The sequence below is a fragment of the Janthinobacterium sp. TPC_1 genome (assembly GCF_056037845.1).
Window position 1 is genome coordinate 2,113,075 of sequence record NZ_CP195157.1, and the last position, 55,837, is coordinate 2,168,911.

Sequence of the window (55,837 nt, forward strand, 5' to 3'; positions counted from 1 at the left end):
TGCACAACCAGTCGCGCGTGCTCGACGTGGCCTTCGACGACGGCAGCACATTTGCGCTGCCGTTCGAATACCTGCGCGTGTATTCGCCGTCGGCCGAAGTGCAAGGCCATGGCAAGGGCCAGGAAACTTTGCAATTAGGCAAACGCCTGGTCGGCATCACGGGTCTGGAGCCGGTCGGCAACTACGCCGTGCAGCCGACCTTCAGCGATGGCCACAATTCCGGCCTGTACACCTGGGCCTATTTGTACAAGCTGGGCGCCGAGCAAGCGACCCTGTGGCAAGCCTATCTGGACCAGCTGGCGGCGGCCGGCTACCCGGGCGACAGCGGCCGCGATGCCAAGGCCGACATGACGGTCAAGCAATCTTCTGGTCACGTCCATGGACCCAGCTGCGGGCATAAACACTAAACTGAAAAAATAATGCGGTAACCTGTCGGAAAACCGCCGCCCCATTCGTCGTATGAATGCCCGCGCTTGCGGGCATTTTTCTTTTGGAGAAGAGACTATGGAATACATGATCCTGATCTACGCCGATGAATCCCGTTACGAAACCATGCCGGAAGGGCAGATGGCCAGCCTGATGGCCGACTTTGCCAGCTATACGCAGGACCTGGAGGCGGCCGGCGTGCTGCGCGGCGGCGCCGAGTTGGCGCCCGTGCGCAGCGCCACCTGCGTGCGTGTGCAAAACGGCAAGCCCGTCATCACGGATGGGCCGTTCGCGGAAACCAAGGAGCAGCTGGGTGGCTACTATCTGCTCGATTGCGCCAACTTGGACGAGGCGCTGGCCTGGGCCGGGCGTTGTCCGGCAGCTTCCCTGGGCACCATCGAAGTGCGGCCCGTGACGGCTTGAACATGGCCGGCGACGCCATTGCGGCCGTCGAGTACGTCTTTCGCCAGGAAAAGGGCAGGGTGCTGGCCGGCCTGATGCGGCGTTTCGGCGACCTGGGCCTGGCGGAAGACGTGCTGCAGGAAGCGTGCCGCAAGGCGCTGGAACTGTGGCCGCGCACGGGCATCCCCGACAATCCCGCCGCCTGGCTCAGTGCCGTGGCGCGCAATGCGGGCCTCGACCATGTGCGCCGGGCGGGCAAGAGCGTCAGCGAAGCCGAGGCCGTGCTGTCCTGCCTGCCGGCGACCATGCTTGATGAAACGCAAGCCATCGAGGACGACCGTTTGCGCCTGCTGTTCATCTGCTGCCATCCCGCGCTGGCGCCCGAGGCGCAGGTGGCGCTGGCCCTGCGCACCCTGTGTGGGCTGTCCACGGGCGAGATCGCGCGCGCTTTCGGCGTGGCGGAAGCGGCCCTGTCGCAGCGCCTGTTGCGCGCCAGGCGCAAGATTGCCGAAGCGCGCATCCCTTTCGAGTTGCCGCCGGCCCAGGATTGGCCGCAACGGCTGGCGCAAGTGCAGCATGTCATCTATCTGGTGTTCAGCGAAGGCTATTGCGCCAGCGGCGGCGATAGCCTGCTGCGCGCGGACCTGTGCGCGGAAGCGCTGCGCCTGGGGCGGCTGCTCGACAGCCTGCAGCCGGGCCAGCCGGAAGTGCAGGGGCTATTGGCCCTGATGCTGCTGCAGGCGTCGCGCGGCCCGGCCCGCCTGTCGCCCGAGGGTTTTCTGCTGACCCTGGAAGAGCAGGACCGGCACCTGTGGCGGCGTGACTGGATTGCCGAGGGGCTGGCCGTGCTGGAACTGGCCTTGCGGGCGCGCTCGCCGGGGCCATATCAGTTGCAGGCGGCGATAGCCGCCTTGCACGCCCAAGCGCCCACGGCCAGCCAGACGGACTGGCGCCAGATCAGCGCCCTGTACGGCGCCTTGCTGCGGCACAAGCCGGAACCCTTGATTTTGCTCAATGCCGTGATCGCTTGCGCCATGGCGCACGGCGCCGAACACGGGCTGGCGTGGCTGGAACGGCTGGAAGCCGTGCCCAGCCTTGCCAACTCGCATTATCTGCACGCGGCCCGGGCCGACTTGCTGCGCCGCCAAGGCGACCGGCCTGGCGCGCTGGCCGCGTATGCGCGGGCGGCAATGCTGGCTGAGAATGCAGTGGAAAGGCAATACCTTCTCCGGCGTCACGGGGAAATGCGTCTGCCGCTTGTATAATGCTCCCAAGTTCAAACAGACTGCCTACCATGACCAATACGACCCATTTCGGATACAAAACAGTTGCAGAAGACGACAAAGTGCGCGAAGTCGCCAAGGTGTTCCATTCCGTCGCTGCCAAATACGACGTGATGAACGACTTGATGTCGGGCGGGCTGCACCGTCTGTGGAAGACGTTCACCATCGCCAACGCGGGCGTGCGCCCCGGTTTCAAGGTGCTCGACATCGCCGGCGGCACGGGCGACCTGTCGAAGGCGTTTGCCAAGCAGGCCGGTCCTACGGGCGAAGTCTGGTTGACCGATATCAATGAATCGATGTTGCGCGTGGGCCGCGACCGGCTCTTGAATCGCGGCTTGCTCACCCCCACCTTGTTGTGTGACGCGGAAAAACTGCCATTCCCCGATAACTATTTCGACCGTGTCAGCGTGGCCTTTGGCCTGCGCAACATGACGCACAAGGATGTGGCGCTGGCGGAAATGCGCCGCGTGCTGAAACCGGGCGGCAAGCTGCTGGTGCTGGAGTTTTCCAAAGTGGCGGCACCGCTGCAAAAGCCGTACGACCTGTATTCGTTCTCGGTCTTGCCGTGGTTCGGACAGAAAATCGCCGGCGACGCGGAAAGCTATCGCTACCTGGCCGAATCGATCCGCATGCATCCGGACCAGGAAACCCTCAAAACCATGATGGAAACGGCGGGCCTGGAGCGCGTGCAGTACTACAATTTGACGGCAGGCATTGCCGCTTTGCACACCGGTATCAAGATGTAATGCATCAACGTTGGTGATTTTAGGAGATGGAATGAAATTGAAGAAATTTATGGTCGGCATGATGCTGGCCGCGACCACGGTATCCATGCTGGGCGAGGCGCTGGCCCGTCCCATGGGCGGTGGCCGTTCGTTTGGCCGCCAGTCGCAAAACGTGGGCCGTCAGGCGCCCGCACCTGCGCCGGCCCCGGCACCGGCCGCCGCGCCACGCCAGGCGCAACCTGCGCCGGCCCCCGCACCGGCACCTGCCGCCAAGGCACCGAGCCGCTGGAAGGGGTTATTGGGCGGCGCACTGCTGGGCCTGGGCCTGGGCGCCTTGCTGTCGCACTTTGGCCTGGGCGGCGCCCTGGCCAGCATGATCAGCACCCTGCTGATGGTGGCCTTGCTGGCCGGCGTGGCCTTCTTCATCTACCGCATGGTGCGCGGCAAGCGCGACAACAATACCAGCGGCAATGCGCCGTTCGCCGGTTTTGGCGGCAACCAGCCGGCACCGGCCGGTAACGTGCCCGACATCGGTTCGCGCATTCCGCCGCTGCAGCCCGTGTCGTCCGGCGTAGGCCTGGACAAGCCGGTACCGGCTGCCGCGCCATGGGGCGTGCCTGCCGACTTCGACAAGGAAGCCTTCCTGCGCCACGCGAAAAGCAATTTCATTCGCCTGCAAGCGGCCTGGGACAAGGCCGACGTCAACGATATCCGCGAATTCACGTCGCCGGAAGTGTATGCGGAACTGCGCATGCAAATCCAGGAACGGGGCGCGCAGCCGGACTTTACGGACGTCGTCACCATCGATGCCGAATTGCTCGGTATTGAGACGAGCGTCAACGATTACCTGGCCAGCGTCAAGTTTACGGGCCTGATCCGTTCGGCGCCGGGCGCCGCGGCCGAACCGTTCGCGGAAGTGTGGAATATGTCGAAACCCGTCAGCGGCAACAGCGGCTGGGTCCTGGCAGGCATCCAGCAATTGAATTAATTGTCAAAACTTGCTGAATAATGGCTTAAGTTCATGCGCAATGCATGATGCTTGACAGATATTTCCTGCTGAACTGGTAAGATCGAAACCGCCCGCGTTGTCCTACGGGCGGTTTTTCATTTTTAGGGGCGCGTTTGGCGCGCAGGCATATGATGGCACCACTTTCCGATCTCTCCTGATGACGCCCGTCATCGCGACTATCAACCACTTGCTGGCGCAGGAGCCGTGGGCGCGCCAGCAGCTGGCCGTGCACGCCGGCAAGCTGGCCTGCATCGACACGGGCGCCGTGGCCCTGCGCCTGCGCGTCGACAGCGCCGGCATGCTTGAAACGGCGCCGGCCGACATGCCGGCCAGCGTCACCATCCGCGTCAAATTGTCCGATGTGCCGCTGATCCTGCAAAACCGCGAACGGGCGTTTTCCTACGTCAAGATCGAAGGCGATGCCGAGTTTGCCAATGCGATTTCGCAATTGAGCAAGGGCTTGCGCTGGGAAGCCGAGCATGACCTGGAGAAAGTCGTCGGCCCCATGCTGGCCACACGCCTGGTTTCCGGTGCGAAAGATGCCGCCGCCTTTGTGCGCACGGGCCAGCAAAAGCTGGCGGAAAACGTGGCCGAATATTTTCTCGACGAACAGCCCATGCTGATCCGTCCTTCTACCCTGCAAGAGTATTCCGCTGGCGTGACGCGCGTGCGCGATGACGTCGAACGCCTGGCCAAGCGCCTTGCCCGGCTGGAAAAGGCGGCCGCCGCCGCCCAGCCGCAGTCCTCCTTACCGGATTCGTCTACATGATATTGAAATTCCTGCGCCTGTTTAAAATCATCCGTGTTTCCATCAAGTACGGTCTGGATGAGATAGCGATTTCTGGTCTGCAAGTTCCCCGCACCGCCAAATTGATCGACACCCTGATTTTCTGGCGCGACCTGTCGTCGCCGCGTGGCTTGCGCCTGCGCCTGGCGCTGGAAGAGCTGGGGCCGATTTTCGTCAAATTCGGCCAGGTGCTGTCGACCCGGCGCGATTTGATGCCGCCCGATATCGCCGAAGAACTGGCGCGCCTGCAAGACCGGGTGCCGCCGTTCGATTCCGACCTGGCCATCGCACAGATCACCAAGTCGCTCGGCGCGCACCCGGACCAGCTGTTTGCCCGCTTCGAGCGCGAGCCGGTGGCGTCCGCCTCCATTGCCCAGGTGCATTTCGCCACCCTGAAAGACGGCCGCGAAGTGGCCGTGAAGGTCTTGCGTCCAGGCATGAAAAAGCTGATCGACGAAGACGTGGCGCTGATGCACATCGCGGCCGGCTGGATCAGCCGCCTGTGGGCCGACAGCAAACGCCTGAAACCGAAGGAAGTCGTGGGCGAATTCGACAAATACCTGCACGACGAGCTGGACCTGATGCGCGAGGCGGCCAACGCCAGCCAGCTGCGCCGCAATTTCGCCAACTCGGACTTGCTGCTGGTGCCGGAAATGCACTGGGATTACTGTTCCAGCAGCGTCATCGTGATGGAACGCATGGTTGGCATCCCCGTGTCGCAGATCGATCGCCTGGTGGAGGCCGGCGTGGACTTGCGCAAGCTGTCCAGCGATGGCGTCGAAATTTTCTTCACGCAAGTGTTTCGCGACGGCTTTTTCCATGCAGACATGCACCCGGGAAATATTCTCGTGTCGATCGCGCCCGATCGTTCGGCCGCTACATCGCGCTCGACTTCGGCATCGTCGGCACCCTGAACGACTACGACAAGGATTATCTGTCACAAAACTTCCTCGCCTTCTTCCGCCGCGACTACAAGCGCGTGGCCGAGGCGCACATCGAATCGGGCTGGGCGCCGAAAGACACGCGCGTCGACGAGCTGGAGGCGGCCGTGCGCGCCTGCTGTGAGCCGATCTTCGACCGCCCGCTGAAGGATATTTCTTTCGGGCAAGTATTGCTGCGGCTGTTCCAGACTTCGCGCCGCTTCAATGTGGAAGTGCAGCCGCAACTGGTGCTGCTGCAAAAGACCCTGCTCAATATCGAAGGCCTGGGCCGCCAGCTGGACCCGGAACTGGATTTGTGGCAAACGGCCAAGCCTTACCTGGAAAAGTGGATGAGCAACCAGGTGGGCCCGCAAGGCTTCATGGAACGCCTGCGCGCCGAGGCGCCCCGTTATGCGCACATCTTCCCGCAGCTGCCGCGCTTGCTGCACCAGGCCTTGACCGTGCATGGCGAACCGCGCGAAAACGACGTGGAACTGATGAAAACCTTGCTCGCAGAGCAACGCCAGACGAACCGCTTGCTGAGCTTTATCGTGTACTTCGTGGGCGCCTTCGCGCTCGGTGCGCTGGGCTTGCAAGTGTTCATGCGCTGGCATCAACTGCCGTTTTAACTCGCTGAGGACGTAAGTGATGGCTGACTTCCATACCCGCGATCCGCTTTCGCCCGCCTTCTGGGACGAGCGTTTCGAGAAGCAATTCACGCCCTGGGACCACGGCGGCGTGCCTGCAAGGCTGCGCAGCTTCGTGGCCGGCAGCCCGGCGCCGCTGCGCTGCCTGATTCCCGGCTGCGGCTCCGCGTATGAACTGGTCTTCATGCTCGATTGCGGCTGGGATGCCACGGCCATCGACTTTGCGCCAGGCGCCGTGGCCGCCGCGCGTGCCCAGTTGGGCGAGCGGGCAGGGCGGGTGGTGGAGGCGGATTTCTTTGCCTGGCAGCCCGAGGCACCGCTGGACCTGATCTATGAGCGGGCCTTCCTGTGCGCCATGCCGCGCGCCATGTGGCCGCAAGTGGCGGCCCGCTGGGCGCAGTTGCTGGCGCCGGGCGCCATGCTGGCCGGCTACTTTTTCTTTGACGATAATGCCAAGGGGCCGCCATTCGGCATATCGCGTGAGACACTGCAGGAATTGCTGGCGCCGCATTTCGATTGCCTGGCCGATGAGGCAGTCGACGATTCCATCGCCGTCTTCGCCGGCAAGGAGCGCTGGATGAGCTGGCGCCGCCGGGCGGACTGAGGCGGCAACGGTCGCGGCCGGGCATTTTCCGCTGGGAATGGCGGAAAAGCTTTATAATTCAGGGTTTTTGATGATTTTCTCGGAGTAGAGATGCCGATTTACGCTTACCGTTGTGACGAGTGTGGTTTTGCCAAGGATGTCTTGCAAAAGATCTCCGATCCAGTACTGACGGTGTGCCTGTCGTGCGGCAAGCCCAGTTTCAAGAAACAATTGACGGCCGCCGGTTTCCAATTGAAGGGCACCGGCTGGTACGCGACCGATTTCCGCGGCGGCACGGCGCCCACCACGGCCATTCCGACGGGCCCGGCCGACAGCGCCAAACCTGCCCCGGCCGCCGAGAGCGCGCCTGCTGCCGCGCCTGCGCCCGCCCCGGCTGCCGCTGCGCCGAAAGCGGACTGAGAGCGCGCCGCGCCGAGACGATCCCTTACCGAGAAACCGATGCGTAAATACTTTATTACCGGATTACTGATTTTGGTGCCCCTGGCCATTACCGCCTGGGTCCTGAATCTGGTGATCAGCACGATGGACCAGTCGCTGTTGCTGGTGCCCGGCAGTACGAAGCCCAGCGTCTGGTTCGGCCGCCAGGTTCCCGCGCTGAGCACCATTCCCGGCCTGGGCACGGTATTGACGGTACTGATCGTGTTTTTCACGGGCTTGCTGACGAATAACCTGGTCGGCAATTACGTGGTGAAACTGTGGGAAAAGTTGCTGCAACGCATACCCATCGTCAATTCCCTGTATTCGAGCGTCAAGCAAGTATCCGATACCCTGTTTTCCCCGTCGGGCAATGCCTTCCGCAAGGCCGTGCTGGTGCCGTATCCGCACCAGAACTCCTGGACCATCGCTTTCCTGACGGGCGTGCCGGGCGGCGATGCGGCGAACCACCTGGTGGGCGACTTTGTCAGCGTGTACGTGCCGACGACGCCGAACCCGACATCGGGCTTTTTCCTGATGATGAAGCGCAGCGATGTCGTCGAACTCGACATGAGCGTCGATGCGGCGCTCAAATATATCGTCTCGATGGGCGTGGTGGCGCCTGCGGAAGTTGTTGCTGTACCGGCCCCGGCAGCCAAAGAATAAAGGCAGGCGTCCCATGCGGGACGTGGCCGGATTGAACACTCACTAACCTGAACTGAGAATTTTATGTCTATGCGTACTGAATACTGCGGCCTCGTTACCGAAGCCATGCTGGGACAAACCGTCAGCCTGTGCGGCTGGGTACATCGCCGCCGCGACCACGGCAGCCTGATTTTCATCGACTTGCGCGACCGCGAAGGCCTGGTGCAAATCGTTTGCAACCCGGAACAAGCGGAGATGTTCAAGGTCGCCGAAGCCGTGCGCAACGAATTCTGCCTGCGCGTGACGGGCGTCGTGACCAACCGTATCGAAGGCACGATCAACAACAACTTGAAATCGGGCAAGATCGAAGTGGTCTGCTCGGAGCTGGAAGTGCTGAACCCTTCCGTGCCTGTGCCGTTCCAGCTCGATGACGACAACCTGTCGGAAACGACGCGTCTGACGCACCGCGTGCTGGACCTGCGCCGCCCGCAAATGCAGAACAACCTGCGCCTGCGCTACAAGGTGACGATGGAAGTGCGCAAGTACCTCGACGCGCTGGGCTTCATCGACATCGAAACGCCGATGCTGACCAAGTCCACGCCAGAAGGCGCGCGCGACTACCTGGTGCCGTCGCGGTGTGAATGCGGGCAGCTTCTTCGCCTTGCCGCAATCGCCACAGTTGTTCAAGCAACTGTTGATGGTCGCCAACTTCGACCGTTACTACCAGATCACCAAATGCTTCCGCGACGAAGACTTGCGCGCCGACCGCCAGCCTGAATTCACGCAGATCGATTGCGAAACCTCGTTCCTGACGGAACAGGAAATCCGCGACCTGTTCGAAGACATGATCCGCGTCGTCTTCAAGAACACCCTGAACATCGACCTGCCGAACCCGTTCCCCGTGATGGATTTCGCCGAAGCGATGGGTCTGTACGGTTCCGACAAGCCGGACATGCGCGTCAAGCTGGCCTTCACGGACTTGACCGAAGTCATGAAGTCGGTCGAATTCAAGGTCTTCAACGGCGCCGCCAACATGAAAGGCGGCCGCGTGGTCGCCCTGCGCGTACCGCAAGGCGGCAGCATGCCCCGTTCGGAAATCGATGCATACACGCAATTTGTTGCCATCTACGGCGCCAGGGCTTGGCCTACATCAAGGTCAACGAGAAAGCCAAGGGTCCTGAAGGCTTGCAGTCGCCTATCGTCAAGTTCCTGCCTGCCGACGTGCTGGCCACGATCCTCGAGCAGACGGGCGCGCAAGACGGCGACCTGATCTTCTTCGGCGCCGACAAGGCGAAAGTCGTCAACGACGCCATCGGCGCGCTGCGCGTGAAAATCGGTCACAGCGAGTTCGGCAAGAAAGCCGGCCTGTTCGAAGACGTGTGGAAACCATTGTGGGTGGTCGACTTCCCGATGTTCGAGCACGACGAAGAAGCGGACCGCTGGACGGCGACCCACCATCCATTCACGGCGCCGAAAGACGGCCATGAAGACATGCTGGAAAGCGATCCGGGCGCCTGCATCGCCAAGGCCTACGACATGGTCTTGAACGGCTGGGAACTGGGCGGCGGTTCGATCCGTATCCACCGCGAAGAAGTGCAAAGCAAGGTCTTCCGTGCGTTGAAGATCGATGCGGAAGAAGCGCAGCTGAAATTCGGCTTCCTGCTCGACGCCCTGCAATACGGCGCGCCACCGCATGGCGGCCTGGCATTCGGCCTGGACCGTATCGTGACCATGATGACGGGTTCCGAATCGATCCGCGACGTGATCGCTTTCCCGAAAACCCAGCGCGCGCAAGACTTGCTGACCCATGCGCCGTCGGAAGTTGACGAAAAGCAATTGCGTGAACTGCACATCCGTTTGCGCAGCGCCGAGCCAAAAGTAGTGTAATGAAGCATGCGGCTGCCCAGGTGGCCGCTGTTTGATCCACTATGCAAAAAAAGGCGCTGTTGTGGCGCCTTTTTCATTGTTGATATGACTCATAAAATCCCTGTTTCCGTGCTGGTCGTCATTCATACGGCTGACCTTGACGTCTTGTTGATCGAGCGCGCGGGTCAGCCCGGTTTCTGGCAATCCGTGACGGGTTCCGTCGATGCCGTCGACGAACCGCTGCTGCAGACGGCCGCGCGCGAATTGTGCGAGGAAACGGGCATCGTTGTCGATGGGCACGATATCGTGCTGCGCGACTGGAACTTGTCGAATGTGTACGAGATTTATCCGATCTGGCGCCACCGCTATGCGCCGGGCGTGACGCGCAACACGGAACACGTGTTCAGCGTGCAAGTGCCGCGCGACATCGCCATCACCCTGAGCCCGCGCGAGCATTTGCAGTACGCGTGGCTGCCTTACCTGGCGGCGGCCGACCGCTGTTTCTCGTCGTCCAACGCGGAAGCGATTTTGCAATTGCCGGCCATGACGGGCCTGGCGCGCCCCACCTGATTTCCCTAGAAAGCATTCCATGTTGAACTGGTTACATTTGACTGCACAGCAAAAACTGCTGGGCACCCTGGGCATCGTTTTCTGCCTGTGCTTCATTTTTCTGCTGTTTAGCTCCACCGTGCCTGGCCGCACGCCGCCCATCGGCATGCCGCTGATGGCGATCGGCTGGCTGCTGCACCCGGGTGCGTTTGCCAAGGGCAAGCGCACGGTGGCCTGGCGCGGCGCACCGTTGCTGGTCAAGATCGTCTGGGCGGCCGGCATTACCGCGCTGATCGTCAGCGTGACGGCGGGCGTGGGACGCATGCTGGCCTGATTGTGCGCGTTTAGGTGCGCACGCGCACCTACGCCGGCGCCGCGCGGGGGCCGTCTGGGAGTAGAATCAATGCATGAAAATCCGCGTAGCAACTTATAATATCCACAAGGGCGTCTCCTCCGTGCGGGGCTTGCCCCGCGTGCATGCTTTAAAACAGGCGATTGCCTTGTTTCATGCCGATGTTGTCTTCCTGCAAGAGGTGCAAGGCAAGCACGACCGCAATGCGGCCCGCTATGGCGCCGAGAAAAACGGCCACAAGCATTGGCCGGAAGCGTCGCAGCACGAGTTCTTTGCCGGCGCCGAACACCATTCCGCCTATGGCATGAATGCCGTGTACGACCATGGCCACCATGGCAACGCCTTGCTGAGCAAAAATTTCCCATCGCCTCGCAAACCAACCACGACGTGTCCGACCATGCCTACGAGCAACGCGGCATCCTGCATTGCGTGCTCAAGACGCCGCAGGCGGACGTGCACTGCTACGTGGTTCACCTGGGCCTGTTCGAATCGGGACGGGGCCGGCAGACGCAGGCGCTGATTGATGCGGTGATGGAATCGGCGCCGAATGGCGAGCCCGTCATCATCGCCGGCGACTTCAACGACTGGCGCAACACGCTCAGCGACAAGCTGCGCAATGCGCTCGGCGTGGTGGAAGTGTTCGACCAGCGCGCGTCGAACTCGGCCCTGGGCGACCTGGTGCGCACCCTGGCGCGGCGCCAGACGAAAACGCCCGTGCCCGTGCCGGCGCGCACCTTTCCCGCCGCCTTGCCGTGGTTCCGCCTGGACCGTATCTACGTGCGCGGTTTCCACGTGGAAGGCGCGCAAGTGATGCATGGCACCTTGTGGGCAAAATTGTCGGACCACGCGCCGATAGTTGCCGCTTTGAAACTCGCGTAGACTGCCGGCATGCGCACAGTCAATTTCATCGCCCACAACGACATCCAGCTGCTGTATTGCGGCACCGATTACTTTCCCGCGCTGGTCCAGGCCATCGACGGCGCCCGCTCGGAAGTTTATTTCGAAACCTATATCTTTGCCGACGACGCCACGGGCACCCTGGTGCTCGACGCCCTGAAACGGGCGGCCGCGCGCGGCGTGCTGGTGTGCATGATCACGGACTGGTTCGGCACGGGCAACCGCCGCGTCAACGCCATGCATGCCCAGCTGGAAGCGGCCGGCGTGCACCACCGCATCTTCAACCCGTGGTTCCGGCGCGGCATCACGCGCACGCACCGCAAGATTTGCGTCGCCGATGGAGAAATTGCCCTGGTGGGCGGCATCAATATCAACGACGACATGTTTTGCGACTACGACCACAGCATCAGCCTGGAAGCGCCGCGCTGGGACTTCGCCGTGCAGGTGAAGGGCCCGCTGGTCGACGCCATCCACGAGGAAGTGCAGGCGCAGTGGGCGCGTCTGGGCAAGATGAACCTGGTGCGGCGTATCAAGCTGTACCGCAAGATGCGCGTCGTCAGCAAGGAGCTGGCGAAGAACCCCGTGGTGGCCGGCTTTGTCGTGCGCGACAACCTGCGCAACCGCCGCACCATCCAGCGCGCCTACCTGCAGGCGCTGGGCCAGGCGCGCAAAAGCGTGATGCTGGCCAACCCGTATTTTGCGCCCGGGCACAAGCTGCGCCGCGCCCTGGCCCAGGCGGCCCAGCGGGGCGTGGACGTGGTCTTGCTGATCGGGGTGGGCGAGTTCCGCATGCAGGATGCCGTGGCGCACTCGTTTTATCCGAAGCTGCTGGCCGCCGGCGTGAAAATTGTCGAATACCGCAAGACGCAGTTGCACGCCAAGGTGGCCGTCGTCGACGATGACTGGGCGACGGTGGGGTCGAGCAATATTGACGCGCTGAGCCTGTTTTTGAACCAGGAAGCGAACGTGGTCATCAAGGACGTGGCCTTTGCGCAAAGCCTGCGCCAGCACATCGAGCAGGGCGTGGCCGACGGCATCGTGATTCACCAGGATGATTTCAAGCACATCGGCCGTTTTCGGCGCATCGGCTACGAAGCCGCGTTCCTCGCGTACCGGCTGGTGATGCGCATTTTTTCAGTAGGCAAGTACGCATGAGTGATATGACAACGGTCAGGCTGGATAAATGGCTGTGGGCGGCGCGCTTCTTCAAGACGCGCTCGCTGGCCAGCGAGGCCGTCGACACGGGCAAGGTCAAAGTGGGCGGCGAACGCGTGAAACCGGCGCGCAGCGTGCGCGTGGGCGACGAGCTGGCTATCGACAATGGTGCGGAGACGTGGGAGGTGGCCGTGCTGGACCTGTCCGACAAGCGCGGCGCGGCGCCTGTGGCGCGCCTGCTGTATGGCGAAACGCCGGCCAGCATCGCCCGCCGCGAGCAGCTGGCCGAGGAGCGCAAGCTGTTCCGCGAACCGGGCAGCACCATCAAGGGGCGGCCGACCAAGCGCGACCGCCGTCAACTGAGCAAGGCAGGCGGCCTCGACTAAGGCGCGCTTGTTGCTGTAAGGCAAGGGCGCGCGGCGCTTTTGTCCGCCTGAAATCGTTATAAACACGCAGTCGAAAAATGCTGCGCTGCACCAATAGAACGCCGGCTCTAAAGTTCCCGTTTGACTTTTACGTGGTAGTGGATAATAGTACGAGCGTTCGGATTTTTTCGGAGCGTGCTTTTTTTTACCCTCGCTTCAGTCCGCCAAATCGGCAACATCACTTTTAGAACGGACCTCTTGAATACTTCAGTCAAATTCATGCGCAAGGGCGAACTGACCCGTGCAGCCATCCTCGACGTGGCGCTGGACCTGTCCAGCCGCGACGGCCTGGAAGGCCTGACCATTGGGCTGCTTGCGGACAAAATGAACATGAGCAAGTCGGGCGTGTTTGCCCACTTCGGCTCGCGCGAAGACTTGCAGATGGAAGTGCTGAAGCTCTACCACTATCGTTTCGAGCAAGAAGTCTTTTTTCCCAGCATGAAAGAACCACGCGGCATCCAGCGCCTGCAATCGATGTTTGCACGCTGGGTCAAGCGGGTCAGCGTGGAAATCGCTTCCGGCTGCATCTATATCAGCGGCGCCGTCGAGTATGACGACCGGCCCGGTCCCATCCGCGAGGCCCTGGTGGCCATGGTGCGGGCCTGGCAGGGCGCACTGCTGCGCTGTGTCGAGCAATCGATCGCCACAGGCGACCTGAAAGCGGACACGGACGCGCAGCAGCTGGTGTACGAGATGTATGGCCTGATCCTGGCCCTGCATCACGATGCGCGCTTCCTGCGCGTGCCGGGCAGCATCGAACGGGCGCAAGCGGGCTTTATCCGCCTGCTGGCGTCGTACCAGAATTGCGTCACAAGCAAATAAGCCGTCACGCAGTATCCGCAACAAACGCACACGCACTTACAAGTACAACACTTTAGCTAATCGCCTTCAGGAGAAAATTATGGGTCAATACGTCGCGCCAATCCGGGATATGCAATTCGTCCTGCACGAGTTCCTGCAAGTGGAAGAAGAACTGAAGCAAATGCCGTCGTACGCCGACGTCGACGCCGACATCATCAACCAGGTACTGGAAGAGGGCGGCAAATTCACCTCCGAAGTATTGTTCCCGCTGAACCACTCCGGCGACCGCGAAGGCTGCCACCACGACCCCGTCACGAAAAGCGTGACCACGCCTAAAGGCTTTAAAGAAGCGTATAAACAGTACGTCGAAGGCGGCTGGGCGGCATTGGCTTGCGATCCGGAATACGGCGGCCAGGGCTTGCCTGTCGTGCTGAACAATTCGTTCTATGAAATGCTGAATTCGTCGAACCAGGCCTGGTCCATGTACCCCGGCCTGTCGCACGGCGCCTACGAGTGCCTGAAGGAACACGGCACCGACCACCAGAAGGAAGTGTATCTGCCGAAACTGGTGTCGGGCGAATGGACGGGCACCCATGTGCCTGACCGAACCGCACTGCGGCACCGACCTGGGCCTGCTGCGCTCGAAAGCGCTGCCTGAGGCGGACGGTTCCTGGACCATCACCGGCAACAAGATCTTCATCTCCGCCGGCGAGCACGACATGGCGGAAAACATCCTGCACCTGGTGCTGGCCCGCGTGCCGGACGCACCGGAAGGCTCGAAAGGCATTTCGCTGTTCCTGGTGCCGAAATTCCTGCCGAACGCGGATGGCACGGTCGGTGAGCGCAACCCGATCACCTGCGGCGCCATCGAAGAAAAAATGGGCATCCACGGCAACTCGACTTGCCAGATGAATCTGGACGGCGCGAAAGGCTGGATCATCGGCCAGCCGAACAAGGGCCTGAACGCCATGTTCGTCTTCATGAACGCGGCCCGCCTGGGCGTGGGCATGCAGTCGCTGGGCCTGACGGAAATCGCCTACCAGAACGCGCTGATCTACGCCAAGGACCGCACGCAAATGCGTTCGCTGTCCGGCATCAAGAACCCGGAACTGCCGGCCGACCGCATCATCGTGCACCCTGACGTGCGCCGCATGCTGCTGACCGGTAAAGCCTACGCCGAAGGCGCGCGCGCCTTTACCTCGTACGTGGCGCTGCAGATCGACCGCGAACTGCACCACCCGGACGCCGACGTGCGCAAGGAAGCGGCCGATGAAGTGGCGCTGCTGACGCCCGTCATCAAGGCTTTTATTACCGACAACGCCTGGATCGCCACCTCGGACGCGATGCAAGTGTTCGGCGGCCACGGCTACATTTCGGAATGGGGCATGGAGCAGTATGTGCGCGACGCGCGCATCAACATGATCTACGAAGGCACGAACACGATCCAGTCGCTGGATCTGCTGGGCCGCAAGATCCTCGGCGACAACGGCGCCAAGCTGCGCAAGTTCGGCGAAAAGATCAAGGCCTTCGTCGAAGACAATGGCACCGATGAAGCGATGAGCGAATTCGTCACCCCACTGGGCGACCTGGGCGACAAAGTCACCAAGCTGACCATGGAAATCGGCATGAAGGCCTTCCAGAATCCTGACGAAGTGGGCGCGGCCTGCGTGCCTTACCTGCGCGTCGTCGGCCACATGATCTATAGCTACCTGTTCGCGCAGATGGCCAAGATCGCCCTCGAAAAAGAGTCCAGCGGCGACAAGTTTTATACCGCCAAACTGGCTACCGCACGTTTCTACTTCGCCCGCTTGCAGCCTGAAACGGCAACCCTGATCCGTCAGGCGCGTTCCGGTTCGGCCAACCTGATGGCACTCGACGCAGACCTGTTCTAAGACTTGAGGAAAATATGACCAATTTCATCGTTAAAAAAGTAGCCGTCCTCGGCGCCGGCGTGATGGGCGCGCAAATCGCCGCCCATTGCATCAACGCGAAAGTGCCGGTCGTGCTGTTCGACCTGCCGGCAAAGGAAGGCCCGAAGAATGGCATCGTGCTGCGCGCCATCGAGAACCTGAAAAAGCTGTCGCCTGCGCCGCTGGGCAACAAGGATGACGCCGCGCTGATCCAGGTCGCCAACTACGAAGACAACCTGGACCTGCTGGCCGGTTGCGACCTGATCATCGAAGCCATCGCCGAGCGCATGGACTGGAAACACGATCTGTACCAGAAGGTGGCCCCGCACATCGGCCCGAACGCGATCTTCGCCTCGAATACCTCGGGCCTGTCGATCACCAAGCTGGCCGAAGGCTTCGACGCCGACCTGAAATCGCGCTACTGCGGCGTGCACTTCTTCAATCCGCCGCGCTATATGCACCTGGTCGAAATCATCCCGACCGAGTTCACCAAGCCTGAAATCGCCGACCAGCTGGAAGGCTTCCTGACCACCACCCTGGGCAAGGGCGTGGTCCGCGCCAAGGACACGCCGAACTTCATCGCCAACCGCGTGGGCGTGTTCGGCATCCTGGCCATCGTGCACGAAGCCGAGAAATTCGGCCTGTCCGTGGACGTCGTCGATGACCTGACCGGCTCCAAGCTGGGCCGCGCCAAGTCGGGCACCTTCCGCACGGCGGACGTGGTCGGCCTGGATACCATGGGCCATGTGATTAAGACCATGCAGGACTACCTGCCAAACGACCCGTTCGCCGCCGTCTACAAGACGCCGGAAGTGCTGGCCAAGCTGGTGGAAAAAGGCGCGCTGGGCCAGAAGAGCGGCGCAGGCTTCTACAAGAAGGTCGGCAAGGAAATTCAACGCCTCGATTTCGCCACCGGTGAATACGTGGCTGGCGGCGCCAAGGCGGCCGACATCATCGCCCGCATCCTGAAAGAAAAGGATCCGGTCAAGAAGATGAAGGCGCTGCGCGAATCGACCAATCCGCAAGGCCAGTTCCTGTGGGCGATCTTCCGCGACGCTTTCCATTACATCGCCATTCACCTCGACACCGTGGCCGACAATGCGCGCGACATCGACTTCGCCATGCGCTGGGGCTTCGGCTGGAACGTGGGCCCGTTTGAAACGTGGCAGGCATCGAACTGGCTGCAAGTGGCCAACTGGGTCAAGGAAGACATCGACGCCGGCCACGCGCTGTGCAGCGCGCCTTTGCCTGCCTGGGTATTCGAAGGCCCGGTCGCTGAAAAAGGCGGCGTGCATACGCCGGAAGGTTCGTATTCCGCCGTATCGAACAGCTTCGTGCCCCGCTCGAGCCTGGCCGTGTATGACCGCCAGCCATTCCGCGCGCCCGTGCTGGGCAGCGGCGCCATCGACGGCAAGACCGCCGGCACCACCGTCTTTGAAGACGAATCCGTACGCGTCTGGCATACGGGCGACGACGTCCTGATCATCTCGTTCAAGACCAAGATGCACGTGATCGGCGAAGGCGTGATCAACGGCCTGAAACTGGCATTGGCCGAAGCGGAGAAAAACTTCAAGGGCCTGGTGATCTGGCACGCCGACGCGGCCGAAGGCGGCGCCTTCTCGGCCGGCGCCGACCTGCAATCGGCCCTGCCGGCCTTCATGCAAGGCGGCGTGAAAGCCGTCGATCCGATCATCGCCGAACTGCAGAACACCTTCATGTCGCTGAAATACGCGAACGTGCCGGTCATCGCCGCAGTGGCGGGCCTGGCACTGGGCGGCGGTTGCGAACTGGCGCTGCATGCATCGAAGCGCGTGGCCTCGATCGAGTCGTATATCGGCCTGGTGGAAGTGGGCGTAGGCCTGATTCCTGCCGGCGGCGGCTTGAAGGAAGCGGCGCAGCGTGCCTACAAGGAAGCCAAGGGTAACGACATCCTGCAATTCCTGAAAACGGGCTTTACCAACGCAGCCACCGCCAACGTGTCGAAATCGGCGCTGGAAGCGAAAAAAATGGGCTACCTGAAGGAAGACGATGTGATCGTGTTCAATGCCTACGAGCTGCTGCACGTGGCCAAGGTCGAAGCGCGCGCCATGTTCGACGCGGGCTTCCGTCCGCAGCTGCCGTCGCTGATTCAGGTCACGGGCCGCTACGGCTGGGGCACCATCAAGGCGCAGCTGGTCAACATGCGCGACGGCGGCTTCATTTCGGCGCACGATTTCAAGCTGGGCGAGATGATCGCCGAGATCGTATCGGGCGGCGACGTGGACCAGGGCAGTTTCGTCAGCGAACAGTGGCTGCTGGATATGGAACGCAAGGCATTCCTGGAGCTGTTGAACCATCCGAAAACCCAGGAACGGATCATGGGCATGATGCAGACCGGTAAGCCGGTACGCAACTAAGCACAGCGTCGATGACGATCCTGTCCCTTGTATTTAAAGTACTGCTGCGCGTGAGGCCAAGCATGGTGTATGACCGTATCAAACAACAGATGATGGACACCTTGCCCTTCGTGCGGCTGCTGGGGATCAGCATCGACGAGATCGGCGCCGGCACCGCGAAGGTGTCGCTGCCGGACGATCCCAAACTGCATAATCACCTGGGCACGCAGCACGCGGGCGCCTTGTTTACCCTGGCCGAAACGGCGTCCGGCGCGGCCATGGCTGGCGGATTCGCCGAGCTGATACTGGGCTTGCGCCCGGTGGCCAAGGAGTCGCGCATTCAGTACCAGAAGGTGGCCCGGGGCGCGACGCGCGCCGAAGGCCGCGTGCCGGGCGACCTGGCCGCACTGAAGGCGCAGCTGGCGCAGGATGGCAAGGTGGCGTTTCCCGTGACAGTCGATATTTTCGACTGTGAGGGCACGCTGGCGGCACAGGTGACGGTGGACTGGTATCTGTCGCAGAAGCGATAGACCGCCACCCCGGATATTCGACAGAACACGAACCTCGTTCAACATCTTTGAAAGAACAAAATGAGCAAACAACTTCAAGACGCGTACATCGTCTCTGCAACCCGCACCCCGATCGGCAAGGCGCCGCGCGGCATGTTCAAGAACACCCGCCCGGACGACCTGCTGGTGCGCGTGCTGCAATCGGCCCTGGCGCAAGCGCCTGGCCTCGACCCGGCATTGATCACCGACGCCATCATCGGCTGCTCGTTCCCGGAAGCGGAGCAGGGCTTCAATATCGCGCGTAACTCGGTGCTGCTGGCCGGCTTGCCGAAAACCGTCGGCGGCGTCACCGTCAACCGCTACTGCGCCTCGGGCATCACGGCCATCGCCATGGCGGCCGACCGCATCCGCGTGGGTGAAGCCGACGTGATGATCGCCGGCGGCATCGAATCGATGTCGATGGTACCGATGATGGGCCACCACCCATCGATGAACCTGGACATGTTCAGCGACGAAAACATCGGCATGGCCTACGGCATGGGCCTGACGGCCGAGAAAGTGGCGCAGCAATGGAAAGTGTCGCGCGAACAGCAGGACGCGTTCTCCGTCGAATCGCACCGCCGCGCCATCGCCGCGCAGCAAGCCGGTTTCTTCAAGGCGGAAACGACGCCCGTCGAGATCATCACGCGCACGCCGAACCTGGCCACCGGCCAGGTTGATGTGAGCCGCCGCACGGTCGACACCGACGAAGGCGCCCGCGCCGATTCGTCGATGGAGTCGCTGGCAAAACTGAAGCCAGTGTTTGCCGCCAAGGGCACCGTCACGGCCGCCAACAGCTCGCAGATGTCCGACGGCGCCGGTGCGCTGCTGATCGTCAGCGAAAAAATCCTGCGCGAGCACAACCTGACCCCGCTGGCGAAATTCTCCTCGTTCGCCGTGCGCGGCGTGCCGCCGGAAATCATGGGCATCGGTCCGAAATTCGCCATTCCAGCCGCCTGCGCCGCCGCCGGCATCACGCAAGACCAGCTGGACTGGATCGAGCTGAACGAAGCGTTTGCCGCACAAGCATTGGCTGTCATCGGCGATCTGGGCCTGGACCCATCGAAGGTCAACCCGATGGGCGGCGCGATCGCCCTGGGCCACCCTCTGGGCGCCACCGGCGCCATCCGCGCCGCCACCGTGATCCACGCACTGCAGCGCACCAAGCAGAAGTACGGCATGGTCACGATGTGCGTGGGCGCCGGCATGGGCGCGGCCGGAATTTTTGAACGCGTCTAAGTTCGACGGGCTAAAGTAATACAACAGGGCGCTGCGGGATTACCCCGGCGCCCTTTATCTTTTTGGAGACGACATGGATATTTTGTGCAGCAAGAGCGAGGGCATTCTGACCCTGGAATTCAACCGCCTGGAACGCAAGAATGCGATCACGGGCGCCATGTATCAGACCCTGGCCGATGCGTTGGTGGCGGCCGAGACGGACGACGATGTGCGCGCCATCCTGATCTGCGGCAAGCGCGAGATTTTCACGGCTGGCAACGACCTCGATGACTTCATGAAGACGGCGCGCCCGAAGGATGGCTCGCTCGACCATGACCGTCCCGTGTTCCAGTTCATGCGCGCCCTGTACGGCAGCAGCAAGCCCGTGGTGGCTGCCGTCTCCGGCCCCGCTATCGGCATCGGCACCACCTTGCTGATGCACTGCGACCTCGTCTACGCAGCCGACAACGCCAGCTTCTCAATGCCGTTCACGCAGCTGGGCCTGTGCCCAGAATTCGGCTCCAGCCTGCTGCTCACGCAACTGGCTGGCTACCCGCGCGCGGCGGAGAAGCTGATGCTGGGCGAAGCATTCCCCGCCAGCGAAGCGCTGGAAATGGGCCTCGTGTCGAAAGTCGTGCCCCTGTACGACCTGATGACGTTCGCGCAAGGCCAGGCCGCCAAGCTGGTGGCATTGCCAGCCGCCTCGATCCGCGCCACCAAGCGATTGATGAAGCAAAGCCGCATGGAGCCGATGAAGGCCGCTATCGCCGACGAAAACAAGCTGTTCAGCGCCATGCTGGGCGGCGCCGAAGCGAAGGAAGCGTTTACGGCCTTCTTTGAAAAGCGCAAGCCTGATTTCAAGCAGTTCGCATGATTTTGAATTATGTGGATAAAGATCTATTTTTTAGTATTTCATAATTTTTAGATCGCGTATTGATGAAGTGGCATTTCATCAATACGCCATTCTATAAATTTCAATCAAGTGTTGCAAAATTATTATTATATTTGCTTATCTTATTTCGGATAATTTCAATTGGCGGATCTTGTGAGACAAATTTTTCTTTATCAAATGCTTTAACAAAAAATTCTTTTGCTAGCGCTTCAGGTACCAATGCAGTTGAGTGCCATATGTGACGCCATACATTTAACTCGGCAAGTGTTTCTATAACATATACAGGTGCACTCATTGCTTCGCGCAATCCTTTGGCTGTCGAAGTACCATTTAATGGTCTAGGTGCTCTAACTTCTTCACCTTCCTCATCCCAACCGATCCAGTGACTGTAAAATCCAGTGGCTCGATTAGGGAGGGAGTGAAATTCGTAATAAGCGCAGCTTTGTAGAGGCATGCGACTTTGACATATCTTTCGCATTACTCTTAATGAAACCTTGCCGAACTCATCCTTTGGAAGCCCTTTAAGGGTTTCTCTGAAATGATGATAGCTTTGATAGCCAAGTGCAGTCGCACGCACATTTAGCATCTTGCAATGCGACAAGTTGGAGTTGGATTTATCTTCGAGGTATTTAAATGCTTTGAGGACTGATTCGATACTAAACATCACATACTCCTAATAGGGGAGCCGCTGAAATTATTATTTTCAGTAAGCATGCTGCTTGCTATTTTCGGCAATTAAGATTGTATGTGCAATTAGTTTTGCAGGCGATTTTTCCCTTGCAGCAGGGTGGTAATCGTAGACCTACGATGATTCTACAACATATATCCAGAAATGTGTTCTATTTTTATGAGTGTTTTTATCGTGGTGATCGTATGCCTCTGTGTCAGTGAGAGTTGTTTGCGGTGAGGATACTTAGGGAGGTGCGAATTCGTACCAGCCTTGCCACCGCTGTTGCTGAACGTGAGTATGCATTTTGGGCGCATGAATAGGTGCGACGGTGAGGCATATTCATGCCCTGTCAACTTATTATGCGTGTGATAGTTTAGTCAAAGATTTAGAGTGGATACTCGCGCTTGTGTGTGCATACCCGCAAAAATCAGGCCAACCGAGGCATGCCAGGCTGTCTCGCTGGCCGGCCGGCCAGCCAGCGCATAGCCGTGCAGGAAATCGACGATGGCGTCGCGGCCACGCAGCTGGATATTTTGCGGCAGATCAAGGTCCTCCAGGGCCAGCTCGAACAGCGCCGTAAAGCGCTCGGCCACATCGGCTTGCTCCACCAGCCCGCGCGCCATCAGGCGCACGAAATACGGCGTGGCGCTGACCAGTTCCAGGTACAGCGCGCACAGCGCCAGCAGGCGGCGCTGGGGCGTTTGGCGCCGCGTAAATGGCGGCTGGCGCGGATCGAGCGCGGCAAAACGCTGCGCCATCAAGGCCAGCAGCAATTCCTCCTTTCCCGCGTAATAGTGATACACGGCCATGGCATCGACGCCCAGGCTTTGCGCCAGCGCGCGCATGGAAAAGGCCTCGCCTTGCTCTTCCAGCAGGGCCAGTGCCGCCTGCAGGATGACGGCGTTGTCCAGTGCAGGCAGGGCGCGGCGCGGACGGCCAGGGCGGCGTGCCAGATCGGGTACAGCTTGAAGTTTTGGGATTTCATGGGCATAATTCTACACCGTAGAATTAATTGAAGGAACATCCATGCAAAAACCTTTCGTCAGCGTTTTTCTCGGCATCAGCATCGACGGTTGCATCGCGGGAGAAAACGGCGACCTGTCCTGGCTGGCCGAGCTGGCGCCCGATACGCCCGACGCTACCGGCTACACGGCATTGATGGATCAAGTCGATACCCTGCTGATCGGCCGCACCACATATGACGCCGTGCTGGGTTTTGAGCCTTGGCCGTATGCGGGCAAGCGCGTGGTGGTCTTGAGCCACCGCGACTTCGCGCCGCGCCATGGCGAGCAGCGCCGCGAAGGGAGCGTGCGGGAAGTGCTGCGGGAGCTGGCAGAGGAGGGGTGCCGCCACGTGTATCTGGACGGCGGTGCCGTCATCCGTGCCGGCTTGCGCGAAGGCGCCATCGACAGTGTCACCTTGTCCGTGCTGCCCGTGGTGCTGGGACGCGGCGTGCGCCTGTTCGAGAACGGCTCGAGAACGGCTTGCCACGCAGCGACTGGCGCCTGGACGGCACGCGCCAGCTGCCCAGCGGCGTGGTGCAGCTGCGCTATGGAAAACGTTAAGCCGCGCTGGCCAGGTCGACGATGAAGCCTGTGTCAAAACGTTCGTTCTCGGGCGTGCCATCTGGCCGCCTGTAGCCGCAGGGGTTGCACACGACGCGGCACTCCTGGATGCGGTAGTCGAGCGAGGCATGCATGTGGCCATGCACCCACAGGTCGGCTTGCGCCACCAGCGCATCGAGCTGCGAGGCGAAGGCGGGCGAACCCAGGTTCGTCGCATATTGCGCTTCCACCGACAGCATCGATGGCGCCATGTGCGTGATGACGACCGTCTTGCCATCGAACGGTTGCGCCAGCTGCCGTTCCAGCCACGAGCGGTGCTGCGCGTGCAGCTGCGCCGTGTCGCTGGCGCACAGCAGGCGCGGCGCGTCGCCGCCCGTACTGATGCGCTTGTAGTCGGGCATGTAGGCTTGCGCGGCGTTGAGCGCTTCTTCCCGGCGCTCGGCGCCGAACAGCAGAAAATCCGTCCACAGCGTGACGCCGAGGAAGCGCACGCCATCGAGCGTCACGGTGTCGCCGTCGAGCAGGCGGATGTTGGCGCCGTGCGCATTGGCGCTGGCGCAGGCGTCGCGCAAGGCGTCTTGCATCTGTTCGAGCTGGTGGCCATACCCCTCGTGGTTGCCGTGCACGTACAGTACGGGCAGGGCGCCGAAGGTGCGCGCGGCCCAGGCGATGGCGTTGCTGCCCGTGTCGATGTCACCGGCCAGGATCACCACGTCGGGGCGGCTGGCGGCAAGGTCGATGGCGGGCGTATCTTCACCCCACACTTCCAGGTGCAGGTCGGACAGGATCAGCAAACGCATGGCAATAAGGCGACTAGGCGCGCGGCAGTCTATGGGCCTCTATCGTAGCGCAAGTCGCCGCGTCCGTCCGCTTGACCGCGCGGGGGGCGCGACGTTACTCTGTGGCATTGATTCATACCGCCTATTTTCCTGGAGCCGCATGCCGCCTTTCTTCCTTCCCAAGTCCCTGCTCAGCATCGCGCTGGCCGCCATGACGCTGCCGTTGACGGCGCATGCCGCCCCGCCCGCCATCGATCCATTGACGCAGCCGATCGCCTCGCCATATGCGGCGCAGTGGAACCGCCCGCAGCAGCCGGCGCGCATCCACGGCGACACGTATTACGTGGGCGTGGGCGGCTTGAGCGTGGTGCTGATCGACACGCGCGAAGGCTTGATCCTGATCGATGGCGCGCTGCCGCAATCGGTGGCCGCCATCAAGGAACATATCCTCGAGCTGGGCTTTCGCCTGGAAGACATCAAGTTCATCCTGAATACGGAAGCGCATTTCGACCATTCGGGCGGCATCGCCGCGCTGGCGCGCGACAGCGGCGCGCAAGTGGTCGCCAGTCCGCTCGGTGCGCAGGCGCTGCGCGCGGGCTCGGTGCTCGCCATGGATCCGCAGGCGGGCGAAATCGATCCCATGCCGGCCGTGGAAAACGTGCGCGAAGTCGCCGATGGCGAAACCCTGCAACTGGGCGAGGTGACCGTCACGGCGCGCTACACGCCTGGCCATACGCCGGGCAGCACCAGCTGGACCTGGGTGTCGTGCGAGGATGCCGAGCGCCAGGAATGCCTGAACGTGGTGTTCGGCGCCAGCCTCACGCCGGTGGCGGCCGACGATTTTCATTACCTGGGCGATGAGCGCCATGGGGACCTGACGCCGGCCTTCCGCCGCGTCATGCAGGACTTCGCCAGACTGCCGTGCGACATTTTGATCTCGGCGCACCCCGACCATTCGGGCGGCGACCTTAAACTGAAGCAATTGCTCGAAGGCGTCACGCCGAATCCCTTCGTCGATGCGCAGGCGTGCCGCAATTACGCGGCCAAAAATGAAGTCAAGCTCGATGCGCGCATCGCGAAAGAAAAAGCGGCCGAGACAAAATAACAACGTTGTTGCATATACCATGCAAAGCGCTTGACGCACTGCAGCATACGGCGCAGAATCGTCATCCGCAGTGCAGATCAACCATCAAATAGAAAGGAAACCCATGTTCGAGCAGGCTGGCAGCAAGTCGTACGACCACTAGCCCCGCGCATGACGCTCGGGGCCAACGGCAGCATTGCCGATCCCGGGCCGGTGTCCTTCAAACCCCGGTGAGGAAACTCGCCGGGGTTTTTTGTTTTGCACGACCGGGTTGAGAGGAAACAGCATGAAAATCAAAGTAAAAGCCGCGTCCAAGCCGCGCAATCCGCTGGTGGCGGCCGCCAGGCTGCGCGGCGGCGCCGGCGCGCACCAGTCGGAGGCGTCGCCGCGCGCGGCGCGGCGGGCCGGCAAGCACCGCCTGCAGCAATGGCTGGCGGGGCGTCTGAAGCCGGAGGATTAACGCGGGGCCAGCTCGACGATGAAGTTCGGATCAAAAGCGCAATTTTGCGGCGCGCCGCTGCGTGACTTGTAGCCGCAGGGGTTGGCCACGACGCGGCACTGGCCGATGCGGTAGTCGCGCGAGGCGTGGATGTGGCCATGCACCCACAGGTCCGCCTGCGCGGCCAGCTCATCGAGGCGCGAAGCGTAGGCAGGCGAGCAGCCCTCGCTGCCGTAGGCGTCGTCGACCGAGCGCAGCGACGGCGCCATGTGGCTGATGACGACGGTGTGGCCGTCGAACGGCTGCGCCAGTTCGCGTGCCAGCCAGGCTTTTTGCTGCGCGTGGAACATGGCCGTGTCGGCTGCGCGCAGCTTGCGAAAGCCCATGTTGGCCAGGCGGATGCGCTTGTAGTCGTTCATGACGGCTTCCGCGTCGCGCATGGCGGACTGGCGCGTATCGTCGCCCAGCAGGCGGAAATCCGTCCACAGGGTGGCGCCCAGGAAGCGCACCTGCTTGCCTGCCTGGTCGGTGATGAGGTGGGTATCGGCGCGTCGAGAAAATGCACGTTCGGCGTGGCGGCGCAGGCCGCGCGCAACTCCTGGCGCACCTTGTCGAGTGGGGGGGGGGGGGGGGGGGGGGGGGGGGGGGGGGGGGGGGGGGGGGGGGGGGGGGGGGGGGGGGGGGGGGGGGGGGGGGGGGGGGGGGGGGGGGGGGGGGGGGGGGGGGGGGGGGGGGGGGGGGGGGGGGGGGGGGGGGGGGGGGGGGGGGGGGGGGGGGGGGGGGGGGGGGGGGGGGGGGGGGGGGGGGGGGGGGGGGGGGGGGGGGGGGGGGGGGGGGGGGGGGGGGGGGGGGGGGGGGGGGGGGGGGGGGGGGGGGGGGGGGGGGGGGGGGGGGGGGGGGGGGGGGGGGGGGGGGGGGGGGGGGGGGGGGGGGGGGGGGGGGGGGGGGGGGGGGGGGGGGGGGGGGGGGGGGGGGGGGGGGGGGGGGGGGGGGGGGGGGGGGGGGGGGGGGGGGGGGGGGGGGGGGGGGGGGGGGGGGGGGGGGGGGGGGGGGGGGGGGGGGGGGGGGGGGGGGGGGGGGGGGGGGGGGGGGGGGGGGGGGGGGGGGGGGGGGGGGGGGGGGGGGGGGGGGGGGGGGGGGGGGGGGGGGGGGGGGGGGGGGGGGGGGGGGGGGGGGGGGGGGGGGGGGGGGGGGGGGGGGGGGGGGGGGGGGGGGGGGGGGGGGGGGGGGGGGGGGGGGGGGGGGGGGGGGGGGGGGGGGGGGGGGGGGGGGGGGGGGGGGGGGGGGGGGGGGGGGGGGGGGGGGGGGGGGGGGGGGGGGGGGGGGGGGGGGGGGGGGGGGGGGTGGGGGGGGGGGGGGGGGGGGGGGGGGGGGGGGGGGGGGGGGGGGGGGGGGGGGGGGGGGGGGGGGGGGGGGGGGGGGGGGGGGGGGGGGGGGGGGGGGGGGGGGGGGGGGGGGGGGGGGGGGGGGGGGGGGGGGGGGGGGGGGGGGGGGGGGGGGGGGGGGGGGGGGGGGGGGGGGGGGGGGGGGGGGGGGGGGGGGGGGGGGGGGGGGGGGGGGGGGGGGGGGGGGGGGGGGGGGGGGGGGGGGGGGTGGTGGCCATAGCCTTCGTGGTTGCCATGCACGTACAGCACGGGCAGGCCCGCAAACGCGGTGGAGGCCCAGGCGACGGCACGGGCGCCCGTGTCGATGTCGCCGGCCAGGATCACGGCGTCGGGACGGCTGAGCGCGAGGTCGCCCTGCGGCGCTTCCTCGCGCCATAGCTCGTGGTGCAGGTCCGATAAAATCAATAAACGCATGCGGCATCCAGGCGATTCGGGAATACGCCATCGTACCTGAAAACCGTCACTCTTCCTCCAGCGCGGCGAAGCTGTGCGCCAGGTAGTCGATCAGCGCGCGCACGGCGGGCAGCAGGCCGCGCCGCGACGGGAAGACGGCGTGGATGATTTCGCGCTGCGGCCGCCATTGCTCCATCAGCGGCAGCAGGCTGCCGTTGGCCACCTGTTCGGTAATCATCATGGTTGGTTGGCAGCTGCACCACGCCCACGCCAGCCACGGCCGCGTCGCGCAGGGTCAGCATGTCGCCCGTGACGAAGCGCGGTGTGTGGCGCAACTGGGCGCGCGCGCCGTCCGGGCCATATAAATCCCACTGGTAGTGCTGCTGCGGCATGCCCAGGGCCAGGCTGGGCCAGTCGGCCAGGTCGGCTGGCGCCTTCGGCAGCGGCGCGCCGGCGAACAGCAGGGGGCTGCCCACCATGCACTGGCTGCGTTCGGCCAGCACGCGCAGCACCAGGTCGCTGTCGGGCAGCGGCGGCGGGCGCACGCGGATGGCCACGTCGATACCTTCGGCCACCAGGTCGACGCGGCGGTTGCTCGCTTCCAGCAGCAGCGTGACCTGCGGATGCTCGCGCATGAAGCCGGCCAGCATGGGCGCGACCAGGGAATGCAGCAGGGCGATGGGGCAGGACAGGCGCACCGTGCCGCGCGGCGCGGCCCGCGTCAGTTCGATCGCTTCCTGCGCCGCCTCCGCTTCCACGAGCATCGCCTTGCAATGCTCGTAAAACGTCTGGCCCAAGTCGGTGACGGAAAAATGCGCGTCGTCGTGCGCTGCAGCAGGCGCGCGCCCAGGCGCTCTTCCAGCAGCGCGATGCGCCGGCTCAGTCTGGACTTCGGCATGCCCAGCGCGCGCCCGGCCGGGGCGAAGCCGCCATGGTCGACCACTTGCACAAAGTAATACAAATCGTTCAGATCCTGCATGCCGCCTCCTTGATCGTTCTATTTTTGGAACGCTGATGGCAAATTTTGCCGTCTACCGCCTCTATCGTTGCAAGAGTAACCTGTCTCCATCGTAATGCAAACCCCAACAGGAGATCGAGATGAACACAGTCACAGGTATCTACAGCGCACCCCGCCAGCACTGGGTCGGCGACGGTTTCCCCGTGCGCTCGATGTTTTCGTATAACGGCCATGGCAAGCAGATGAGCCCCTTCCTGCTGCTCGACTATGCAGGCCCTGCCGAATTTGCGCCCGGCACGCGTCCGCCCGGCGTCGGCTCGCACCCGCACCGCGGCTTCGAGACGGTGACCATCGTCTACAAGGGCGAAGTGGCGCACCGCGATTCGACGGGCCAGGGCGGCGTGATCGGCCCCGGCGACGTGCAATGGATGACGGCCGGCGCCGGCATCCTGCATGAAGAGTTTCACTCGCCTGCCTTCACGCAGTCGGGCGGCACGCTGGAAATGGTGCAGCTGTGGGTGAACCTGCCGGCGAAAAACAAGATGACGGCGCCCGGCTACCAGGCCATCACCAGCGACACGATTCCCACGGTGGCGCTGCCCGACGATGCCGGCTCGGTGCGCGTGATCGCCGGCGACTTCGCTGGCCAGCATGGCCCGGCCCGCACGTTTTCGCCGATGCGGGTGTGGGATGTGCGCCTGGCCCAGGGCAAGCTGACGGAGCTGCCGGTGCACGCCGGCTGGAGCACGGCGCTGATCGTTTTGCACGGCACGGTGCTGGTGAATGGCGAGAGCGTGGTGCGCGAAGCGCAGATGGCGCTGTTCGGGCGCGATGGCGACAGCATCACCGTCGAGGCGAACAACGACGCCGTGGTGCTGCTGCTGAGCGGCGAGCCGATCGATGAACCCATCGTCGGCCATGGCCCCTTCGTCATGAACAGCGAAGCGGAAATCGCGCAGGCATTCGAGGATTTCAACAGCGGCCGCTTCGCCCGCATTGAGAAGTAATTTGTGCAGTACCCATGCCGCATCCCGCGGCATGGTTTTTCAGGAGACTACCATGAGCACCCCCGCCAACTTCCAAGGTTTGCCACCGATGATCGATCCCGACGATGCCGTCATGCTGCTGATCGACCACCAGAGCGGCTTGTTCCAGCTGGTGCGCGACATCGAGCAGCACGTGCTGCGCGGCCACGTCACGGCGCTGGCCAAGCTGTCGCGCCTGGCGAACATGCCGACGTTTACCACCGCTTCCGTGCCGGACGGCCCGAATGGCCCCCTGATCCCGGAAATCCACCATTTCAACCCGGACGCCGTCTACATTCCGCGCACGGGCCAGATCAACGCCTGGGACAACCCGGCCTGGGTCGAGGCCATCGAAAAGACGGGCCGCAAGACCCTGCTGATCGCCGGCACGCTCACCAGCGTATGCATGGCTTTCCCCACCATCAGTGCGCTGGCGGCCGGCTACAAGGTGTTTGCCATCATCGACGCTTCCGGCAACTGGTCGAAGATGGCCACCGACATCACCATGGCGCGCGTCACGCAGGCCGGCGCCGTGCCGATCGATACGTATGCCGTGCTGGCTGAAGTGATGAGTACCTGGAACCGCGCCGACGCGATGGAGTTCGCCGCCATCATGACCGACCACATCGTGCCGCCGTACCGCGCGCTGATCGAAAGCTACGACAAGGCGCAGGGCGTGCAAAAGAATGGCCGCGAAACCAAGCTGGAAATCCTCGAAGCGGCCAGCAAGGGCTGATCGTCTTACGGCGCGTCGTAGCGGGCGCGTATCGCCGCCAGCGCGCCGCGCTGCTCCAGGCGCGTGATGGCGGCGTTCAGGCGGGCCAGGTCGGCGGGCCAGGTCGGCGGTGCTGGTCGTGCGCGCATTGAGCATCAGGTGCACGGGGGCGCGCAGGGCCAGGAAGGGCAGGGTGCTCAGGGCAACACCCTGCAGGCGCGCTTCGTGGCGCACGGCCAGTACGTCGCCCAGCAGCAGGTCGGCGCGGCCCGCATCGAGCATGCGCACGCCTTGCTGGAAGCTGCCGAAGGCATTCAGGCGGCCCGCCTTGTCCAGTGCGGGCCGGACCGCCGCGTACTGCGCGCCATACCAGCCCACTTTGGGCGCCAGCAAGGTCGACTTGCCGCGTGCGAGCTGCGCGAAGCTGGCGATCTGGCGCTGGCTGCCGGGCGCGCCGGATTTGCTGAAGAGGCCCACGGCTTCGTCGCGGTACGGGATGGAAAAGCGCGCATACGACTGGCGTTCCGGCGTTTCGGATGCGGCCAGCATCAGGTCCAGCCCCCCTTTCTGGAATAGCAGCTGGCGCCGCGCCGTGGGCAGTTCCGGCAATGTCACGAGCGTACACGCGCGCTTCCTTGAATATGGCTTTGAGCAACTCCAGGTCCAGGCCCGTATAGCGGCCCTGGGCATCGCGGTAGACATACGGCGGCCACTGTTCCAGCGCCATCGTCATGCGGCAGGCCACGGCGGGCAGGGCGGATATGCCGAGCACTGCCGCTAACAGGAGATGGCGCATGCGCATACGGGTGTTTCCCTGGAGTTTCAACTTGATATTCAATTTGCCAGAATGGCCACGGAAGTCAAGGGCTGTGGCGGCCGAGGGCCGGCCTGGCCCGCATTTTCTCGTTTTTTACGCGCTTTTTGCACTTTCCCGTCCGTATGCCGCCATTCCTGCACGGCGAACACCGTGCAGTGTAATCGGCTATAGTGGCGCGGTGCCACCACTGCCCCGCAAAGGAAGACCGCTTGACTGCTCCGCTCGAGATCGCCGCCAATGTGCTGATGACTGCCTCCATCATCCTGGCGGGACGCAATAATATTCATTCCTGGTGGATCGGCATGGTCGGCTGCGTGCTGTTTGCCGTGCTGTTTTTCCAGGTCAACCTGTACGCCGACGTGATGCTGCAGCTGTTTTTCATCGTCACCTGCGTCATCGGCTGGCTGCAATGGCGCCGCGGCGCGGGCGGCAAGCCGTTGCCGATCACGCGCACGCGCTGGCGCACCCTGGCCTGGGTGGTGCCGGCCGGCATCGCCTCCGTGGCGATCTACGGCATGCTGCTGCACCGCTTCACGAATGCCTACGCGCCCTTCATCGATTCGGCCGTGTTGGTATTTAGCATCATCGCGCAATTCCTGCTGATGAGCCGGCGCATCGAGACCTGGGCTTTCTGGCTGCTGGTCAACACCGTTGCCGTGCCCCTTTACTACAGCCGCGGCCTGCACCTGACGGCCGTGCTGTATGCGGCCTACTGGGTCAACGCCGTGATTTCCTGGTACTGGTGGAGCGTGCAGGCACGCCGTGCGGCGCAGGCGTCCGCGGCGATTCCCGACGCCTGATATTGCCACATACCAAGTCCTTAGATTCAAATCGTATATACAATCAATTTTTAATTCGTTCACGCCATAAAGACACCGGGATATAGTGGCCTTTCCCCGCTTACCGGTGTCTTTTATGTTGCGCTTTAGCCTTTCTACCTGTTTTTATGCCGCCCGGCACCAGCTGACCATGCAATGCATGGCGCAGTGGATGCCGATGCGTGCCCGTCCACGCATCCCTTAAGTCATTCCCATCCATTTCGTTGTCGTTTGCCCGCTGGCCTACCCGGTCCGCGTGCCCCTGCTCGGCCTTTTTTATCGAAAAAAGGCTGCAATCCCAAGAAGAGGAAACCATGTTCAAACCACTCGCCATCAGTCTTGCCATCGCCGCCGCCTTTCCCTCCGTCGCCACCATCGCCCACGCAGAGGAGGACATGCTGCGGGTCAACGTCACCGGATCGAATATCCGCGTCAGCGAAAAGGAGGGCGCCAGCGCCGTGCAAGTCATCACGGCCAAGGAATTGAAAGCCAGCGGCAAGACCAGCGTGTCGGACGTGCTGCGCGCCATCTCCGCCAACAGCGGCAACAGCTACAACGAACAATATACGGGCAGTTTCTCGGCCGGCACCTCGGGCCTGTCGCTGCGCGGCATCGGCCAGCAAAACACCTTGATCCTCGTCAATGGCCGCCGCGTGGCCAGCTACGCCACGGCGCAGGATTTGCAGCAGACCTTCGTCGACCTGAACAGCCTGCCGATGGCGGCCGTGCAGCGCATCGAAGTGCTCAAGGACGGCGCTTCGTCCGTCTACGGTTCCGACGCCGTGGCCGGCGTGGTCAACATCATCCTGTACAAGGAATTCACGGGCACGGACATCACGGCGCAATGGGGCGGCTCGACGCAAGGCACGGGCCAGCACGAAAAGAGCGCGGCGCTGCAGACGGGCTTCGGCAAGCTGGAGGAAGACGGCTACAGCGTGGTCTTCTCGGTCGATGCGCAGCAGCGCGACAAGCTGCAGCAAAGCGACGTGGCATGGCTGCGCGGCGCCGATTTCCGCCAGCAGCAGCGCGGCGGCCTGGGCTGGAACGTGACGAATTACGCCGGTGCCGATCCCACGCAGACCCTGGGCGGCGTGCGCGGCCCGCTGCAGCTGGTGCCGTACAGCGCCATCAACCCGGACGGCGCGGGGCAGGTGCTGGCCTACAATCCGTCGCCCTACGAAACCCTGATCCCGGGCATCCAGCGCATCCACTCCTCGCTGCGCGGCACCGTGAAACTGAATGCGGACACGGAAGCCTACGTCGACCTGCTGCACAGCTATTCGCGCGCCGACCAGACCTTCAGCGCGCCGTTGACGGTGAGCAGCTCGCTGCGCGCGTGGAACAACGGCACCAAGCGGCTCGACACGATTCCCGTGGTGCTGCCCGTGGGGCATCCGAACAATCCGGGCGCGACGCCCCTGCCGTTCACGGCTACCCTGTTCGACCTGGGGCCGCGCCTGAAGCAGGACAAGGTGACGTTCTACCGCGCGCTGGCGGCGTCAAGGGCACCCTGGCGGGCTGGGACTGGGATGCGGCCGTGGCCCATTCCAGCAGCAAGCTGGAAGAGACGGTGCAGAATTTCGTCAACCGCTACGAATTCGAAAAAGTGCTGGCCGACGGCAGCTACAATTTCTTTGATCCATCGCAAAACAGCGAAGCGGTGCGCAACCGCCTGCGCCTGTCGACCCTGCGCCCGGCCGAATCGACGCTCGACACGCTCGACTTCTCGGCGGCCAAGGATATCTGGAACTTGCCGGCCGGCCCGCTGGGCTTTGCCGCCGGCTTCCAATGGCGCCGCGAAAAGATGGATTCGCAAACCTCGACGGCCGTGCTGTCGGGCACGGAACTGCGTCCGGCGCTCAATATCATCGAGGGTTCGCGCAGCGTGTCGGCGCTGTTTGCCGAATTCAATGTGCCGGTGCTCAAGGACCTGTCCGTCAACGTGGCGGGACGCGCCGACCATTACAGCGATTTCGGCAATGCGTTTTCGCCGAAGGCCAGCGCCCGCTATCAGGCGGCGCCCTGGTTATTGCTGCGCGGCACCGTCTCGCGCGCCTTCCGCGCCCCGTCGCTGCCGGAAATCACCGACAGCACGGCCGTCAGCTATACCGGCGTGATCGATCCGCGCGACCCGTTGACGCCGACGCTGTCGCGCGGCGTGACGGTCATCACCATCGCCAATCCGGCGCTGCGCCCCGAGCGTTCGAAAAACCTGAACCTGGGCGTGGTGATTTCACCCACCAGCAGTTCCAGCATCGGCCTCGATTACTACCGCATCCGGCAGGAAGGCGTAATCGGCACGGAAAGCGCCACCACCACCCTGGACAATGAATTGACGTCGCCGGAAAAGGTCGCGCGCGGCGCCGATGGCCGCATCACGACCCTGTACCGCCAGTTCCGCAACCAGGGCCAGCGCGACGTGTCGGGCATCGATCTCGACCTGCGCCAGCGCTTCGTCGACCAGGACTGGGGCAAGCTGACCCTGGCCGGCCAGCTGAGCCGCGTGCTGCGCTTTGCCGAACCGCTGTCCGACGGCGCGCCGCTGACGAACGGCGCCGGCACCAATTATTTCGGCTCCATCCCGAAATGGCGCGGCGTCACCTCGGCCACGTGGGAGCAGGGCAAGTGGTCGTCCACGCTCACCTGGAACTACGTGGGCAGCTATGCGCAAAACACGCACCTCGACGAGTCCGTGGCCGCCTTCAGCACCTTCGACGTGACCAGCAGCTGGCAAGTCACGCCAGCGGCGAACGTCACCTTCATCGTGCAGAACCTGGCCAACAAGCGCGCGCCGTGGGATTACTCGGCATCGGGCTTCGATTTTACCCAGAGCGACCCGCGCGGCCGCTTCGCGTCGCTCAAGCTGAACTATAAGTTCTAGGCTTGGTGGCCGTTTGACACCTGCCGCTGGCCCGTCTGCTCCTGCAGGCGCTGGCGGTAGGCGCTGGGCGTGACGCCCATGCGTTCGCGGAAGGCGGTGGCGAAGTTGCCCGCGTTGTGGAAGCCGATCAGCAGGGCGATATCCTGCACGTCGATCTCGGTCTGTTGCAGCAACGCCACGCCACGCGCGATGCGCGCTTCGCGGATGAAGGCAAACACCGTCATGCCCGTCTGCTCGCGGAACATCAGGGTCAGCTTTTCGCGGTAAGTGCCCACGCTGCGGGCGATTTCGGACAGGTTGGGCAGGCTGCCCAGGTTGTCGAGGATAAGTTGCTTGACGGCATTGACGAACACCAGGTCGGGATGCTGCAGCTTGTCGCTGATCGGCGTTGCTGCCGGCAAGGTACTGTTGCTTTTACGCATCAAGCCCAGGTGGATATGGATGCGCGCGGCCAGTTCTTCCGGCGTGAACGGCTTCGAAATGTAGTCGACGCCGCCCACCTGCAAGCCCATGATGCGCTCCTTGGCGGCATCGGCGCCGCTGAGAAAAATCACGGGAATGGATTCCGTTTCGGGATTCGCCTTGAGCAGCCGGCACGCCGTGTAGCCATCCATTTCCGGCATGCGCACGTCGAGCAGGATCAGGTCGGGATGCGTGGCCAGCGCCAGCTGGTAGCCCTGGTAGCCATTGAACGCGATGCTGAAACGGTAGGGCTGCTCGCTCAGCAGTTCCATCAGCATGCGCTGCTCGAACGCGGAATCGTCCACGATCAAGATGTTTTTTTTGATGGTTTCGCTGGTCAATGGCATGGCATGGATGACTTAACCAAATAGCAAGTTGTGGCTTATTATGCCTCGCTTTTTCTTTTTTTTCTGCTTTTCTCGTGTTTCAAAAGATGTTTCTCCGCCAGAAGAAGCGCCGATTTCCCAGATCGCCAATAATTCACTCATGCATTGATTTTAAGCAATGTCGCTTGCCAAAAAATCTGTTTTGCCAATGCTGCAAAAAGTGCCGGAGTCCCCGGGTTCCTGACTCTCGGCGCGCGTAGTTTGTCGTCCTGGTTTGCGTGCCCCAGAAAACGCCGGCAATACCGTGACTATCCTCGAGCCCTTCATGCCGATGGGCGCATTAATGATGTTTCGTCATCAGGAGGTATCATGTTGCGAGTTATTTCACCCCGCTTGACCGCTGCCGCCAGTGTCGTCCTTGCCGCTACGGCCCTCCTGCCTGGCTACGCCGATGCCGCCGTGTATCTGAACGGCAGCAACACCACGACCTTTGACGTCACCCTGAAAATCATCGCCAATTGCACCATTGCGGCGGCCAATCTCGACTTTGGCCAAAGTCAGGGCGTACTGGCTACTGCCGTGAACGTCAATACGACCGTGAACGTCACCTGCACCAATACCACGCCGTACAACGTGGGCTTGACGGCGGGCACGGGCACGGGCTCGAGCGGCACCACGCGCTACCTGAGCGGCACCGGCGGCAACCTGGGGACGGTGCAATTTAACCTGTACCAGACGGCCGGCAGCACCTTGTGGGGCGATACGCAGGGCACGAATACCGTCGGCGGCACCGGCAACGGTTCGTCGCAGCCGATCACGGTGTACGGCAACATTCCGCCGCAAGCGACGCCGGCGCCCGATACCTACAAGTCGACCATCACGGCCACCGTTTACTTTTAAGCCAGGCGCTGCGTGAAGGCCGCTTCGAATTCCCTGATGAAAAGCGTGCTGGCGCTGCTGGCCTGCTGCGCTGCGGGCGCGAACGGCGCCAATCTGCAGATTTCGCCGGTGACGCTCACGTTGCGCGCCGTACAGAGTGCGGCCGGCATCAATCTGCAAAACCTCGGGGACCAGCCCATCTACGGGCAGGTGCGGGTGTTCGCCTGGGACCAGCGCGATGGCGAGGAAACGCTGGCGCCGACGCAGGAGCTGGTGGCCAGTCCGCCGATCGTCGAAATCGCCGCCAACAGCCGCCAGACCATCCGCCTCGTGCGTGCCCAGGCTGGCCCTGTCGCGCAGGAAAAGACGTATCGCGTGCTCATCGATGAAGTCAGCCGCGAAGATGATGCGGGCCGCAGCGGCGTCGATATCCGCCTGCGCTATTCGGTGCCCGTGTTCGTGCTGCCGGCCGCTGCGCCGGGCAAGGAAGTGCTCGACTGGCAAGTCTTCCGCGAGCGGGGCGAGTGGATGTTGCGTATCAAGAACAGCGGCAATGTCCATGCGCAGATCGGTGCGATGACGTTCACGAACCAGGCGGGCAAGGAGTTTACCGTCAGCAAGGGGCTGTTTGGTTATGTCCTGGCCGAACGCATGCGCGTATGGCGCCTGCCCGTCGCCAGGGAGGCTGAACTGGATGGGCCGTTGAGTATTGCGGTGAATGTCAATGCGAAGGCGCTCATTGCCAAGAATTCGACACCTTGAACATGGCCGCGATGGCGGGCGCGACCGGCGTGAAGCATGAAACGCGTGCTGGCAGCGTTGCTGTTGCTGGTCATGGCGCCGCTGGCCCGGGCCGATGGCGCGGCGGCCGTGACGGGCGCCGATCCGGGGCCGGCCAGCTTGCCCACCGATCCGGCGGCGCCGAATGAACTGTATCTGGAGGTAATGTGAATGCTGTTTCAACCGGGCTGATCTTGCGTTTTACCCAGGTGGGCAAGACCTTGCGCAGCAGCGTGGCGAACTTGCAGGAGCTGGGGCTGGACCCGGCGCGCCTGGTCGCGTCCGGTCAGACCGAGGTGGCGCTCGATGCGATTCCCGGACTCAGCTATGAATATGATGCGGCGCGCCAGAGCGTGTCGCTGCAGGTGGCGGACGACTTGCGTTCGCCTTACCGCATCAGTGCGCGCCCGGCGGCGCAGACGCCGCCATCGCGCGTCACGCCCGGCGCCGTCCTCAATTACGAAGCTTATACGGAATTGGGGCAGACGCGGCGTGCCGCCCTGTTCAATGATTTGCGCTATTTCAATGACAGCGGTGTTTTCAGCAATACCGGCACGGTGAACCTGGGCGCGGACCAGCGAAAGTACATGCGTTTTGACACCTTCTGGAGCCATGCCGATCCCGAGACCCTGCAAACGTGGCAGGTGGGCGACTTGATTTCCTCCTCGCTCAGCTGGAGCCGCGCCGTGCGCGTGGGCGGCGTGCAGTGGCGCAAGAATTTCCAGCTGCGCCCCGACCTGCTGACCTTTCCCGTCGCCTCCGTCGATGGCACGGCGCTGGTGCCGTCGTCGCTGAGCCTGTATGTGAATGGCGTGCAGCAATATTCGGCCAGCGTGCCCAGCGGTCCATTTGTCCTGAATCAAGTGGCCGGCATCAATGGCGCCGGACAAGCCACCCTCATCACCCGCGATGCGCTGGGGCGCAGCGTGACGACCGTGCTGCCCCTGTATGTCGATACGCGCATGCTGGCCAGCGGCTTGAGCGATTATTCGGTCGAGGCGGGCGCCGTGCGGCGCGACTATGGCCGCCGCCTGTTCGGCTATGAGCGGCAACTGGTCGCCAGCGCTTCTGGCCGCCATGGCGTCAGCGATCACTTCACCATCGAAGGCCATGCGGAACTGGCGGCCGGCCTGTACCAGGCGGGGGCGGGCGCGCTGGTGCGGCGGGGCCAGGCGGGCGTGCTCAACGGTTCGTTGTCGGCCAGTGCCGGGCGCAGCCGCGGTGCGCAGCTGGGCGCCGGCTACCAGTACATGGGGCCGCGCGTCAGCATCGATGTGCAGAGCGTGCGCGCCAGCGCCCGCTTTGGCGACCTGGCCTCGCGCGACGGCAGCCCCGTGGTGCGCGCGGCGGACCGTCTCACCGTCAGCTTGCCCTTGCCGGCAGGAAGCAGCATCAGCAGCAGCTATATCCGCTACCGTACGCCCGGCGCGCCGCCATCGAAGCTGGCCACCATGGGCTATTCGGCCACCCTGTTTCACGGCCTGTTCTTCAACGCCAGCCTGTTCCAGGATTTGCGGCAACGCGAGAAACGGGGCTTTTACTTCGGCCTGAGCATGGCCTTCGACAACAATCTGGCCCTCAGCGTGAACAGCAGCCGGCAAAACGGCGAGAGCGGCCGCAGCGTCAGCGCGCAGCGCGCGGCGGACTTCGGCGGCGGCTTCGGCTGAGCGTGCAGGCTGGCACGGCGGGCGGCAACGCCTACCGGCAGGCGCAGCTGGAATACCTGGGCAATGACGGCCGCGTGAGTGCGCGCACGCAAAGCAGCAGCATGGGCAATGCCTCCTCGCTGGGCGCGGCGGGCGCACTGGTACTGATGGATGGCCACGTCGAGGCGGCGCGCCAGGTGGGCAACGGCTTTGCGCTGGTGTCCACGGGCGGCGTGGCAAATATTCCCGTGTTGCATGAAAACCGCCAGATCGGCGTGACGGACAGCGGCGGTTATCTGCTGGTGCCGAATTTGAATCCCTATGGCAACAACCAGATCAGCATCGCCACGGAGGAACTCGACGTCGACGCGCGCGTACCCGTGACAAATATCAATGTTGTGCCGCAACACCTGGCGGGCGTGCTGGCCGCGTTTCCCATCGAGCGCTACAGCGCGGCCACCGTCATCGTCCAGGATGCGCAGGGCAAGCCGCTGGCCACGGGCTTGCCCGTGCTGCACGTGCAAAGCGGCAAGCAGACGGTGGTGGGATTTGACGGCATCGTTTTCGTCGACGATTTGCGGGAACAGAATCAATTACAGCTGGGCGAGGGCGACAGCGCCTGCACGGTGCGTTTTGCCTATGCGCGTCCGGCGGCGGGCGGCTTGCCCGTGATCGGCCCGCTGCGCTGCGCTGCCAGCGCCGGGGCAGGCCGCTGATGCGCCGCCTGCTGCCATGCCTGATCCTGCTGCTGGGCTGCGCCTGGGGCGGCGCGGCGCGGGCGGCCGATACCTGCACGGTCAGCATGACGAACATCGATTTCGGCACCGTCAGCCCGATTTCCGGCAGCGATTACGTGGCGCAGGCAACGGGCACCTTCAGCTGCCTGTTTTCCTCGCTGAACCTGGGACAGCTGCTCACGCCGAATGCGCAAGTGTGCATCTCGCTGGGGCTGGGCACGAACTCCACCTCGGCCCTGCCGCGCAAGCTGGGCAACGGCAGCAACCGCATGGAGTACAACGTGTACGTGGACAATTCGTATGCGACGGCGAAGATCTGGGGCGGCGCCGGCGTGGCGGGCGCGCCATCGACGTTCGGCATGATCCTGTCGGCCGGCCTGCTGGCCCCGCCCGGCACGTATTCCACCACCTTTACCGTGTACGCGAAGATTCCTGCCGGCAGCGCCCTGGCCGCCGTGCCCACGGTCGCCAACGCCAATACCGTCTATACATCGAGCTTTGCCGGCGTGGGCACGTACACCTACACGACGTATGGCCTGATTAACTTGCAGGGTTGCACGGCCAGCAGCGGCAGCTTCGGTTTTACGGTGAATGCCACCGCCGTCAACGATTGCACCATCACGGCCACGCCGATGGCGTTTGCCAACGCATCCATCCTGACGGGCAACTTGCGCAGCAGCAGCACCTTGTCCGTGCGTTGCGTGAACAACAATGCCTACCAGATTGCCCTGAACGGCGGCAGCGTGGCGGCCGATGTGGCCAACCGGCAAATGAAAAACATCTTAACGACGACGGACAAGGTCAGCTACCTGCTGTCAGCCACGCTCGATGGCCCGCTGTGGGGCGACGGCACAGCCGGCACCAGCATGGTGACGGGTACGGGCACGGGCGCCAGCGTGCCGCTGACGATTTACGGCCGCGTGCCGGCGCAGGTGTCGCCGCGCCCCGGCGACTACAAGGACACGGTGACGGCAACGATTTATTTTTAGAACGTGATGGTAACGAGGCCGCTGTCCGATGGCGTCGCCTGCTGTTGCAGCAGATACGGCGTGTTGTGCTGGCAGCGCACCTGGGCGCTACCGCGCTGCGAGACGACGGTACACGCTTCGTGGACGACGAAGGTGGCCTGGAACGATGCGGAGGAAACGGTGGCGGCGGCGGTGGTCTGGCAGAGGGACAGGGTGAGCAAGATTGGCAGGACGGCAAATTTCAAAGGAGTCATCGTAAGCGTATCAGGTGAAAACGGACGGGAAACAACATTCTCTGACGCCGTTTTGCGCACCGGGTGGGAGAAGCTGGACTGGGCATGATTGTACTGGAGCAAGAAAAGTGTGAGTTTTCGCGTATTTTCAAGCGCTCGCCGGGGCGGGAAACGGCTTGCAAAACAATAGTAACTAAGTTTCCGTGTGGCAACCGTAAGATTTTTTTTAATTGTTGTGTTGGATCAACGTGAGGAGACGGTCATGAAACATACCAACTTTAATAATTTGCCCTGCCCGATTGCCCGCAGCCTGGGCAAGGTGGGCGAATGGTGGAGCATCCTCATCCTGCGCGAAGCGTTTTACGGCAAGACGCGTTTCGACGAATTTGAAAAAAGCCTCAAGATCGCGCCCACCATCCTGACGCGCCGCCTGGCCGACCTGGTGGAAGGGGGCTTGATGACGCGCCGCCTGTATTGCGCCAAGCCGCCCCGCTACGACTATGTGCTGACCAAGCCGGGGCGCGCCTTCAAGCCCGTCTTGCTGGCTTTTATTGCCTGGGGGAATGAAAACTTCGCTCCGGAAGCGCCAGCCTCGTCATTGCCAGCCGCGACACGGGCCTGGCCGCCGACCCGGTGCTGGTCGACGCCACGACGGGCCTGCCCATCAATGACGAGTACTATGCGTTCGCGCCGGGGCCGGCCGCCAGCGACAGCATGCGCAGCATCATCCTCGATGCGGAAAAAAGCAGCGGCATCGCGCCCAAGCCGAAGGCGCCGCCCGCCAACCGGGGCTGGGTGGCGGAAGGCCATCTGGCCTGAGGGTGCGGCAGCGGGCGAGCATCAGGTTTGGCGCACAGCAAAGCGGACACGGCGGTATGGCGTTACCGTCGTATTACGGCAAGATTTTTTTGCGCGCTACGCGGCGCAGGCCCCGCTGTGCGGGGCAGGGCGCCATCCGTGATCCGATGTCCGTTGAAGGAGTACTGCGATGAGCACATTGCAACAACCCGTGCGCCGCGCCGCCATCGTGCTGGCGCTGGCCGTCCTGCTGGGCGCCTGTTCCCATGGTCCGCATCACCCGGGCGGCCATGATGTCACCTTGACGGGCGCGCAGGAAGTGCCGCCCAACACCAGCACGGCCAGCGGCCACAGCGATATTCGCGTCGCCCACGACCGCAGCGTCAGCGGCGGCGTGCGCTACACGGGCATGGTGGCCACTGTCGCGCATATCCATGAAGCGCCAGCGGGCGCCAACGGCCCCGTCATCGTGCCCCTGATGCAGACCAGCGCCGGCATGTTTGCCGTGCCGGCCGGCGCCATGCTTACGCCGTCCCAGTATGCGAGCTACCAGGCCGGCAACCTGTACGTGAACGTGCACAGCGCCGCCTATCCGGCCGGCGAGATCCGCGTCCAGCTCAAGCCATAGCCGGCCGCCGGCGCCAGGGGATGCCGCACGGGGGCGCGCTACAATGGCGCTCCATGCCGGCCATCCTCGCCATCACCTTTCCCTTTCGGCGGCCGTCAGCTGGCTGAGCTGACGTTGGCGGCGATCAGCGCGCCCAGCGCCTGCGCCGCGCCGGCTTGATGGCCCTGCGCCAGGCCCTGCGCCATGCTGGCCTGGTCCTGCAGGCTGCGGTTCTGCCCCAGCTTCCATTTGCCTTCCAGGCGCGTGAGGGGGATTTCGATGCCGACGATGGCTTTCAGCAGTTTGTCGATATAGCCGGCCGGCGCGTCGCTTACCTTCCACGGCGCGGCTTGATTGGCCTCATGGCGCGCCGTCAACCGCTCCACCAATCCCAGCAGCCATGCCGCATCGTCGATGGCGCGCAGGGGGCCGTGCGCGTGCACCACCGCATAGTTGAAGGTGGGGACTTCCTTGCCGCTGCGCTGCTTTTCCGCATACCAGGCGGGCGTGATGTAGGCATGCGGCCCCTGGAAGATCACCATGCAGTCGTCGCCCGCACCGGCGGCGCGCCACGCGGGATTGGCGCGTGCCACGTGGGCGCGCAGGATGCCGAACGGCGCGTCAAGCGTGGGCGCGGCGATCTCGAACGGCAGATGGTCGGCGCACAGGCCATCGGCGCGTGGCGCACCAGCGCGCCCAGCGGATGCGCGTCGATCAGGCCATGCAGCACGTCGAGCCGCTCTTCGCGGAAGGAGGAGGGCGTGTGCATTCAGTGGACTCCTTGCACGACGACGTCGGCCGTCAGCGAATTGGCGATGTAGCAGCGCTCGTGCGCATCGTGGTGCAGGGCGGCCAAGGCCTCGGGCGTGGGCGGCGTTCCCGCGAAGGCGATGCGCGGGCGCAGCACGATGCGCGTCATGGCCAGGCGGCCTTGTGCATTCTTGCCCAGTTCGCCGACGGCATCGTCGCGGTAGTCGTCGATGACGTAGCCGCGCTGCGCAGCCAGCGACAGGAAGAACAGCATGTGGCAACTCGACGTGGCGGCCACCAGCGCCTCTTCCGGGTCGACATTTTCCGCCACCGACATGGGCAGCGGCACGGACAGGGGCGACGACGAGGCGGGCACGCGCAAGCCGCCGTCGAACCGCCATTCATGGCCGCGGCTGTAGCGCTGGCCGGCGAAATCCTGGCCGTCGCGCTGCCAGGCCACGGTGGCGAAAAATTGATGCATGGGTGCTCCGCAAGAGTGAGGGGATGCGCCATCTTAGCGCCAGTCTTGGCTATTTAAAACAGCCAATAAGTGCTATCTTGAAGCTACCAATTTTAGAATGCCTCCATGCCAGCTTCCCATCTGCTCCACATCATCGCCGCCTTGCCGCTGCAGCGCGGCGCGGCCGAGCCGCTGTTCCGCCAGCTGTATGCGGCCATCAAGGCGGCCATCCTCGATGGCAGCATGCATCCCGGCATGCAGTTGCCGCCCACGCGCGAGTTTTGCCGCCTGCTGGCCGTGTCGCGCCAGACGGTGCTCAATGCGTATGCGCTGCTGACGGCCGAAGGCTATCTCGATGGCGCCGTGGGGCGCGGCACTTTTGTCAGCGTCGACGTACCGCTGTCGGCACCTGCTCCGGCAGCGGCGCCCGGCCTGCTGCGGCCCCTGTCGGCGCGCGGGCAGGGCGTGGTGACGGCCATGCGCCAGGTGGCGTTCCACCGGGGCCCGCTGCGCGCCTTCCGCGTCGGCATGCCGCGTATCGACCATTTTCCATTCGACGTGTGGAACCGCCTGGAAGCGCGGCGCTGGCGCCGGCCCGACCACCAGTTCGGCTACAGCGACCCGGCCGGCTACCTGCCGCTGCGCGAACTGCTGTGCGTGTACCTGAAGGCGTCGCGCGGCGTCCAGTGCACGCCGCAGCAGATCGTCATCACGTCCGGTTCGCAGCAGGCGCTGTTCATGCTGTCGACCATCCTGCTGGCGCCGGGCGAGTCTGCCTGGATGGAGTCGCCCGGCTACCGGGGCGCCAGCGGCCCGCTGCGCGCGGCCGGCGCGCGCGTGTTTCCCGTCCCCGTCGATGCGCAGGGGCTGGACGTGGCCTACGGCGTGGCGCACTGCCCGCAGGCGAAGCTGGCCTACGTGACGCCGTCGCACCAGATGCCGCTGGGCGTGAGCATGAGTTTGCCCCGCCGCCTGGCCCTGCTGGCCTGGGCCGCGCAAAACAAAGCCTGGCTGGTGGAAGACGACTACGACAGCGAATACCGCTACACGGGCGCGCCGCTGGCCTCGCTGCAAAGCCTGGACCGGGCCGGCTGCGTGGTCTACGTGGGCACCCTGTCGAAAGTGCTGTTTCCCGGGCTGCGCCTCGGTTACATGGTGGCGCCGCCCGCGCTGGCCGAGGCGCTGGTGCAGGCCAAGGCCGTGATGGACCGCCACACGGCCATCGTGCCGCAGATGGCGCTCGCGGACTTCATCGCCGAGGGCCACTTTGGCCGGCATATCCGCCGCACGCGCGACAGCAATGCGGAGCGGCGCGACCTGCTGGTGCGCGGCCTGGCAAACGAACTGGGCGACCAGATCGCGTGCGGTCCGGCCGACAGCGGGCTGGAACTGTGCGCGTATTTTCGCGGCGATCACGATGAGGAAGCGGTGTCGCGCGCGGGACTGGCGCGGGGCATCGAATTGCGCCCGCTGGGCCACTATGCCGATCCGGCGGCGGGGCCCGAATGCGCCACGCCGCCCGGGCTGCTGCTGGGCTTTGCGGCCATTCCCCCGGCCGAGATGGCGCACGGCTTGCAGGAACTGGGGCGCATCCTGCGCGGCCGATAATCTATACTGGGACTTGCCTGCACATGAAGACGACGACCATGACTATTATCCGCTGCGCCTGGGCCAATCCGGCCAATCCCCGCTACCTTGCGTATCACGACACGGAGTGGGGCGTGCCCTGCCACGACGAGCGCCGGCTGTTCGAGATGCTGAACCTGGAAGGCGCACAGGCTGGCCTGAGCTGGGAAACCATCCTCAACAAGCGCGACACCTACCGCGCCGCCTTCGACGGCTGGGATGCGGAAAAAATCGCCGCGTACGGCCCGGACAAGGTGGCGCAACTGCTGGCGGACCCCGGCATCGTGCGCAACCGCCTGAAGGTGGCGGCGGCCATCACGAATGCCCAAGCCTACCTGCGCCTGCGCGCGCGCCGAGGGCCACACGCTCGACAGCTTCCTGTGGGCGTACGTCGATGGCCAGCCCATCGTCAACAGCTGGCAGCCGGGCGAATTCCCCGCCACGACGGCCTTGTCCGACAAGCTGTCGAAAGACTTGCTCAAGCTGGGCTTCAAGTTCGTCGGTTCGACCATCATCTACGCCTACATGCAGGGCATCGGTATGGTCAACGACCACGCGCCCGCCTGCTTTTGCCGCGCGGGGCATTGATGCGCCGCGCACACGTCCTGCTCGACACGGATTTCGACGGCGCGCGCCTGCGTGCCGCCTGCGCCGCGCATGGCGGCCGCAAGCTGCATTACATCGCGCTGGCGCCGCGTCCCGTCGATGCCAGCCACTTGCCCGAGCCGTGGCGCGCACAGTGGCCGCCCTGCGTGCCGGGCCTGCACCGCATGGTGTCGCGCGACGGTCTCGTCACGCTCGATGTGCTGATCGGCGAGTCCGATGCCTGCCTGGCGCAATTGTCGGCGCGTGTCGATGAAGTACACCTGGCCTGGGTGCCGGCAGCCACGCCGGTGCTGGCGCGCCTGATGGCCGACGGCGCCCGTCTGCAAGCCGTTCACCTGGAGGAAGCGCAGCGCGCGGCCCTGCAAAAGCATGGCTTTGTGTTTGACGAGAGCCAGCTGCGCGCCGTGTTCTATGCGCGGCGCGCAGAGCACGTGGCAGTTGTGGCGCCCGAGCGGCGCGCCATCGTCGTCGGCGCGGGCGTGGCCGGCGCCGCCGCCTGCGAACGGCTGGCCGCGCGCGGCTGGCAGGTGACCCTGATCGAACGCCACGCCCAGCCGGCCAGCGAAGCGTCGGGCAACCTGGCTGGCATCTTCATGCCGCAGTTGTCGAAGGACGACAATATCGCCACGCGCCTGGTGCGCGCCGCCTACCTGTACTCGCTGCGCTACTGGCAAGACCTGGGCGGCATCGGCGTTGCCTTTGACGGCGCGCAATGCGGCGTGCTGCAACTGCGCGCGCGATGGCGCGCATGCGCAGGTGCAGCGGCAAATCGCCGGCAGCGGCCTGTATCCGCCCGGCTTCGCCCGCTGGCTGGAAGCGCCCGAAGCGGCCGCCATGCTGGGCGCGCCGGCGTCCGATGGCGCCTGGTGGTTCGCACAGGGCGGCTGGGCGCGCCCGTCCTCCGTCTGCGCGGCCATGCTGGACGCCTGCGGCGCCTTGCTCACGCGGCGCTTTGCCAGCAGCGCCCTGCGCCTGGAGCGCGGCGACGGCGAATGGCTGGTGCGCGATGCGGACGGTGCCCTGATCGCCGCCGCGCCCACCGTCATCCTGGCGGCGGGCACGGGCGCCGTACACTTTGAACAGGCGGCCGGCCTGCCGCTCGACGCCGTGCGCGGCCAGGTCACGCACCTGGCCGAAGGCAGCTTGCCATCGCTGCCGTTCGTCGTCTGCCGCGAAGCCTACATGACGCCGGCGCACCAGGGCGTCGTCTGCGTGGGCGCCAGCTACGACGCGGACGCGGACGCCACGCTGCGCCCGTCGAGCCAGGAAGAAAATATCGCGAAGATCGCCGGCATCCTGGACGTCGCCCCGTTCGACGCGCCGCTGGCCGGCCGCACGGGCTTTCGCTGCGTGGCGCCGGACCGCTTGCCGCTGGCGGGCGCCTTGCCCGACCCCGGCGCGCCGGGCCGCTGCGAGCGCCTGCGCGACGTACCCCGCTGGCCCGGTCTGCATGGCTTGCTCGGTTACGCTTCGCGCGGCCTGATCTGGGCGCCGCTGGCGGCCGAGCTGCTGGCGTGCCAGCTGGAGGGGGAGCCGCTGCCGCTGGAATCTTCGCTTGCCGCCGCATTGGATCCTGCGCGCTTCCTGTTGCGCGAGCGCCGGCGCGCTGGTTGAGCGTTGGCGCAGAGCAGGCGACGGCTGGGGTCAGACCCTCAACACCGCTGACGCAAAGCCTGGCGCCAACGCACATGAGGGGCTGACCCCCTATGCGGACGCTCCGCGCGTCATCCCTATATCTGTTTTTTTCAGCTTTCCAAACTCTTTTTAATTTGTTTTCCGAACAACATAAGTTCGCTACAGTGGACTCGTGCTGGTTTTTGACGACGGATTAAAGAGGTGGAACCATGGCTGCTGCAGAACTGATTTTCGACCCCCGCGCCGCGCACGGCGAGGCGGCCTTTGACGAAGTGCTCAATCTCGCGCGCGCCCAGGCGCAGGCGCAGGGCTTGCCGTATGCGGGCATCGTCAGCGCGCAGGATGCGTGGCAACTGGTGCAGGCCGGCAAAGCCGTGCTGGTCGACGTGCGCACGAATGAAGAACGCACTTTTGTCGGCTACGTGCCCGCCTCGCTGCACGTGGCGTGGGCCACCGGCACGGCCATGAACCGCAACCCCCGCTTTGTGCGCGAGCTCGAAGCGAAGGCGGGCGGCAAGGAGGCCGTCGTGGTGCTGCTGTGCCGCAGCGGCAAGCGCTCGGCCGCAGCCGCCGAAGCGGCGGCCAAGGCCGGTTTTACGCACGTCTTCAATATCGCACAAGGCTTCGAGGGCGACCTTGACGCACATCAGCAGCGCGGCCACAGCGGCGGCTGGCGCTGGCATGCGCTGCCCTGGCTGCAAGATTAAACCTCTTCCCGGAACCACCATGAACCAGCGAGCCATTCCCCCGGCCTCCCTTGCCGCGCAGCCGCAATGGGAACTGCACCAGATCGTCGATGAATTGCGCGCCGTGCGCGCGCAGTGGCGCGAGGGGCTGGCCAGCAGCCAGGAATGCGGCGCGCGCGAATTTCCGTCGCGCCAGCATCTGCACGACATCATCAAAGCCCTGTGCGCGGCCCTGTTCCCCATGCGTCTGGGCCCCCTCGACCTGCAGCAGGAGAGCGAGGATTTCTTTGTCGGCCACACGCTCGACACGACGTTGACGGGCCTGCACGAACAGGTGCGGCGCGAACTCAGTTACCACGCGCGCCAGCACGGCTTGCAGCAGGCGGTGTCCATCGAACAGCAGGCGCTGGCCATCGTGCAGCGCTTCGCCCGCGCGCTGCCGCGCATCCGCGCCCAGCTCGACACGGACGTGGCGGCCGCCTTCCATGGCGACCCGGCCGCGCACAGCGTCGATGAAGTGCTGCTGTGCTATCCGGGCATCCTGGCCATCATCCACTACCGCCTGGCGCATACCTTGTACGCGTTCGGCGCGCCGCTGGTGGCGCGCATCATCGCCGAAGTGGCCCATTCGCAGACGGGCATCGACATCCACCCGGGCGCCGTCATCGGTTCGAGCTTTTTCATCGACCATGGCACGGGCGTGGTGATCGGCGAGACGGCCATCATCGGCGAACGGGTGCGCATTTATCAAGCCGTCACCCTGGGCGCCAAGCGCTTTCCCGCCGGCGCCGACGGCGTACTGAAAAAGGGGCTGGCGCGCCACCCCATCGTGCAGGACGACGTGGTCATCTATGCGGGCGCGACGATCCTGGGACGGGTGACCATCGGCCAGGGCTCCGTCATCGGCGGCAATGTCTGGCTGACCCGCAGCGTGGCGCCCGGCAGCCACGTCACGCAAGCGCACAACCAGCAGGAAGCACCGGAGCCGCCGGCGCCATCCCACCCCGTCTTTGCCCACCACCCATGAGGACAGCATGTTGATCAAACAGTTTGGACTGGCCGTGCGCCAGTTGCGCGAAGGGCATGGCTGGTCGCAGGAGCGGCTGGCCGAAGCGGCCGACTTGAACCGTTCATTTATCGGCGAAATCGAACGGGGCGCCGCCACGCCGTCGCTGCTGACGGTGGAAAAGCTGGCCATCGCGCTGGGCGTCGGCCTGGCGGGATTGATGGCGCGCTGCGAACCGGAACTGGTGGATTAAAGCGGGTGGATTCAGCGCCACGATGATGGCGATAGCATGTTGAGAAGAATGGGGAGACGCCCGATACTTTATTTGTTTTTCAGATAAGCATATTCACTTTTCTCATCAGGAGTAGTCATGGCAGAAGCAACCGATAGCCAGTTTGCGCTGGGCGATAACGCCGCGCGCCAGCTGGCCAATGCAAGCAAGAGCGTCCCCCAGCTGTCCACGATCACGCCGCGCTGGCTCGTGCACCTGCTGCAATGGCTGCCCGTGGAAGCGGGTATCTACCGCCTCAATCGCGTCAAAAACCCGAAGGACGTGCGCGTGGCCTGCTCGCAGCGCGACGAGTCGGAACTGCCGCAAACCTTCGTCGACTACGACGAGCAGCCGCGCGAATATTTTCTCAATGCCGTCAGCACGGTGCTCGACGTGCACACGCGCGTGTCCGATCTGTACAGCAGCCCGCACGACCAGATCAAGGAGCAGCTGCGCCTGACCATCGAGACGATCAAGGAGCGCCAGGAAAGCGAGTTGATCAACAATCCCGATTACGGCCTGCTGGCCAGCGTGCACGACGACCAGCGCATTTTTACGCTGACGGGCGCGCCCACGCCGGACGACCTTGACGAACTGCTGACGAAAGTGTGGAAAGAACCGGGCTTTTTCCTCGCCCACCGCTGGCGATTGCCGCCTTTGGCCGCGAATGCACGCGCCGCGGCGTGCCGCCACCGACCGTCAGCCTGTTCGGCTCCCAGTTCCTCACCTGGCGCGGCGTGCCGCTGGTGCCGTCCGACAAGCTGCCCATCGAGGACGGCAAGACGAAAATCATTTTGCTGCGCGCGGGCGAGCAGCGGCAAGGCGTGATCGGCCTGTTCCAGCCTGGCCTGGCGGGCGAGCAAAGCCCGGGCTTGTCCGTGCGCTTCATGGGCATCAACCGCCACGCGATTTCGTCCTACCTGATTTCGCTGTATTGCTCGCTGGCCGTGCTGACCGACGATGCGCTGGCCGTACTGGAAGACGTGGAGATCGGTAAATACCATGACTACCCAGACACCTACAAGTGATGGCGCGGCAGGCTTGCCTGCCGTCCCGTTTTTACCCGATGAAGCGACCCTGAACCGCCTGGCGGGCGAGTTTTTCGCGCGCTTGCCTGGTCTCGATAAATCCCCCAGCCTTGGCGGTTCCGGCAGCGTGCTCGATGCGGCGCCCCGCTATGTCAACCGTGCGCCGCCCCAGCCCGGCCCTGCGTTCGCCGCCATCGCTCCCGGCGTGGCGACGGCGCAGGTGCCGCCCGTGACGGCGCCTTTGGAAGCGCCCATCGCGCCGGCACCGGCCTCCGTGCCGACGCCGCGCTTGTCGGCGATCAATGCGCCTGCAGCGCCGTCGCCGTATTATTTTATCGGTGGCGCGCATGGCTATCCCGCGTCGAATGGCAAGCTCGATGGCCTGGCGCAGCAGGGGCTGGGACAAGCGGCCCCCGATGATTTAAGAGGGCTGTTTGCCACGCCGCAGCAGGCACCCGCGCGCCAGCTGCCCGTGACGCCGTCCAACGGCCAGCCCGCGTTCTATTTCCAGACCGGGCTGCCTGCGCGGCAGCAAGGGCATGGGCAAACGCCGGCGCCGTTCGACGTGCACGCCGTGCGGCGCGATTTCCCCGTGCTGGCCGAACGGGTCAACGGCAAGCCGCTGGCCTGGTTCGACAATGCTGCCACCACGCACAAGCCGCAATCGGTGATCGACCGCGTGTCGTATTTCTATGCGCACGAGAATTCGAACATCCACCGCGCCGCGCACGCGTTGGCGGCGCGCGCCAGCGATGCGTATGAAGCGGCACGCGCCAAGGTGGCGAACTTCCTTGGCGCCGCCTCGGCCAATGAAATCATCTTCGTGCGCGGCGCCACGGAAGGCATCAATCTGGTCGCCAACACGTTTGGGCGCAAGTACATCGGCAGCGGCGACGAGATCATCGTCTCGCAGCTCGAACACCATGCCAACATCGTGCCGTGGCAGCAGCTGGCGGCGGAAAAGGGCGCGACCCTGCGCGTGATTCCCGTCGACGACAGCGGGCAGGTACTGCTCGACGAGTTCCGCAAGCTGCTCAACGGACGTACCAAGCTGGTGTCCGTGACGCAGGTGTCGAATGCGCTGGGGACGGTGACGCCCGTGGCGCAGATCATCGCGCTCGCGCATGCGGCCGGCGTGCGCGTGCTGGTCGACGGTGCGCAAGCCGTGTCGCATTTGCGCGTGGACGTGCAGGCGCTCGGTGCGGATTTCTATGTGTTTTCGGGGCATAAAGTGTTCGGGCCGACGGGCATCGGCGCCGTGTATGGCAAGGCGGACTTGCTGGAGCAATTGCCGCCGTGGCAGGGCGGCGGCAACATGATTGCCGACGTCACGTTCGAGCGCACCGTCTACCAGGGCGTGCCGAACCGTTTCGAGGCGGGCACGGGCAATATCGCCGATGCCGTGGGCCTGGGTGCGGCCATCGATTACGTGCAGCGCATCGGCCTGGAAAACATCGCCGCCTACGAGCACGCGCTGCTGGAGTACGCGACGCACCACTTGCAGGCCATTCCCGGCGTGCGCCTGATCGGCACGGCGCTGGACAAGGCCAGCGTGGCCTCGTTCGTGCTGGCCGGCTACGAGCCGGCGGAAGTGGGGCGCGCCCTGAACGACGAGGGCATCGCCGTGCGTTCGGGGCACCATTGCGCCCAGCCGATTTTGCGCCGCTTCGGCGTGGAAGCGACCGTGCGGCCATCGTTCGCCTTCTACAACACGTATGAGGAGATCGACCGCATGATCGCCGTGGTACGCCGCCTGACGGGCGCCCGGCGCTGATATTGTCGCCTTGTCATGCGAATGCCGCCCTTGCGCCAGCGGGGGCGGCATTGTTGCGTCAGATCACGGACTTTGCGCGCGGCTGGCTGGCGCCCGCAGGCTGGCGGTATAATTTATCCTTGGCAATATTCAAGCTGCGGCCCCAAGGAGATATCCAGTGGAAGATCAACACAGCTCGCCCGAGCTATTCCTGTTCCTGGCGTCGACCGTGCACGACATGAAAAACTCGATCAGCGTCGTCAGCGGCACGCTGGAATCCTTGCTGGCGGCCGAGCAGGCGAAAGAAGCCCCCCAGGCCGACCCCGCCTACCTGCAGATGGCGCAGATGCTGTACCAGCCCAAGCGCCTCAACGATAACCTGATCCAGCTGCTGGCCCTGTACAAGGAAGTGGGCAAGCCCGGCTACCCCTTCGACGTGCAGCCGCAACTGGTGAGCCAGGTCATCGACCAGGTGGTGGACCAGGAAAAGATCCTGCTGGCCTCGAAAGGCATCCATCTGGAAACCGCCTGCCCGCCGGAGCTGATCTGGACCCTCGATGAAGACCTCGTCATCGGCGTGCTCGCGCATGCCATCAACAACGCCATCCGCTACACGAAGGACACGATCCGCCTGTCCGTGCGGGAGCACGCGGGCATGCTGGAGCTGCGCGTGGAAGACAATGGCGACGGCTATACGCAGGCCTTGCTCGACGCGGGCAGCGCGGCCATGGATGGCATGGCGGCCGGCGTGAATTTTTCCACCAACAGCACGGGCCTGGGCCTGTATTTTTCCAGCGAAGTGGCAAAGATGCACAAGCACAGGGGCAGCAGCGGCAGCATCGCCCTGGAAAACGGCGGCGCCCTGGGCGGCGGCTGTTTCATCCTGCGCCTGCCCTGAACGAGGATGCCATGACGACAGACAGCCACGCCACTGCCGCCGAAGCGGGCAGCACCGACTGGGCCGACAAGCATTATCTGCTGGTCGACGACTTCATCGGCATCCGCATCCTGCTGCGCGAATCGCTGCGCAACCTGGGCGCGCGCCATATCGACCAGGCGGCCAGCGGCGGCGAAGCCATGAAGCTGCTGGCCAAGACGCGCTACGACGTGGTGCTGTGCGATTACAACCTGGGCGAAGGCAAGAATGGCCAGCAAGTGCTGGAAGAGACGCGCGTGCGCAATCTGACGGCGCCGTCCAGCGTGTGGCTGATGGTGTCGGCCGAAAAAAGCGTGGAATCGGTGATGGGCGCGGCCGAGCACCAGCCCGACGCCTACCTGATCAAGCCCATCACGGAAGGCGTGCTGCTGACGCGCCTGAACCGCGTGTGGCACAAGAAGCAGGTATTCCGCGAAATCGACCAGGCCTGCATGGAAAAGGATTATCTGCGCGCGGCCAAGTTGTGCGATGCGCAGATCGAGGTCAACAAGCTGCACGAGCTGGAATTGCTGCGCATGAAGGCCAGTTTGCTGCTGAAAAGCGGCGAGCCGGAAAAAGCCCGCGCCGTGTACGAAAAAGTGCTGGCCGAGCGCGATTACAGCTGGGCCAGGGCGGGCCTGGGCAAGATCCGCATGAATAACGGCGAACACGAGGCGGCGCGGCAGATTTTCCAGGGCGTGATCGTCGAAAACAAGTACTACATCGATGCCTACGACCAGATGGCCGTCGCCTACCAGCTGATGGGCCAGCACGAGGAAGCGTGCGGCGTGCTGGAAAAGGCGGCGCGCCTGTCGCCCAATTCCGTGCCGCGCCAGCGCAACCTGGGCCTCGCTGCCTTAAAAATAGGCAATGTCAGCATGGCGGAAAAGGCTTTCCGCAAATGTATTTCCATCGGGGAATTTTCCGTCATGAAGACGCCGGACGCCTACCTGGGCCTGGCGCGCGTGTGCGGATTGAAAAAGGATGCCAAGGAAGCGCTGCAATGGCTGCTGCTGGCGCAGCGCGAATTCTCGCCCGAGCAGATCGGCTTGCGCGCGAAGATCACGGAAGGCATGGTGCACCACGAAACGGGCGACTACCGGCGCGCGCGCAAGTGCGGCGACGAACTGGAAGCCATGCTGCTGGAAGACCCGGCGCGGCCCGAAAAAAGTATCTGCATGGAACTGGCGACCCTGCTGTTCGCCGTCGGCGTCAAGGATGCGCCGGCCGGCCTGCTGTGCTACGTGGTGAAGAACAACCACGACAACCAGGTGGTGCAGGACGAAGTACAGAAAATCTTCGACAAGGCGAAGATGGGCGACGAGGGCACGAGCCTGATCATCGCCTCGCGCAAGGAAGCGTCGGACTTGATGAACAAGGGCGTGCTGCTGTGGAAGACGGACAAGCTCAACGAAGCGGTGGCGTGGATGCGCGCGGCGCGCGAAAAACTGCCGAACAACCTGCGCATCCTGTTCAATTCCGCGCAAATCATCGTGTCCTTCCTGGAACAGCGCGGCTACCAGGCAGAATTGGCGGCCGAAGCGATGGAAGTGTTGTTGTATGTAGACAAAATTGCACCAGGACAGCAGCGCTTCGCGCAATTGATGGAGCAACTGGTGCAGCTGACGCCCCCGCCCGGGCCGGAAGAGGCCGTCGTGGTGGCGGAAAAAGCGCCGCCGGCGCCGGAAAAAGGGGGAAAAGCCGTGCGGGAGCGTGCCGGATGATAAACTAGGGGCCAGCGTGGGTTCGCCTGCGCTTGAGTTGCTCTACAACAATAAGGAAGAAACTATGCGTGATGTGGTCAATGAAGTATACAAAAAAATGAAAGTCGGCGCCGTTGCCTGGGTACGCCCGGTGGCCGCCAAGGGAGACACGCTGGAAACATTCCAGTCTTCGTACGAGCACGCCAAGGCGCTGGCCGACGAAGGCCTGATCACGATCGGTGACGTAAAACGCCAGGCCGACAATCAGATCGAGGCGATCCGCATTCATCGTATCGCCTGATCATATCGCCTCTCCGGGCCGTCAGGATTTGCCTGGCGCCTTGGACTTGGGTGCCGCGCGTTTTGCCGGCGCCTTGCGCAGCGGGGCCTTGGCCTTGGCTGCCGTGCCTGCTTCTGCAGGCTTGCCCGCTGCCGGTTTGGCTTTGCTCGCGCTGCCAAAGCTGGCCGCTGCCGCGCTGGCGGCGTCGGGCGACATGGCCGTCGACACGGCTTGCTTGAACTGATCTTGTAACAAATTCCACCAGGCACTTGGATTGGCCAGCTGGGCTGCCGCCTGGCTGCCGGCATCGCTGGGCGCCGCCGCAGCCGGTTCCGGCGCGGGCACAGGTGCGGGAGCCGGTTTTGGTTCAGGTACAGGTGCTGCCTGCTGGAAAAACGCGGAAGCGTAGGGCACCGATTCAAACACGGTTTTCTCGCTGGCGCCGGGCTGGGTGATGGCCGCCGCCAGCGAAGCGCCCATCGATTTCAGGGTGGCGATGGTGCCGCGCTGCACTTCCAATGCCTGGATACTGCCGCGCAGCATGCTGGTATTGAGGTTCAGCCATGCTTCGACGGCTTTCAGGTCGCTGATTTTCTTGTCCAGCTCTTCCACCGACATGGTGGGCGCCGTGATGCCAGGCACGCCCATGCCGGGCACGCTCATGCTGCCCCACAGGTTTTTGACGAAGTCGAGCGTATCGGTCACAACTGCTGCGCCCGGCATTTGGGGCATTTGCGGGTTTGCCATGCGAAATCTCCTGGTAGATGGATAGCCTTAGCGTAGCAGATATCGGCTTGCAACTGACGCAATGCCACCAACATTTTCTTACATAAAACATCAAGAGTTGAGCACGGGCAAGAAGCGGGAAGCGGGGCGGAAGCGTTACACTACGGCCTATGATGCCTGACTCCTTCTTTTCGCCACCGCGCCGCCGTACCGTCGTCTTTGTCGCGGTCATCGGCGCACTGCATTACGTGGCGTTGGAATGGCTCACCTCGCATGCCGGCATGGTGCCGCTGGGGCAGGATCATGCACAGATGGTCAGCATGGCCTTGATCGCCGAGCCGCCCAGGCCCGTGCCGGCGCCGCCGCCTCCGCCGCCGAAGCTGCGGCCCGTGCCCGTGCCCGAGCCCCGCTTGCCGCCACCGCCGCCGCCGACTGCGCTGCCGTCGAGCGAAGTGCCACAGTGGACGGCGCCTGCCAGCGACGCGCCGGAAGGCCCTGCCACCTCCGAGCCGGCAGCCGTGGCTGCCCCGGCCATCACGGCGCCCGCGCCAGCCGTGGCTGCCGCGCCCGCGCCGG

Annotated in this window: 54 protein-coding genes and 10 pseudogenes (2 of these 64 running past the window's edge); 51 read left to right on the top strand and 13 right to left on the bottom strand. The window is 64.1% G+C overall.

The window, feature by feature from the left end; genetic code table 11:
• The 22 genes and pseudogenes from ACQVLG_RS10310 to ACQVLG_RS10415 all read left to right on the top strand — a co-directional run.
• Window positions 1-407, top strand: the 3' portion of a protein-coding gene (locus ACQVLG_RS10310; RefSeq protein ID WP_474294344.1) for a gamma-butyrobetaine hydroxylase family protein. Its footprint begins 43 nt before the window's first position; only the last 407 of its 450 coding nucleotides appear in the window; the start codon falls outside the window, past its left edge; the stop codon is at window positions 405-407.
• Window positions 408-504: 97 nt separating this feature from the next.
• Complete coding sequence (locus ACQVLG_RS10315) at window positions 505-849, top strand: YciI family protein (RefSeq protein ID WP_474294346.1); 345 nt, start codon at window positions 505-507, stop codon at window positions 847-849.
• 2 nt (window positions 850-851) lie between these two features.
• Window positions 852-2,093, top strand: coding sequence for an RNA polymerase sigma factor (locus tag ACQVLG_RS10320; protein WP_474294348.1), 1,242 nt, complete (start codon window positions 852-854; stop codon window positions 2,091-2,093).
• A gap of 29 nt (window positions 2,094-2,122) precedes the next feature.
• On the top strand, window positions 2,123-2,857 hold the full coding sequence (gene ubiE, locus ACQVLG_RS10325) for a bifunctional demethylmenaquinone methyltransferase/2-methoxy-6-polyprenyl-1,4-benzoquinol methylase UbiE (RefSeq protein ID WP_034753359.1): 735 nt from the start codon (window positions 2,123-2,125) through the stop codon (window positions 2,855-2,857).
• A 31-nt stretch (window positions 2,858-2,888) separates the two neighbouring features.
• A complete protein-coding gene (locus ACQVLG_RS10330; RefSeq protein ID WP_474294350.1) occupies window positions 2,889-3,824 on the top strand; it encodes a Tim44 domain-containing protein in 936 nt (311 codons plus the stop codon).
• A 178-nt stretch (window positions 3,825-4,002) separates the two neighbouring features.
• Window positions 4,003-4,614: a ubiquinone biosynthesis accessory factor UbiJ gene (locus ACQVLG_RS10335; protein WP_474294352.1), complete on the top strand. Its 612-nt coding sequence runs from the start codon at window positions 4,003-4,005 to the stop codon at window positions 4,612-4,614.
• Window positions 4,611-6,181 (top strand): annotated as a pseudogene (gene ubiB / locus ACQVLG_RS10340) (ubiquinone biosynthesis regulatory protein kinase UbiB). Before ACQVLG_RS10335 ends, ubiB begins: the two are co-directional and overlap by 4 nt.
• A 19-nt stretch (window positions 6,182-6,200) precedes the next feature.
• The gene (locus ACQVLG_RS10345) at window positions 6,201-6,803 is read left to right on the top strand and encodes a methyltransferase (RefSeq protein WP_474295603.1); all 603 of its coding nucleotides are present in this window, start codon (window positions 6,201-6,203) and stop codon (window positions 6,801-6,803) included.
• Window positions 6,804-6,893: 90 nt separating this feature from the next.
• Complete coding sequence (locus tag ACQVLG_RS10350; RefSeq protein ID WP_152256785.1) at window positions 6,894-7,202, top strand: FmdB family zinc ribbon protein; 309 nt, start codon at window positions 6,894-6,896, stop codon at window positions 7,200-7,202.
• A gap of 39 nt (window positions 7,203-7,241) precedes the next feature.
• Window positions 7,242-7,883, top strand: coding sequence for a DUF502 domain-containing protein (locus ACQVLG_RS10355; RefSeq protein ID WP_230541306.1), 642 nt, complete (start codon window positions 7,242-7,244; stop codon window positions 7,881-7,883).
• 63 nt (window positions 7,884-7,946) lie between these two features.
• Window positions 7,947-9,749: pseudogene (aspS, locus tag ACQVLG_RS10360) on the top strand (aspartate--tRNA ligase).
• 84 nt (window positions 9,750-9,833) lie between these two features.
• Window positions 9,834-10,298 (top strand): dihydroneopterin triphosphate diphosphatase, encoded by a 465-nt coding sequence (nudB, locus tag ACQVLG_RS10365; protein WP_436512578.1) that lies wholly within the window; start codon window positions 9,834-9,836, stop codon window positions 10,296-10,298.
• A gap of 19 nt (window positions 10,299-10,317) precedes the next feature.
• Window positions 10,318-10,611: a hypothetical protein gene (locus tag ACQVLG_RS10370; protein WP_046682130.1), complete on the top strand. Its 294-nt coding sequence runs from the start codon at window positions 10,318-10,320 to the stop codon at window positions 10,609-10,611.
• A gap of 73 nt (window positions 10,612-10,684) precedes the next feature.
• Window positions 10,685-11,508 (top strand): annotated as a pseudogene (locus ACQVLG_RS10375) (endonuclease/exonuclease/phosphatase family protein).
• A 9-nt stretch (window positions 11,509-11,517) separates the two neighbouring features.
• Window positions 11,518-12,681 carry a cardiolipin synthase ClsB gene (gene clsB, locus ACQVLG_RS10380; RefSeq protein ID WP_474294356.1) on the top strand — a complete coding sequence of 388 codons (1,164 nt, stop codon included), beginning with the start codon at window positions 11,518-11,520 and terminating at the stop codon, window positions 12,679-12,681.
• Window positions 12,678-13,067 (top strand): RNA-binding S4 domain-containing protein, encoded by a 390-nt coding sequence (locus ACQVLG_RS10385; RefSeq protein WP_474294358.1) that lies wholly within the window; start codon window positions 12,678-12,680, stop codon window positions 13,065-13,067. Before clsB ends, ACQVLG_RS10385 begins: the two co-directional genes overlap by 4 nt.
• 258 nt (window positions 13,068-13,325) lie before the next feature.
• A complete protein-coding gene (locus ACQVLG_RS10390) occupies window positions 13,326-13,928 on the top strand; it encodes a TetR/AcrR family transcriptional regulator (RefSeq protein WP_086140281.1) in 603 nt (200 codons plus the stop codon).
• Window positions 13,929-14,007: 79 nt separating this feature from the next.
• A pseudogene (locus ACQVLG_RS10395) lies at window positions 14,008-15,799 on the top strand (acyl-CoA dehydrogenase C-terminal domain-containing protein).
• Between the two features lie 14 nt (window positions 15,800-15,813).
• Entirely contained in the window at window positions 15,814-18,213 is a 2,400-nt protein-coding gene (locus tag ACQVLG_RS10400; protein ID WP_474294360.1) for a 3-hydroxyacyl-CoA dehydrogenase/enoyl-CoA hydratase family protein, read from the top strand.
• Between the two features lie 62 nt (window positions 18,214-18,275).
• Window positions 18,276-18,722, top strand: coding sequence for a PaaI family thioesterase (locus tag ACQVLG_RS10405; protein WP_474294362.1), 447 nt, complete (start codon window positions 18,276-18,278; stop codon window positions 18,720-18,722).
• A 60-nt stretch (window positions 18,723-18,782) separates the two neighbouring features.
• Window positions 18,783-19,979: an acetyl-CoA C-acyltransferase gene (locus ACQVLG_RS10410; protein WP_076565392.1), complete on the top strand. Its 1,197-nt coding sequence runs from the start codon at window positions 18,783-18,785 to the stop codon at window positions 19,977-19,979.
• 73 nt (window positions 19,980-20,052) lie between these two features.
• On the top strand, window positions 20,053-20,832 hold the full coding sequence (locus ACQVLG_RS10415) for an enoyl-CoA hydratase (RefSeq protein ID WP_230541313.1): 780 nt from the start codon (window positions 20,053-20,055) through the stop codon (window positions 20,830-20,832).
• Between the two features lie 100 nt (window positions 20,833-20,932).
• Here the strand turns inward: ACQVLG_RS10415 and ACQVLG_RS10420 are convergent, their stop codons facing one another.
• Window positions 20,933-21,514: a hypothetical protein gene (locus ACQVLG_RS10420; protein ID WP_230541314.1), complete on the bottom strand. Its 582-nt coding sequence runs from the start codon at window positions 21,512-21,514 to the stop codon at window positions 20,933-20,935.
• Window positions 21,515-21,897: 383 nt separating this feature from the next.
• Window positions 21,898-22,500: a TetR/AcrR family transcriptional regulator gene (locus ACQVLG_RS10425; protein ID WP_474295605.1), complete on the bottom strand. Its 603-nt coding sequence runs from the start codon at window positions 22,498-22,500 to the stop codon at window positions 21,898-21,900.
• Window positions 22,501-22,546: 46 nt separating this feature from the next.
• On the opposite strand from ACQVLG_RS10425, the gene ACQVLG_RS10430 reads away from it, so the two are divergent.
• Window positions 22,547-23,110 (top strand): dihydrofolate reductase family protein, encoded by a 564-nt coding sequence (locus ACQVLG_RS10430; RefSeq protein WP_474294365.1) that lies wholly within the window; start codon window positions 22,547-22,549, stop codon window positions 23,108-23,110.
• On the opposite strand, the gene ACQVLG_RS10435 is transcribed toward ACQVLG_RS10430, so the two are convergent.
• The gene (locus ACQVLG_RS10435; protein WP_230541317.1) at window positions 23,082-23,885 is read right to left on the bottom strand and encodes a metallophosphoesterase family protein; all 804 of its coding nucleotides are present in this window, start codon (window positions 23,883-23,885) and stop codon (window positions 23,082-23,084) included. The two genes, ACQVLG_RS10430 and ACQVLG_RS10435, sit on opposite strands and share 29 nt — an antisense overlap.
• A 139-nt stretch (window positions 23,886-24,024) precedes the next feature.
• Between ACQVLG_RS10435 and bla the strand changes: the two genes are divergently transcribed.
• Together bla and ACQVLG_RS10445 are read left to right on the top strand one after the other, a co-directional pair.
• The gene (gene bla, locus ACQVLG_RS10440) at window positions 24,025-24,969 is read left to right on the top strand and encodes a subclass B3 metallo-beta-lactamase (protein ID WP_230541318.1); all 945 of its coding nucleotides are present in this window, start codon (window positions 24,025-24,027) and stop codon (window positions 24,967-24,969) included.
• Between the two features lie 265 nt (window positions 24,970-25,234).
• On the top strand, window positions 25,235-25,408 hold the full coding sequence (locus tag ACQVLG_RS10445; protein ID WP_230541319.1) for a hypothetical protein: 174 nt from the start codon (window positions 25,235-25,237) through the stop codon (window positions 25,406-25,408).
• On the opposite strand, the gene ACQVLG_RS10450 is transcribed toward ACQVLG_RS10445, so the two are convergent.
• From ACQVLG_RS10450 to ACQVLG_RS10460, 3 genes and pseudogenes are all read right to left on the bottom strand, one after another.
• A complete protein-coding gene (locus ACQVLG_RS10450; RefSeq protein ID WP_474295929.1) occupies window positions 25,405-25,896 on the bottom strand; it encodes a metallophosphoesterase family protein in 492 nt (163 codons plus the stop codon). The two genes, ACQVLG_RS10445 and ACQVLG_RS10450, sit on opposite strands and share 4 nt — an antisense overlap.
• 1,137 nt (window positions 25,897-27,033) lie before the next feature.
• A pseudogene (locus ACQVLG_RS10455) lies at window positions 27,034-27,186 on the bottom strand (metallophosphoesterase); the annotation flags it as partial.
• A 46-nt stretch (window positions 27,187-27,232) separates the two neighbouring features.
• Window positions 27,233-28,144 (bottom strand): annotated as a pseudogene (locus tag ACQVLG_RS10460) (LysR family transcriptional regulator).
• 119 nt (window positions 28,145-28,263) lie between these two features.
• On the opposite strand from ACQVLG_RS10460, the gene ACQVLG_RS10465 reads away from it, so the two are divergent.
• Complete coding sequence (locus ACQVLG_RS10465) at window positions 28,264-29,130, top strand: pirin family protein (RefSeq protein WP_474294368.1); 867 nt, start codon at window positions 28,264-28,266, stop codon at window positions 29,128-29,130.
• A gap of 52 nt (window positions 29,131-29,182) precedes the next feature.
• Entirely contained in the window at window positions 29,183-29,884 is a 702-nt protein-coding gene (locus tag ACQVLG_RS10470) for an isochorismatase family protein (protein WP_207780966.1), read from the top strand.
• Between the two features lie 5 nt (window positions 29,885-29,889).
• Here the strand turns inward: ACQVLG_RS10470 and ACQVLG_RS10475 are convergent, their stop codons facing one another.
• Window positions 29,890-30,012, bottom strand: a complete 123-nt coding sequence (locus tag ACQVLG_RS10475) for a hypothetical protein (RefSeq protein WP_474294370.1) — start codon at window positions 30,010-30,012, stop codon at window positions 29,890-29,892.
• A 10-nt stretch (window positions 30,013-30,022) separates the two neighbouring features.
• Here ACQVLG_RS10475 and ACQVLG_RS10480 point away from each other — a divergent pair, with 10 nt between their 5' ends.
• From ACQVLG_RS10480 to ACQVLG_RS10495, 4 genes and pseudogenes are all read left to right on the top strand, one after another.
• Window positions 30,023-30,439 carry a hypothetical protein gene (locus tag ACQVLG_RS10480; protein WP_474294372.1) on the top strand — a complete coding sequence of 139 codons (417 nt, stop codon included), beginning with the start codon at window positions 30,023-30,025 and terminating at the stop codon, window positions 30,437-30,439.
• Between the two features lie 450 nt (window positions 30,440-30,889).
• Window positions 30,890-31,480 carry a nicotinamide riboside transporter PnuC gene (gene pnuC, locus ACQVLG_RS10485; protein ID WP_230541325.1) on the top strand — a complete coding sequence of 197 codons (591 nt, stop codon included), beginning with the start codon at window positions 30,890-30,892 and terminating at the stop codon, window positions 31,478-31,480.
• A gap of 413 nt (window positions 31,481-31,893) precedes the next feature.
• Window positions 31,894-32,232: pseudogene (locus ACQVLG_RS10490) on the top strand (TonB-dependent receptor plug domain-containing protein); the annotation flags it as partial.
• Window positions 32,233-32,489: 257 nt separating this feature from the next.
• The gene (locus tag ACQVLG_RS10495; protein ID WP_474294375.1) at window positions 32,490-34,379 is read left to right on the top strand and encodes a TonB-dependent receptor; all 1,890 of its coding nucleotides are present in this window, start codon (window positions 32,490-32,492) and stop codon (window positions 34,377-34,379) included.
• Here ACQVLG_RS10495 and ACQVLG_RS10500 read toward each other — a convergent pair.
• Complete coding sequence (locus ACQVLG_RS10500; RefSeq protein WP_474294377.1) at window positions 34,376-35,188, bottom strand: response regulator transcription factor; 813 nt, start codon at window positions 35,186-35,188, stop codon at window positions 34,376-34,378. The genes ACQVLG_RS10495 and ACQVLG_RS10500 overlap by 4 nt on opposite strands.
• Window positions 35,189-35,536: 348 nt before the next feature.
• On the opposite strand from ACQVLG_RS10500, the gene ACQVLG_RS10505 reads away from it, so the two are divergent.
• The 6 genes from ACQVLG_RS10505 to ACQVLG_RS10530 are packed head-to-tail and all read left to right on the top strand — an operon-like array spanning window position 35,537 to window position 40,198.
• Window positions 35,537-36,067: a Csu type fimbrial protein gene (locus tag ACQVLG_RS10505; protein WP_230541328.1), complete on the top strand. Its 531-nt coding sequence runs from the start codon at window positions 35,537-35,539 to the stop codon at window positions 36,065-36,067.
• Between the two features lie 12 nt (window positions 36,068-36,079).
• Complete coding sequence (locus ACQVLG_RS10510) at window positions 36,080-36,808, top strand: fimbrial biogenesis chaperone (RefSeq protein ID WP_230541329.1); 729 nt, start codon at window positions 36,080-36,082, stop codon at window positions 36,806-36,808.
• 36 nt (window positions 36,809-36,844) lie between these two features.
• Complete coding sequence (locus tag ACQVLG_RS10515; RefSeq protein WP_474294380.1) at window positions 36,845-36,997, top strand: hypothetical protein; 153 nt, start codon at window positions 36,845-36,847, stop codon at window positions 36,995-36,997.
• Entirely contained in the window at window positions 36,994-38,493 is a 1,500-nt protein-coding gene (locus tag ACQVLG_RS10520; protein ID WP_474294382.1) for a fimbria/pilus outer membrane usher protein, read from the top strand. Before ACQVLG_RS10515 ends, ACQVLG_RS10520 begins: the two co-directional genes overlap by 4 nt.
• Window positions 38,494-38,495: 2 nt before the next feature.
• A complete protein-coding gene (locus ACQVLG_RS10525) occupies window positions 38,496-39,188 on the top strand; it encodes a fimbria/pilus outer membrane usher protein (RefSeq protein ID WP_474294384.1) in 693 nt (230 codons plus the stop codon).
• Window positions 39,188-40,198, top strand: a complete 1,011-nt coding sequence (locus tag ACQVLG_RS10530; protein ID WP_474294386.1) for a Csu type fimbrial protein — start codon at window positions 39,188-39,190, stop codon at window positions 40,196-40,198. Before ACQVLG_RS10525 ends, ACQVLG_RS10530 begins: the two co-directional genes overlap by 1 nt.
• Here ACQVLG_RS10530 and ACQVLG_RS10535 read toward each other — a convergent pair.
• Window positions 40,195-40,431, bottom strand: coding sequence for a hypothetical protein (locus tag ACQVLG_RS10535; RefSeq protein ID WP_474294388.1), 237 nt, complete (start codon window positions 40,429-40,431; stop codon window positions 40,195-40,197). The two genes, ACQVLG_RS10530 and ACQVLG_RS10535, sit on opposite strands and share 4 nt — an antisense overlap.
• A gap of 241 nt (window positions 40,432-40,672) precedes the next feature.
• Here ACQVLG_RS10535 and ACQVLG_RS10540 point away from each other — a divergent pair.
• Window positions 40,673-41,229, top strand: a pseudogene (locus tag ACQVLG_RS10540) (winged helix-turn-helix transcriptional regulator).
• Between the two features lie 169 nt (window positions 41,230-41,398).
• Entirely contained in the window at window positions 41,399-41,836 is a 438-nt protein-coding gene (locus ACQVLG_RS10545) for a CHRD domain-containing protein (RefSeq protein WP_474294390.1), read from the top strand.
• A gap of 95 nt (window positions 41,837-41,931) precedes the next feature.
• Here the strand turns inward: ACQVLG_RS10545 and ACQVLG_RS10550 are convergent, their stop codons facing one another.
• Genes ACQVLG_RS10550 through ACQVLG_RS10560 form a run of 3 tightly spaced genes read right to left on the bottom strand, consistent with a single transcriptional unit; the run spans window position 41,932 to window position 43,046 of the window.
• Window positions 41,932-42,456 (bottom strand): FMN-binding negative transcriptional regulator, encoded by a 525-nt coding sequence (locus ACQVLG_RS10550; RefSeq protein WP_474295607.1) that lies wholly within the window; start codon window positions 42,454-42,456, stop codon window positions 41,932-41,934.
• Window positions 42,351-42,584, bottom strand: coding sequence for a hypothetical protein (locus tag ACQVLG_RS10555; RefSeq protein WP_474295931.1), 234 nt, complete (start codon window positions 42,582-42,584; stop codon window positions 42,351-42,353). The genes ACQVLG_RS10550 and ACQVLG_RS10555 overlap by 106 nt, the downstream gene beginning before the upstream one ends.
• A complete protein-coding gene (locus tag ACQVLG_RS10560; protein ID WP_474294392.1) occupies window positions 42,585-43,046 on the bottom strand; it encodes an OsmC family protein in 462 nt (153 codons plus the stop codon).
• A gap of 105 nt (window positions 43,047-43,151) precedes the next feature.
• Between ACQVLG_RS10560 and pdxR the strand changes: the two genes are divergently transcribed.
• The 11 genes and pseudogenes from pdxR to ACQVLG_RS10615 all read left to right on the top strand — a co-directional run bounded on the left by pdxR (window position 43,152) and on the right by ACQVLG_RS10615 (window position 54,556).
• Complete coding sequence (pdxR, locus tag ACQVLG_RS10565) at window positions 43,152-44,633, top strand: MocR-like pyridoxine biosynthesis transcription factor PdxR (protein ID WP_474294394.1); 1,482 nt, start codon at window positions 43,152-43,154, stop codon at window positions 44,631-44,633.
• A 38-nt stretch (window positions 44,634-44,671) separates the two neighbouring features.
• Window positions 44,672-45,913 (top strand): annotated as a pseudogene (locus ACQVLG_RS10570) (DNA-3-methyladenine glycosylase I); the annotation flags it as partial.
• Window positions 45,914-46,013: 100 nt separating this feature from the next.
• The gene (gene mnmC1, locus ACQVLG_RS10575) at window positions 46,014-46,871 is read left to right on the top strand and encodes an FAD-dependent 5-carboxymethylaminomethyl-2-thiouridine(34) oxidoreductase MnmC1 (RefSeq protein WP_474294396.1); all 858 of its coding nucleotides are present in this window, start codon (window positions 46,014-46,016) and stop codon (window positions 46,869-46,871) included.
• Between the two features lie 230 nt (window positions 46,872-47,101).
• The gene (locus ACQVLG_RS10580; RefSeq protein WP_474294397.1) at window positions 47,102-47,599 is read left to right on the top strand and encodes a rhodanese-like domain-containing protein; all 498 of its coding nucleotides are present in this window, start codon (window positions 47,102-47,104) and stop codon (window positions 47,597-47,599) included.
• Between the two features lie 19 nt (window positions 47,600-47,618).
• Complete coding sequence (epsC, locus tag ACQVLG_RS10585; protein WP_474294399.1) at window positions 47,619-48,605, top strand: serine O-acetyltransferase EpsC; 987 nt, start codon at window positions 47,619-47,621, stop codon at window positions 48,603-48,605.
• A 7-nt stretch (window positions 48,606-48,612) separates the two neighbouring features.
• On the top strand, window positions 48,613-48,837 hold the full coding sequence (locus tag ACQVLG_RS10590) for a helix-turn-helix domain-containing protein (protein ID WP_086147172.1): 225 nt from the start codon (window positions 48,613-48,615) through the stop codon (window positions 48,835-48,837).
• 117 nt (window positions 48,838-48,954) lie between these two features.
• A pseudogene (locus ACQVLG_RS10595) lies at window positions 48,955-49,883 on the top strand (family 2A encapsulin nanocompartment shell protein).
• The gene (locus ACQVLG_RS10600; RefSeq protein WP_474294401.1) at window positions 49,858-51,657 is read left to right on the top strand and encodes a family 2A encapsulin nanocompartment cargo protein cysteine desulfurase; all 1,800 of its coding nucleotides are present in this window, start codon (window positions 49,858-49,860) and stop codon (window positions 51,655-51,657) included. Before ACQVLG_RS10595 ends, ACQVLG_RS10600 begins: the two are co-directional and overlap by 26 nt.
• Window positions 51,658-51,814: 157 nt before the next feature.
• Window positions 51,815-52,534, top strand: a complete 720-nt coding sequence (locus ACQVLG_RS10605; RefSeq protein WP_474294403.1) for a sensor histidine kinase — start codon at window positions 51,815-51,817, stop codon at window positions 52,532-52,534.
• 11 nt (window positions 52,535-52,545) lie between these two features.
• The gene (locus ACQVLG_RS10610; protein ID WP_474294405.1) at window positions 52,546-54,276 is read left to right on the top strand and encodes a response regulator; all 1,731 of its coding nucleotides are present in this window, start codon (window positions 52,546-52,548) and stop codon (window positions 54,274-54,276) included.
• On the top strand, window positions 54,266-54,556 hold the full coding sequence (locus ACQVLG_RS10615) for a hypothetical protein (protein ID WP_230514293.1): 291 nt from the start codon (window positions 54,266-54,268) through the stop codon (window positions 54,554-54,556). Before ACQVLG_RS10610 ends, ACQVLG_RS10615 begins: the two co-directional genes overlap by 11 nt.
• A 21-nt stretch (window positions 54,557-54,577) precedes the next feature.
• On the opposite strand, the gene ACQVLG_RS10620 is transcribed toward ACQVLG_RS10615, so the two are convergent.
• Window positions 54,578-55,282 (bottom strand): PhaM family polyhydroxyalkanoate granule multifunctional regulatory protein, encoded by a 705-nt coding sequence (locus ACQVLG_RS10620; protein WP_474294407.1) that lies wholly within the window; start codon window positions 55,280-55,282, stop codon window positions 54,578-54,580.
• 152 nt (window positions 55,283-55,434) lie between these two features.
• Between ACQVLG_RS10620 and ACQVLG_RS10625 the strand changes: the two genes are divergently transcribed.
• Window positions 55,435-55,837, top strand: the beginning of a protein-coding gene (locus ACQVLG_RS10625; protein ID WP_474294409.1) for a DUF3108 domain-containing protein. It continues 719 nt past the right edge of the window; only the first 403 of its 1,122 coding nucleotides appear in the window; its start codon is at window positions 55,435-55,437; its stop codon lies beyond the right edge, outside the window.

Coding starts and splice junctions, on each gene's coding strand:
- ACQVLG_RS10475 (WP_474294370.1), bottom strand. CDS start 30,012: ATGCGCGCACGACCAGCACCGCCGACCTGGCCCGCCGACCTGGCCCGC.
- ACQVLG_RS10390 (WP_086140281.1), top strand. CDS start 13,326: ATGCGCAAGGGCGAACTGACCCGTGCAGCCATCCTCGACGTGGCGCTG.
- ACQVLG_RS10555 (WP_474295931.1), bottom strand. CDS start 42,584: ATGCACACGCCCTCCTCCTTCCGCGAAGAGCGGCTCGACGTGCTGCAT.
- bla (WP_230541318.1), top strand. CDS start 24,025: ATGCCGCCTTTCTTCCTTCCCAAGTCCCTGCTCAGCATCGCGCTGGCC.
- ACQVLG_RS10610 (WP_474294405.1), top strand. CDS start 52,546: ATGACGACAGACAGCCACGCCACTGCCGCCGAAGCGGGCAGCACCGAC.
- ACQVLG_RS10530 (WP_474294386.1), top strand. CDS start 39,188: ATGCGCCGCCTGCTGCCATGCCTGATCCTGCTGCTGGGCTGCGCCTGG.
- ubiE (WP_034753359.1), top strand. CDS start 2,123: ATGACCAATACGACCCATTTCGGATACAAAACAGTTGCAGAAGACGAC.
- ACQVLG_RS10355 (WP_230541306.1), top strand. CDS start 7,242: ATGCGTAAATACTTTATTACCGGATTACTGATTTTGGTGCCCCTGGCC.
- ACQVLG_RS10495 (WP_474294375.1), top strand. CDS start 32,490: ATGGCTGCGCGGCGCCGATTTCCGCCAGCAGCAGCGCGGCGGCCTGGG.
- ACQVLG_RS10545 (WP_474294390.1), top strand. CDS start 41,399: ATGAGCACATTGCAACAACCCGTGCGCCGCGCCGCCATCGTGCTGGCG.
- ACQVLG_RS10345 (WP_474295603.1), top strand. CDS start 6,201: ATGGCTGACTTCCATACCCGCGATCCGCTTTCGCCCGCCTTCTGGGAC.
- ACQVLG_RS10600 (WP_474294401.1), top strand. CDS start 49,858: ATGACTACCCAGACACCTACAAGTGATGGCGCGGCAGGCTTGCCTGCC.
- pdxR (WP_474294394.1), top strand. CDS start 43,152: ATGCCAGCTTCCCATCTGCTCCACATCATCGCCGCCTTGCCGCTGCAG.
- ACQVLG_RS10350 (WP_152256785.1), top strand. CDS start 6,894: ATGCCGATTTACGCTTACCGTTGTGACGAGTGTGGTTTTGCCAAGGAT.
- clsB (WP_474294356.1), top strand. CDS start 11,518: ATGCGCACAGTCAATTTCATCGCCCACAACGACATCCAGCTGCTGTAT.
- ACQVLG_RS10470 (WP_207780966.1), top strand. CDS start 29,183: ATGAGCACCCCCGCCAACTTCCAAGGTTTGCCACCGATGATCGATCCC.
- ACQVLG_RS10415 (WP_230541313.1), top strand. CDS start 20,053: ATGGATATTTTGTGCAGCAAGAGCGAGGGCATTCTGACCCTGGAATTC.
- ACQVLG_RS10410 (WP_076565392.1), top strand. CDS start 18,783: ATGAGCAAACAACTTCAAGACGCGTACATCGTCTCTGCAACCCGCACC.
- ACQVLG_RS10430 (WP_474294365.1), top strand. CDS start 22,547: ATGCAAAAACCTTTCGTCAGCGTTTTTCTCGGCATCAGCATCGACGGT.
- ACQVLG_RS10400 (WP_474294360.1), top strand. CDS start 15,814: ATGACCAATTTCATCGTTAAAAAAGTAGCCGTCCTCGGCGCCGGCGTG.
- ACQVLG_RS10420 (WP_230541314.1), bottom strand. CDS start 21,514: ATGTTTAGTATCGAATCAGTCCTCAAAGCATTTAAATACCTCGAAGAT.
- ACQVLG_RS10620 (WP_474294407.1), bottom strand. CDS start 55,282: ATGGCAAACCCGCAAATGCCCCAAATGCCGGGCGCAGCAGTTGTGACC.
- ACQVLG_RS10435 (WP_230541317.1), bottom strand. CDS start 23,885: ATGCGTTTGCTGATCCTGTCCGACCTGCACCTGGAAGTGTGGGGTGAA.
- nudB (WP_436512578.1), top strand. CDS start 9,834: ATGACTCATAAAATCCCTGTTTCCGTGCTGGTCGTCATTCATACGGCT.
- ACQVLG_RS10445 (WP_230541319.1), top strand. CDS start 25,235: ATGAAAATCAAAGTAAAAGCCGCGTCCAAGCCGCGCAATCCGCTGGTG.
- ACQVLG_RS10535 (WP_474294388.1), bottom strand. CDS start 40,431: ATGACTCCTTTGAAATTTGCCGTCCTGCCAATCTTGCTCACCCTGTCC.
- ACQVLG_RS10590 (WP_086147172.1), top strand. CDS start 48,613: ATGTTGATCAAACAGTTTGGACTGGCCGTGCGCCAGTTGCGCGAAGGG.
- ACQVLG_RS10505 (WP_230541328.1), top strand. CDS start 35,537: ATGTTGCGAGTTATTTCACCCCGCTTGACCGCTGCCGCCAGTGTCGTC.
- ACQVLG_RS10515 (WP_474294380.1), top strand. CDS start 36,845: ATGAAACGCGTGCTGGCAGCGTTGCTGTTGCTGGTCATGGCGCCGCTG.
- ACQVLG_RS10580 (WP_474294397.1), top strand. CDS start 47,102: ATGGCTGCTGCAGAACTGATTTTCGACCCCCGCGCCGCGCACGGCGAG.
- ACQVLG_RS10370 (WP_046682130.1), top strand. CDS start 10,318: ATGTTGAACTGGTTACATTTGACTGCACAGCAAAAACTGCTGGGCACC.
- ACQVLG_RS10335 (WP_474294352.1), top strand. CDS start 4,003: ATGACGCCCGTCATCGCGACTATCAACCACTTGCTGGCGCAGGAGCCG.
- ACQVLG_RS10405 (WP_474294362.1), top strand. CDS start 18,276: ATGGTGTATGACCGTATCAAACAACAGATGATGGACACCTTGCCCTTC.
- ACQVLG_RS10465 (WP_474294368.1), top strand. CDS start 28,264: ATGAACACAGTCACAGGTATCTACAGCGCACCCCGCCAGCACTGGGTC.
- ACQVLG_RS10330 (WP_474294350.1), top strand. CDS start 2,889: ATGAAATTGAAGAAATTTATGGTCGGCATGATGCTGGCCGCGACCACG.
- ACQVLG_RS10320 (WP_474294348.1), top strand. CDS start 852: ATGGCCGGCGACGCCATTGCGGCCGTCGAGTACGTCTTTCGCCAGGAA.
- ACQVLG_RS10560 (WP_474294392.1), bottom strand. CDS start 43,046: ATGCATCAATTTTTCGCCACCGTGGCCTGGCAGCGCGACGGCCAGGAT.
- ACQVLG_RS10315 (WP_474294346.1), top strand. CDS start 505: ATGGAATACATGATCCTGATCTACGCCGATGAATCCCGTTACGAAACC.
- ACQVLG_RS10500 (WP_474294377.1), bottom strand. CDS start 35,188: ATGCCATTGACCAGCGAAACCATCAAAAAAAACATCTTGATCGTGGAC.
- epsC (WP_474294399.1), top strand. CDS start 47,619: ATGAACCAGCGAGCCATTCCCCCGGCCTCCCTTGCCGCGCAGCCGCAA.
- ACQVLG_RS10385 (WP_474294358.1), top strand. CDS start 12,678: ATGAGTGATATGACAACGGTCAGGCTGGATAAATGGCTGTGGGCGGCG.